This is a genomic window from Nocardioides sp. YR527, from assembly GCF_900101045.1.
In the GTDB taxonomy this organism is placed as follows: Bacteria; Actinomycetota; Actinomycetes; order Propionibacteriales; family Nocardioidaceae; genus Nocardioides.
The window spans coordinates 334,943-390,275 of sequence record NZ_FNFN01000003.1; the positions used below are offsets into that span (position 1 = coordinate 334,943).

Sequence of the window (55,333 nt, forward strand, 5' to 3'; positions counted from 1 at the left end):
CGTCCTCGCCGTCGACCTCGATCCGCTCGGGGCGGTCGAGCTCGATGAAGGGGACGTTCTCGGGCGAGCCGTCGGTGGCTCGGCTGATGCCCTTGACGCGGTGGACCCGGATGGCCCAGTCGGCACGGAAGGTCAGGGGAAGCACGTCCACGAGCCGGTCGAGCGCCTCGAGGGCGTTCTCGGTGAGGTCTTCGACGGCCTCGAGGTCGAGGAAGAGGTTGCCGCCGGCGGCGTAGCGGGAGATCCAGACCACGTGCACCCCGTCGAGCTCGTTGCACGCCGACACGATGGAGTCCGGCATCGTTCCCGGTTGGGTCTCGAGCAGCACATCGTCGACGGCTCTTCCGTCGACCTTGTTCTTCTCGACGATCTCGATCGCCTCGATATCGCCACCGGCTTCACCGATGGCGGAGGCGAGGCGACCGAGGGAACCCGGGATGTCGGGCAGCTCGACGCGTAGCAGGAACGGCATGGCCATAGACCCTAGCGTCGCCAACCGACAGTCGTAGCACTGTCCCGGTTACACACCCGTCAACTGGCGACCTACTCGCCGGCCGGCTCCAGCAGGAACAGCGGGAAGATCCGCGACGTGTTGGGCTGGTATTCGCCGTACGTCGGCCAGGTCTTCACGGCGTAGTCCCACCACTCGTCCCGCTCGGACCCGGAGAGCTCGCGCACGACGTACGCCTTCTTGGTGCCGCCATCCTGCAGCGCGACATCCGGGTACGCCCGGAAGTTGGCCACCCAGGCGGGGTTCTTGTCGCTGCCGCCCAGCGAGGCGACCGCGAGGTAACGGCCGTCGCGCTCGACGCGCATCAGCGGGGTCTTGCGGATCGCGCCGGTCTTCGCGCCGCGGTTGGTGATCAGGATGATCGGCTTGCCGTCGCGCTCGAGGACGTTGCCCTCGGCGCCGTTGGAGGCCTCGAACGCGGCAACCTGCTCGCGCACCCAGTCGGCCGTGCTCGGGACGTATTCACCTTGCAGTTCGGTCATGCCCACTACAACACCACGGGGCGGCGCCTATTCCGAGGAGCCCGGATCAGGCGAGGGCCTTGTCGATCTCGCGGTCGAGATGCGACTTCGGCCGAGCACCGACCATCTGGAGCACGGGCTTCCCGTCGCGGAAGAGGAGCATCGTCGGCACCGCCATGACCCGATAGTCGGCGGAGGTGGCCGGGTTCTCGTCCTGGTTGAGCTTCACGACCCGCAGGCTTCCGGCCCGCTCCGCGGCGATCTTGTCCAGGATCGGTGCGAGCTGCCGGCACGGCGGGCACCACTCGGCCCAGATCTCCACGAGCACCGGCGTCTCGGACATGAGTACGTCCTCCACGAACCCGGCATCGGTGATCTCCTCGATCACGGTGGTCTGACTCATCGCTTCTCTCCTCATGGGTGATAGGACTCTGCTTCGTACAGCAGGCTGGCGAGCTCGCCGCGCAGGGCGGTCAGCTCGTTGACCCGCCGGTCGATCTCGGCGATCCGCTGCCGATAGGCATCAAGCGAAGCCGGGCACATGTCGGCACGGTCGTTCCCGGCCCGCAGGCAGTCGACGAACGGCAGCGTCTCCTCGGCGGTGAGACCGAGCGAGAGCAGCGCGCGGATCTCCCGCACCACCTGCACGTCCACGTCGGCGTAGTCGCGATATCCGTTGCCCGCCCGTCGAGGCGCGAGCAGCCCGCGTGACTCGTAGTAGCGCACCGCCTTCACCGTCACGCCGGCCCGGTCCGCGAGCTCCTTGATCTGCACGCCTACGACCGTAGACCTTGCCCTTGGGGGCAAGGTCAAGCCTGTTGGCGGGCGGCCGGATAGCCTCACCCTCATGAGCGCCATCGAGGGAGTCTCCGACACGTTCGACCCGAGCCGCTGGGACGAGGTGAAGGGCTTCGAGGATCTGACCGACCTGACCTATCACCGGGCCAAGGAGCACGGCACCGTACGCATCGCCTTCGACCGCCCCGACGTCCTCAACGCCTTCCGCCCGCACACCGTCGACGAGCTCCTCCGCGTGCTGGAGCACGCTCGGACCTCCGCCGACGTCGGTTGCGTCCTGCTCACCGGCAACGGCCCCTCGGCCAAGAACGGCAAGCACTCCTTCTGCACCGGCGGCGACCAGCGCATCCGCGGCAAGGCCGGTTACCAGTACGAGGAGACCGAGGCGTACGCCGCCGGCCGGACCGGCGCGGAGGAGCCGACTCCGATCGACAAGGCCAAGCTCGCCCGGTTGCACATCCTGGAGTGTCAGCGCCTGATCCGCTTCATGCCGAAGGTCGTCATCTGCGTCGTCCCGGGCTGGACCGCCGGCGGCGGCCACTCCCTCCACGTGGTGTGCGACCTGACGCTCGCGAGCGCCGAGCACGGGCGTTTCAAGCAGACCGACGCCGACGTCGGGAGCTTCGACGGCGGCTACGGCTCCGCCTACCTCGCCCGCCAGGTCGGCCAGAAGTTCGCCCGCGAGATCTTCTTCCTCGCCGAGGAGTACTCGGCCGAGGACGGCGTACGCATGGGCACCGTCAACCGCGCCGTCCCGCACGCCGAGCTCGAGGATGTCGCGCTCGAGTGGGGCCGCAAGATCAACGGCAAGTCGCCCACCGCCCAGCGGATGCTGAAGTACGCCTTCAACCTGCTCGACGACGGCCTCGTCGGCCAGCAGATGTTCGCCGGTGAGACCACCCGTCTGGCGTACATGACCGACGAGGCCCAGGAGGGCCGCGACCAGTTCCTGGAGAAGCGCGAGCCCGACTGGTCGCCCTACCCCTGGTACTACTGATCCGCGCGGCCACCCTGTACACGAACCCGACGGGTCAGTACGGCGGTCGGGTCGGTGTCACACAGGCTGCGTGATGCCGATGGCGGGCGGGTGAGGTCACATGGACCGATGAGCTCGATCGAGACCCAGGCGCCCAGGCCCCACCACCTCACCCTGGCGGAGCGGGCCTCGGTGGGCCGAGGGGCGCGAGCGAGGGTCCCGCGTTCGGTGCACGGCGAGTGGCGACCGGCGCCCGACCGGGCCGACCCGGTCGGCCTTCTCGAGGAGCAGGGGAGCAGCCGGGTGCAAGAGCTCGTGCCGCTCCGCTACGGCCGGATGCTGGTGAACCCGTTCACGTTCTTCCGTGGTTCCGCCTACCTGATGGCGGCAGATCTGGCGGGTGCGCCGCGTACGGACCTGACGGTCCAGCTGTGCGGCGACGCGCACCTGTCGAACTTCGGGTCGTTCGCAGCGCCGGACCGGCGCCTGGTCTTCGGCCTCAACGACTTCGACGAGACCTTGCCGGGCCCGTTCGAGTGGGATGTGAAGCGCATGGTGGCGAGCTTTGCGGTCGCGGGGCGCGACCGGGAGTTCGACGATGCCGCGCGCAGGGCCGTCAACATGGCTGCCGCATCGTCGTACCGCGAGGCGATGCGGGAACTGGCGCGGATGCGCAAGCTCGATGTCTGGTACGCCCGCTTGGACATGGACGAGCTGGACGCTCTGATGAGCTCGCAGATCGAGAGCAAGCAGCTCAAGCGCTTCCGCAAGAACGTGGCCAAGGCCCAGGCGAAGAACAGCTTGAAGGCCTTCTCGAAGCTCGTGGAGATCGTGGATGGACGTCCGCGCCTGATCCACGATCCTCCGATGATCGCAAGGATCCAGGAGCTGATGCCCGACAACGAGTTCCATGAGGTCGAAGACACGCTCCATGCCATCCTGCACATCTACCGCGGGACCCTGCAGGGGGACCATCGGCACCTCCTCGAGGGGTTTCGCTTCACCGACGCCGCACGCAAGGTGGTCGGGGTCGGCAGCGTGGGCACCCGCGCCTGGATCGTGCTGCTGATCGGCAACGACGACCAGGACCCGTTGTTCCTCCAGGCCAAGGAGGCCACGGCTTCCGTCCTGGAACCCTTCCTCGGCAAGAGCGCGTACACCAGCCACGGTCAGCGGGTCGTCGAGGGACAGCGACTGATGCAGTCCGCGAGCGACGTGATGCTCGGCTGGGTGAGGGCGAGCGGGTTCGACGGCGTCGAGCGAGACTTCTTCGTCCGGCAACTGTGGGACGGCAAGGGTTCGGCGATCGTGGAGGCGATGAATCCCACTGCCATGACCGGGTACGCCCGGATGTGCGGGTGGACGCTGGCAAGGGCCCACGCACGCTCCGGCGACCCGGTCGCCATCGCGAGCTACCTCGGCTCCGGTGATCGGTTCGATCGGGCGGTCTCGGCGTTCGCGGAGGCCTACGCCGACCAGAACGAGCGGGACTATGCAGCGCTCCGTCGTGCGGTCGATGACGGGCGGGTCGTGGCTCAGCGGGGTTGAGGGCGCCCTCGACCCGTGTCGTCAGTCGCCCCGTACGCGTCGACCGACCATTCCGGGATCGGTCGTGACCACCTGGCCCACGAGCGCGGTCGTGAGGAAGCAGAAGGCGGCGACGTAGAGCCAGGTCAGGTACGTGAAGGCGACACCGATGGACCCGTACCGGTCGGCGCTTGCCTCGAGCGCCCCGGGAAGCCATGCCTGGGTGGCGGGGCGGACGGTGATCATCAGGAGAGCGAACAGCAGTGCACCCGGCATCAGCATCCGGGCGCGTACGGCGCCGGCGAGCAGCGCCCAGGGGATGAACGCTGCGACCGCGACGTCCCAGGCGAACGAGACCACCCGTGGCCACAGCTCCCGAGGGGGGATGGCGTCGAGGGGCTCACCGGCAGCGCGGACGACGACCAGGGAGAGCGCGAAGACCAGGACGACGGCCAGCCAACGCCAGGCCGAGCTCAGCCTGGTCGGTGGGCGCGGCAGTCCCCAGATCGCGGCGAAGGCGCGGGCCAGCGCGCGAGACAGGCTGGTCGCCGAGACGAGCACGAAGACGGCCCCGAGGATGCCGAACGCTGTACCCCCGCTGTCGACGGCGCCTTCGAGCACCTGCCGGGTCTGCTCCGGCATCTCGATCGCGTTGGCGAACCCGTCGCTGTTCGAACCCAGGGCGGCGATCAGGATGAGCACCGGGAGTACGGAGGTGAAGAACTGGGCCGCGATGGTCATCGACCGGTCGAACACCTCGATCCGGCCGAGCCCCGCAACCGCCCGCAGGAGCATCCGTCCCAACTGCCTGTCGAGCAGCCATCCCAGCCGCCGCTGCCACCCGGCCGGCAGACGTCCCAAGGCGGCGTCGACGCGGGCCCGGACCGGATCGACGGCTGGACCTGTCTGGCTCTCCGGGGACGGAGTCCCGTCGTTCGAGTCCATGCCGATCTCATTCTGGCGTTGCCTCAGGCTGAAGCTCGGCCGGGGCGGCCCGCTCCGGCCCCGGTGCTGTGTCCGGCTTCCCTGAGATCAGGGGCAGGGCCCACCTGCCGCGCGGGTCGGCCTCGACCAGCAGGGCCTTGGTGAGCAGCGTGCACGGGACGGCGAGCAGCGCGCCGACCGGTCCGATCACCCAGGTCCAGAACACCAGCGAGAGGAACGTCAACGTCGCCGAGAGACCGACCGAGTCGCCCACCACCCGAGGTTGGATGATGGATTGGATCACGAAGTTGATGACGCAGTAGACGACGATGACGGTCACCATCAGGCCCAGGCCGCCGTCGAGCAGGGCGATGAGGGCCGGTGGGATGACGCCGATGACGAAGCCGATGTTCGGGATGAAGTTGGTGACGAATGCGAGCACCGCCCACACGAAGGCTCCGGGGACGTCCAGCACGTACAGGGCGACCCCGTCGATGACGGCGACGATCAGCCCGAAGCCCGCCGAGACACCCATGTAGTTGCGGGTGCCGTGGGCGAAGTTGTCCAGTGCGGCGACCGGCTCGGGAAACCGGTCACCCAACGTCTTCAGGCTGCGGCGCGTGGAGTCCGTGTCGAAGGCCACGAACAGCAGCACCGTGATCAGGAAGAACAGATCGGTGACCAGGCCGAAGGTGCCGGCGAGCACCGACATGGCCACGTCGATGACCTGGCCTGGGTCGAACGCGTTCACCACTGCGTTGATCTGCTCCTGCTTGACCCCCGCGTCCCGCAAGGTGTTCCCGACGTTCGCGACACCGTCGGCGATCTGGTCGGCGTACGTGGGAACCAGAGCGGCCAGCTGGGCGACCGACACCATCAGGGCCACCGCGAAGACCGAGAGCAGGAGAACTGCCGAGGCCAGCATCAGCGTCGAGATCGCCCATCCGGGAAGCCGTCCCCGTTCCAGCCACACGCGGATCGGGTGCAACGTGATCGTGATGACCACAGCCATGAGGACCGGCCCGACGATGTCCGCGACGGATCTCACGCCGGCCAGCGTGAGCGTCAGCGCGGCGGCACCCAGCAACAGGGTCCAGGCGAACGATCGGGGCCGAAGCTCGCTAGGTGCGGTGGTGGAGGCGTGCTTCATGAGGATCTCCTGTCCGGGCCGGGTGCTCCTGCTCGAGCGCGTCTGTGTCATATCCGAGGGCCATCGCCAGCCTGGGAGCGGCTGCGACCACACGTGCCGTACCGATGACGGGAAGGACACCGATCAGCACGTCGACGACCTCGGCAGCGCTCGCGCCGGCGTCGACGGCCGCATCGGCGGCGGAACCGTAGGAGGGGACCTCGCCCCCGACCGCAACCAGCGCGGCCAGCCGGACCAGGGCCAGGGTTCGGGCATCCAACGTGGGTTCGCGCCACGCTTCGTCGGCCGCGTAGGTGGGGTCTTCGGACCACTCCGTCTGGTTGATGGCCAAGCGGTGGAGTCGATCGGCGTAGTGCACTGCGGACCGTCCTTCCGGCGCGCTCTGAGTTCGACCGCGACCCTTCGATACCGCGGTACGCCCTCATTCAGGCCCACCACGATTCGGTTCGCATCATGTAGATCTGGTGAAGCGCGCTCGCCGGGTAGGCCGAGGCTCCGGTCGACGATTCACGTCTTCTGTGTGACGAAAGTGGGCTCGTCCCCGCGAAGGATGGGCAACCCATCGAAGGAGCCACCATGAAGCTCATCCCCGTCGCCGTCCTGACACTGGCGTTGGCCACACCGCTGACCGGGTGCGGCGAAGACCGAGCTGCCGTGTGCAGCTCCGTCGACGACCTCCAGACCTCGGTCGACGAGGTGCGGGACATCGACGTGTCGTCCTCGGGCGCGTTGGCCGACCTGGAGAGCGGACTCGAGGCCATCGGGGCGGACCTGTCCGACGTCAAGTCCGACGCGAAGGCCGAGTTCTCCAGCCAGATCGACGACGTCCAGGCCAGCTACGACGCGCTCGTGGCGAGCCTCGACGCGGCCAAGGAGAGTGCTTCCGCCGCCACCCTGAGTGCCGCCGCGACTGCGCTCTCCACCTTTGGCGACGACGTACGGACTCTCATCACCGACGTCCAGGAGACCTGCTGAGCAGCCGTCCTGGTGCGGCCGCGGCGTCGGTCTTCACGCATCTTGGGTGAGGACGCGCGGCCGGGCGGGAACCAGACTTCCGACCATGGCCCCTTGGATCGCCGCTTCTCTCTACCTGATCGACCTCGCGTTGAAGATCGTCGCGTTGGGCGTGGTGCCCAAGAACCGGCGACCGTCCAGCGGCATGGCCTGGCTGCTCCTGATCCTGGTCGTGCCGCTCTTCGGCTGGGTGATCTTCCTCGTCCTGGGGCGGACCAAGCTCGGGCGCCGTCGCAACGAACAGCAGGCCGAGGTCAACGCGCTCGTGGCGGAGCGAGCGGCGCACGTGCCCACGCTCGAGAGGGACTTCCCCGGACCGACGTACGTTCGTTCGGTGGCAACGCTGAGCCGCAACCTGGGAGCGCAGCCGGTGACGCCCGGCAACAGGATCGACCTCTTCCCGGTCTACGCCGAGTCCATCGCGGCGATGACCGCCGAGGTCGACAAGGCCTCCGCCTGGGTGCACGTCGAGTTCTACATCACCGCATGGGACAACGTGACCGGCCCCTTCTACGAGGCACTGGCGCGGGCCGTCGACCGCGGGGTGAAGGTCCGTCTGCTCTTCGACCACCTCGGGTCCAAGGGCATCCCGGGCTACAAGGAGTTCATCGCGCGGCTGGACGCGTCCGGCATCGAGTGGCACCCGATGCTGCCGATCGCACCGTTCAAGCGCCGCCCGGACCTGCGCAACCACCGCAAGATCCTGGTCATCGACGGGATGGTGGCGTTCACCGGGTCGCAGAACCTGATCGAGCCCGGCTACAACAAGCCCGCGAACCACAAGCTGGGCCGTGAGTGGACGGAGCTGGTGGCCCGTGTCGAAGGACCGGCGGTCAGCGCTCTCAACCTGCTCTTCTGCACCGACTGGTACAGCGAGACGGAGGTCAAGCTGACCGACGAGCTCAGCACGGTACCGACCCCGGCCGGCGACATCGAGGGCCAGGTGATCCCGAGCGGACCGGGCTTCTCGACAGAGAACAACCTGCGCGCGTTCACGCTCCTGCTGTACTCGGCACAACGCCGACTGTCGATCACCAGCCCCTACTTCGTGCCGGACGAGTCGCTGCTGTACGCCATCACCACGGCCGCGCAGCGGGGCGTCGAGGTCGAGCTGTTCGTGAGCGAGGCCGGAGACCAGTTCATGGTCTACCACGCCCAGTGCTCCTACTACGAGGCCCTGCTGCGCGCGGGGGTGCGGATCTACCTGTATCCGGCGCCCGCGATCCTGCACTCGAAGTTCTTCAGCGTCGACGACGACGTCGCGGTTCTGGGATCGAGCAACATGGACATGCGTTCGTTCGTGCTGAACTACGAGGTCTCGTTGATGCTTCTCGGACCCGAGGTCGTCGCCGAGATGCGCAAGGTCGAGGACAACTATCGGTCGATCTCCAAGGAGCTGCTCCTCGAGGAGTGGCTGACCCGTTCGCGCGGCGCGGCGTACCTGGACAACGTGATGAGGCTGACCGCGGCGCTGCAGTAGCCCGCGTCGAGCCTCAGGTCACCACTTCAGTTCGATCTCGACCTCGCGCTCGTCGTCCCCGATCTCGACCTCCAGCTTGAAGTCGACCTCGTCAGGGACGCGCACCTTGAAGCGCAGTCCTTCTCTTTCGAACTCGACCTCGTTGTTGCTGGCGAGCGCGTCGGCCAGGGCGCGCAGGCGAGCCGCGGCGTCCTCACGACGCAGCCGTGCCCGTTCAGTGACTTCCATCAGGTCCATCTTGAACTCCTCGTTCGACGTTGCGGATGTCCGGCGTCATCGTATGGCGAGCTCCGCCCAGCCCCTCTGACCACTGCAGCGACGGCACCATCGCAACCTATCCGGCGACGTGGGGGCCGGTGTCACCCAGAACGCGTGAATCCCGACGAGCTGCCCGACAACGAGCAGCGTGGCGCGACGCAGCCCGCTGAGCGGCTATCCGGTTCACGGATCTCCCAGGAACCGGGGCGGACTTCCTCGCCCAGGCCATCGACTTCGCCAACGACCGGCTCCGCGGCACCCTCGGTGCCAACATCGTCATCCATCCACACGATCTGGCGGCGGTCGGCGCCGGCCGGTTCGAGCAGCTGCTCGCCGACCTGCGCTACGGCACGATCGCCGTGAACGCGTGGACCGGAGTCGGCTACCTCTCGCCCTTCGCGACCTGGGGAGCCTTCCCCGGTCACACCCCGGACGACATCCAGTCCGGTCACGGGGTGGTGCACAACGGACTCCTCCTCGCGCGCCCCGAGCGCACCGTGGTGCGCGGGCCGTTCCGCCCGTTCCCTCGCTCCTGGGCGAGCGGCAGCCTGGCGCTCACGCCGGTCCCGCCGTGGTTCGTGCACAACCGGACGGCGGCGACGACCGGGGAGCGACTGGTCCGGTTCGCGGCCGCGCCGCGCTGGCGCAAGCTTCCGGGGGTATTTGCCTCAGCGCTGCGGGGCTGACCGCGGCGGGCGCCGGCGCAGTCACATCGAGAGGCCGCCGTCGACGGGCAACACCGTTCCGGTGACGTACCCGGCCTCGGCCGAAGCCAGGAAGCCGACTGCGCCGGTCATCTCCCGCGGTTCCGCGAAGCGCCCGATCGGGATACCGGCCGCGATCTCCGCCTTCTTGTCGTCCGGAATCGACGCGATCATCCGGGTCGCCGCGTTGGGTGAGATGGCGTTCACCGTGACGCCGAAGCGCGCCAGCTCCTTGGCCGTGGTCTTGGTGAATCCGATGATGCCGGCCTTCGCGGCGGCGTAGTTGGCCTGCCCCGTGTTGCCGTGCAGTCCGGTGTACGACGTCACGTTCACGACGCGACCGTATCCGCGGGACCGGAAGTGCGGCGTCGCCGCTCGGGTGAACCGGAAGGTTCCGCCGAGGTGGGTGTTCAGGACGGCGTCCCAGTCGTCATCGGTCATCTTCCAGACCACGCTGTCGCGCAGGATCCCGGCGTTGTTCACGACAACGTCGAGGCGACCGGTCTCGCGTACGACCTGATCGACGACCCCCGTCACGTCCTCGGTGCTGCCGACGTCGGCCGCGAGGCCCGTGGCTCCGATCTCGTCCGCGCGTGCCTTCACCTCCTCGGCGTCCCGGTCGACCAGGTACGTCGTCGCTCCGGCGTTCCGGAAGAACCTGCCCAGCTCCAGGCCGATACCGCGGGCGGCGCCCGTGACGATCACGCTCTGGCCGGTGAAGTCGAACGTGAGGGTGGGGGCGTTCATGAGTCTCTGCTTTCGGTGGTGGGAACGGTGCTGGGTACGACGTACGCAAGGGTCTCCGCGACGCAGGCCGGCTTGTCGCCGCCCTCGATCTCGACGGTGATGCGGGTCCTGACCTGGAAGCCTTCGCCGGACGGGTCGACGGAGAGCAGGTCGACGACTGCCCTGATCCGGGAGCCCACGCCTACGGGTGCGGGGAAGCGCACCCGGTCCAGGCCGTAGTTGATCTCCATCGACAGTCCCTCGGTCCGGTAGACCTGCCAGACCAGGGCGGGCACGAGCGAGAGGGTCAGGTAGCCGTGCGCGATCGTGGTGCCGAAGGGCCCCGAGGCCGCCTGCTCGGCATCGACATGGATCCACTGGTGGTCCCCGGTGGCGTCGGCGAAGCAGTCGATCCGTGCCTGCTCGACGGACAGCCAGTCGGAGACGCCGAGGCGGGTGCCCGCGGCCAGGCACAGCTGTGAGAGGTCGTAGCCGGCCGCGCTGGTGGTCGTCATCGCCGTCAGCCGGCGCGCCGTACGAGAGCGGCCAGGGCTTGGCCGCCGCCGATGCACATCGTGACGACGCCGAGCTGGAGGTCGCGGCGCACCAGATCCTTGGCCACCCGGAGCGTGAGCATCGCGCCGGTGGCACCGACGGGGTGTCCAAGCGCGATCGCGCCGCCGTACGGGTTGACCTTCTCAGGATCGAGCTTCGCGTCACGGATGACGGCGACCGCTTGTGCTGCGAAGGCCTCGTTGACCTCGAACACATCGATGTCGTCGGGTGTCAGGCCGGTGGTGGCGAAGAGCTTCCGCAGCGCCAGGACGGGGGCGTAGCCCATCAGCTCCGGTTCCAGAGCTGCGGTCGCTACGGCTTCGAGGGAAGCCAGCGCGGTCAGGCCGCGCTCGGCTGCGGCGGCCTCGGTGGCGAGGACCACCGCGGCGGCGCCGTCGTTGATGCCCGAGGAGTTCCCGGCCGTGACCGAGCCGTCGTCCTCGAAGGCCGCGCGTAGGCCGGCCAGCTGTTCCAGGGTGGTCTCCGGCCGCGGATGCTCGTCCCGCGCGACAGTACGTGAGCGACGTCCGCCGGTGATGACCGGAACGATCTCCTCGTCGAATGCCCGGAGGGCTGCTTCCGAGGCGGCCGCCTGCTGGGAGGCAAGGGCGAACTCATCCTGCTCGGCACGCGAGATGCCGTAGGTCCGCGCGACGTTCTCGGCCGTACGTCCCATCAAGATGTCGTGGAAGGGGTCGGTGAGCATCATGAGCGTGCCGTCGTGCAGCGTGCGGTCGGCGAGCTTGTAGCCGTTGCGGGCGCCGAAGTCGTAGAACGGCATCCGGCTCATGGACTCGTCCCCACCGGCGAGCGCGACGTCGACCCCGCCCCACCGCATCTGCATCGCGGCCGACCAGATCGCCTGGAGCCCCGATCCGCAGAGCCGGTTGACGGTGTACGCCGGGGTGCTCACCGGCAGGCCTGCGGTCATGGCCACGCGCCGGGCGTTGAACGCGTCGGGGCCGACCTGTCCGATGCAGCCCATGACGACCTCGCCGATGTCGTCCGGTCGGACTCCGGCGCGTTCGATCGCAGCGCGGGCGGCGGTGGCACCCAGTTCGTGGGCGGGGACCTCGCTCAGGGCGCCGCCGAAGCTTCCGATCGGCGTGCGGGCGCCGTCGAGGATGAGGATGCGCTGCTGATCCGTCACAGGTTGACTCCTGAAGGTGGGGTGGACGCGGTGACCGCGTGCTCGATGGGCGGCGGAAGGAGGAACAGGGGCGCGACCTCGCCGGTGTGCTCGACGACGCGGCCGTCGCGGACCAGAAGCGCCCGTCCGTGGAGGGCATCGGCGACCCAGAGTGACCCGTCTGCGCCGAGGACGCACCCGGCAGGTGTCGCGACGAGTTGGCCGAGCAGCGCGTCAAGGCTGTGGCCGGTTGGACGGGGGCCGAAGCTCGCCCAGGTGCGGCGGTCGCCGAGTACGCCGTCATCCCCGATGTCGAAGGCGGTGACGCGGTTGCCGAGGCTCTCGCAGACGAGCAGCACGGCGTCGTCGGTGACGATGCTCCCGTGAGGAACGAGCAGGTCGTCGGCGGCGACGTTCACAGTGCCGTCGGGGTCGACCCGCAGGACGCGCGCTGGGGAGAAGGGTCCGTCGGAGCGGAGGTCGCAGCCGGACTCGCACACCCAGGCGCGACCCACGTGATCGACCACCATGCCCAGCACGACACCGTTGACGTGACGGGCGAGCTCGGCGTGCACGCAGATGGAACCGTCGTGCTCGAGCCGCAGGATGCGGGCGTCGCGCCGGGATACGACGAGCAGGCGGCCGTCCGGGAGCCAGCCCAGGCCCGAGGGCTGCTCCGGCACCTCGAGCTCCGCGCGCAGGCCGTTGCCGTGGTGGTCGGTCGAGTAGACCGCGTCGGTGGCGGCATCGCACAGCCAGATCCGGCCGCCTCGTTCTCGAGGGCTGTCAGCGACAGCGAGCGCATCGATGAGGGTCCGGACGGCGCCGCTCATGGCGGGGGACACGCTCGACGTGGTCACTGGCTCACTCCTCGGTCGTTGGACGCTTCCGCTAGGTTACTAAGCGCATAGTCAGTCACGGGTGAACTAGTGTGTCAAGCCGTATCGGCGATTTCTGCCGTGTCGGTCAGCTACAGAAAGGGCAAGCGAGGGTGGCCAAACCGCGACAGGCTCGTCTCACCGTGATCGAGGTCGGCCAGCAGCCCGACCTCGACGACGAGTCACCCCAGTTGTGGCGTGAGGACCTCCCTGAGGTCGCCCGCAACATGCTCACGTCCGCGGTGCGCTGCTTCGCGACGAACGGCTTCCACGGCACGACCACGCGCGACATTCCGGGCATGCTGGGGTTGAGTCCTGCGGCGCTGTACGTCTACTTCCCGTCGAAGGCGAGCGTCCTGTTCGAGATCATCCGCACCGGACACGAGCGGGTCCTGGAGCACATCACCACGCCCGAGCTGGACCAGCTCGACGCCGCCACTCGTCTGCGGACCCTGGTCGCTCGCTACACCGAGTGGCATGCGCGCCACCATGTGGCAGCCCGCGTCTCGCAGTACGACTTCACGGGTCTGAACGTGGAGGACTACGACGTCGTCCTCGAGTTGCGGCAGCAGACCAGCACGATCTTTCGCAGCGCCGTGCAGGCCGGCGTCGACGACGGGTCCTTCGAGAACGTCGACGTGCAGCGAGTGGCCCGCGCGATCCTCTCCCTCGGGATCGACCTGGTCCGCTGGTATCGGCTGGACGGCTCGGACTCGCCCGAACAGGTGGCACAGTTCAACGCCGATCTCGCGCTGAAGATGGTGACCTGAAGCCGGCGTCGACGGACCGCGTCAGGCGCGCTCGGGGTGCCTGTTGATCGTGGAGGCGAGCAGCTCGGCGGCCTGCGCGGTGATCAGCCGCTTGACCACCAGCGCTGAGGGAGAGGGGCGGGAGTCCCGTCGTTGCACCAGTTCGATGCTCACCGAGTGCGCGTCGTGCAGCGGGACCCAGCGCAGGCCGGGCACGTCGACGGTCGTCTCGAACGGTCCCAGGACCCCGATGCCGGCGCCGGAGGCGACCATCAGCTTCATCGTGCGGGCGGAGGTCGCCTCCACGACGACGTCGGGCCGGGGGAGGCCGGCGTGCAGGTGCTCCCACATGACGGTGCCCTCGCGCATCGTCACGATCGGCCAGGTCTCCAAGTCCTCCCAGCGCAGGCTGTCGCGGTCGGCCAGCAGGTGGCCGCGTGGCATGACGACCCCGAGCGGGAACCGCAGCAGGATCGTTCGCTCGATGCTGCTCGGCGCGGGCCTGCGTGGCGTCGTGACGACACCGAAGTCCAGCTCGCCGGCGGCGACCTGGGACTCGATCTCCGTCGATCCCCCTTCGCGAACGGTGAACCGCAGATCCGGGTGCAGGTCACGCAGCCGGCCGACAACCGGAGCGATGACGGTCCCTGCCACGACCGAGATGGTCCCGATGGCGACTCGGCCGCTGTAGGAGTTGCTCGACTGCGCGGCCGCTTCGAGGACGGCGTCCTCGGCAGCGACGAGGCGCGACATCGACTCGAGCAGACCCTGGCCCGCAGGAGTGGGCCGGACCCCGGTGCGGCTCCGGGTGAGCACTACGACGTCGAGCTCCTCCTCGAGCAGACTGATCTGCTGGCCCAACGTGGGTTGACTGATGCCGCACCGTTCGGCGGCCGCACGCAATGATCCGGTCTCGACGGCCGCCAGGAAGTAGCGGGCTCGTTCCACTCGCATGCGGGTAACGATAGCTATCTCCTATCACCCTTGGTAGGCGGAGTCGGAGAAGTCGCTGTACATGGCAGTCTGACCGCCAGCCGGTGACGTGCCTCACACTTTGTGGGCGGCCGGAATGAAAGGTGACGCGTATGACCCAGTTGCCCTTGAGTGGCATCACCGTCCTGGATCTCTCGACGATCCTGGCTGGTCCCTTGGCGTCGTCGTTGCTGGCGGAGTTCGGTGCCGACGTCATCAAGATCGAGCAGCCTCGGACGGGGGATCCCGCGCGGGCGTACCCTCCGCTCGTCGACGGCGACTCCGCACAGTGGTTCATGCTGGGACGCAACAAGCGCAGCGTGAGCCTGGACCTGCACCACGCCGACGCCCCTGCGATCGTCGGACGCCTCGTCTCGGCCACCGACATCGTCGTGACGAACTTCCGCCCGGCGACGCTGAAGCGCTTCGGCGTCGACTTCGACGATCTCGTGAAGTTCCGTCCCGATCTGGTCATGGTGCACGTCAGTGCCTTCGGCCGCACCGGACCGTACGCCGACCGGCCCGGGTTCGCGCGCGTCGCGGAGGCGTTCGCCGGCCTGACTCACCGCACCGGAGACCCCGACGGCCCGCCCATCTTCGCGGGCTACCCGGTTGCCGACGGCGTCACGGGGATCTATGCCGCATTCGCGGCGATGCAGGCTCTGCGCCAGCGTGACCTCACCGGAGAACCGCAACTGGCCGACATCGGGCTCTACGAGCCACTGCTGAGAATGCAGGAGGACTTCATCGTCGGCTATGACCTGACCGGCAGGAGCGTGGAGCGGCAGGGCAACCAGAACCCTCACATCAGCCCCAACAACCTCCACCGCACGCGCGACGGGCACTGGCTGGCGCTCCCGGCCTCCACGGAGCAGATGTGGCGCCGGTTGGTGAAGGTGATGGACGACGACGAGCTAGCGGACTGGGGAGACCTCTCCGAACGTATCGCCCATCGCGCAGAGATCGAGGCGCGTATCGACGAGTTCGTCGGCCAGTACGACCTCGACCCCCTGATGGAGATCCTGGTCGACGCCGAGGTCGCGGCCGGTCCGGTCTACTCGGCCGCTGACATCTGCGACGACCCGCATATCCGGGCCCGCGGGTCGATCGTCGCGGTCCCGGACGCAGCCGGCCACTCACGTCGCATGCAAGCCCCCGCCGGTAAATTCTCCGGGTTCGAACCCAGCATCCGCACGGCTGCGCCGGATCTGGGGGAACACACCGAGTCCGTCCTCGCCGAGCTTGCCGGTCTCAGCGGCAACGAGATCGCCGAGCTGCGAAAGAGCGGTGCGATCTGATGCCTGCTCGCCTCAGTTTGTCTGGAAACAGCACACCCCGAAGGAATGACATGAAGATTGATCGACCACAGCGTTCTCGGCGCTTCCTCGGCACCCTGGCAAGCATCACGACCGTCGCTCTGGTTCTCACGGCCTGCGGGGGCGGTGGCGCCGACGAGTCCGGCGGCTCGGGCACACTGACGATGGCCGCGGCCACGAACGTGCAGACGTACGACCCGCAGATGGCCGCGGTCGCCCAGGAGTACTACCTGAACCCGGTCTTCGACACGCTGGTGCACGCGTTGCCCGACGGCAAGTTCGAGGCGGGCCTGGCCGAGTCCTGGAGCAACGTGGACCCCAAGACCTTCGAGCTGACCCTCCGCTCCGACGTCACCTTCAGCGACGACGCCCCGGTCGACGCCGAGGCCGTGGCCGCCAACTTCGAGCGCGGCATGTCGATGACCGCGAGCCCGTCGCTGGCGTTCTACGCCAACATCGCCTCGGTCGAGGCGGTCGATGACGTCACCGTGCGACTGAACCTCAAGGGGCCGACGACCGACATGCTGGCCCAGCTGAGCCGTCTGCCGGGCATGATGATGAGCCCGGCGTCCTTCGACGCCTCGCCCGACACCCAGCCGGTCGGTGCCGGCGGATGGACGTACGACGCTGCGGCGTCGAGCGCCGGCGACGTGCAGGTCTTCCAGGCCAACTCCGACTACTGGGACCCCGAGAGCGTCAAGGTCGACACGGTGGAGATCAAGGTGATCGAGGATGCCGCGGCCGCCACCAACGCGGTCCTCGACGGCCAGGTCGACATGATCGAGCTGCGTGGCGAGGGTGACCGCGAGACGGTGGACAACGGAACGCTCCAGCTCGTCGAGCGGACCACCCCGAACGTCTACTACGTGCAGATCATGGACACCGACGGCACGCTGCTCGAGCCGATGAAGGACGAGCGCGTACGCCGCGCCCTCAACCTGGCGATCAACCGCGAGTCCTTCGACACGGGTCTTCAGTTCGGCAACGGCGACCCCACCGCCAACTTCTGGCTGCCGGACTCGCCGTACTACGACGCGTCGACCGAGGAGCTCGCCTACGACCCGGCGGAAGCCAAGCGCCTCCTCGCCGAGGCAGGTTACAAGGACGGGTTCAAGGTGACCTTCCCGTCGTTCGGTGCGCTGACGGTGGTGTCGGAGTCGATCCAGCAGATGTGGGCCGAGATCGGTGTCGATGTCACGATCGAGCAGGTCGAGCCGGGCACGTTGGCCACGGTCATGCGCGACGGAAAGACGACCATGGCGCCGACTCTGGCCCGCGGCTTCACGGCCGAGAGCCAGTACGCGGAGCGGTTCGCTCCCGGCAGCCCGTACGACACCCTGGGCACCGACCGGGGCGATGTCGCCGACCTGGCCAAGGTGGCCCTGACCGCCGAGACCCCCGAGGCGCAGGCCAAGGGCTGGCGTGACGTCTACACCTACCTGGTCGAGCAGGGCTACCTGATGGTCATCGGCCACGAGACACCGACCGTCGTCGCCGCCGAGAACATCAAGGGTGTCGAGCTCGCGCCGTCGGACAACCTGCCCAAGCCGTTCGACATCAGCGTGGGCTGAGCGGTGCTTCGCGTCGCAATCGGTCGCGCTGCGGCTCTGGTGCCCCTGCTGTTGATCGCCACCTTCACCGCGTTCCTGCTGCTCCAGATGACTGCCACCGACCCTGCCGTCGTACGTCTTGGTGAGAACGCCTCGGACGAGGCCTACGCAGCGTTCCGGCACGAGATCGGCGTGGACCGCCCCTTGCTCGTCCAGTACGGGAGCTGGTTGGCGGGGGCGGTCCACGGAGACCTCGGCGTCTCCTGGTCCAACTCGGCCTCGGTGACGGATCTGCTCACCAACCGGATGCCGGCCACGTTCTCGATCGCCCTCGGCGCGCTGGTCGTAGGGCTGGTCATCGGCCTCCCGGTGGGCATCGCCGCCGGAATCCGGGCCGGCCGGAGCGCCGACTCGCTGCTGACCGCGGGCGCCTCGCTCGGGCAGGCCGTGCCCAGCTTCTGGCTGGCCCTGCTGTTCGTGGCGTACGTCGCCATGAAGACCTCGCTGTTCCCGGCCACGGGCTACGTCCCGATCACCGAGGGTGTCGGGTCCTGGCTGCTGAGCATCACGCTGCCCTCCGTGGCTCTCGGGGCTGCCGCGGCGGGCGCCTTCGCCCGGCAGACTCGGGCGGGCTACGTGCGGGTGCTGCACGAGCCGTACATCCGTACGGCCGTCGCCGGGGGCCTGGCTCGTCGTCGCATCCTGTGGCGCACGGCGCTGCGCAACGCGGCTATCCCGGTCGTGACCACGGTCGCCGGCACGGCGGCGGTTCTCGTCGGCGGTGCCGTCATCGTCGAGCAGGTCTTCGCCCTCCCGGGGCTCGGCCAGCTCGTCCTCAACGCCATCCACAACGGCGACATGCCGGTGGTGCTCGGGTTCGTCGCCCTGATGGCTCTCCTCATGGCGTTGGTCCAGTTCGTGCTCGACCTGACCTACGCCCTCGTCGATCCAAGGGTGCGTGCCGGATGAAGAACAGTGTGATCGTCAAGGCGTCCTGGGCGGTCCTCGCGGTGGTGGTGTTCCTCGCCGTCGCGGGGCCCTGGATCGCCCCTTACGACCCGACCGTCGGCGAGATCAGCGACGCCCTCGCCCATCCGGGACCCGAGCACTGGCTGGGCACCGACTATCTCGGCCGCGACACCCTCAGCCGTCTGATCGACGGTGCGCGCGTGTCGATGATCGCGGGTGTCGAGGCGACGGCTGTCGCCCTCGTGCTCGGTTGCTCCATCGGCATGGTCAGCGGCCTTCTCGGCGGCACCGTCGACCGCGTCGTCATGCGAGTCGTCGAGGGCATCTCCGCGATCCCCGCGATCGTCCTGGCGATCGCGATCATCGCGGCGCTGGGCAGCGGCCTCGGCAGCTCGATGCTGGCTGTCGGCATCGCGTTCGCGATGGCGGTCGCCCGGTTGGCGCGTGGCCTGACGCTCTCCGAACGCGAGCGGATGTACGTCGACGGAGCCCGTGTCGTGGGAGCCGGACGCCTCGATCTGCTGCGCCGCCACATCGCGCCCAACATCGCCGCGCCGATCGGCGTCGAGGCGACGTTGGTGTTCGCTCACGCGGTGACGATCGAGGCCGGCCTGAGCTTCCTCGGCCTCGGTACGCAGCCGCCGGCGGCGAGCTGGGGCGTCATGCTCTCCACGGCGCAGCGCACGATGCGGGAGGAGCCGTTCCAGACGATTCCGCCCGGCCTTGCGCTGGTGCTCACCGTGCTGGCGCTCAACATCGTCGGTGATGCGATGTTCCGGCGCCGTCAGGGCGTCAGCTCGGACAACCCCACGGGCTACCTGGAGCCGATCGGGATCACTGCGACCGCCGAGTCCGCCTCGGCGGGACGCTCCGTGGACGCGGTCGACGGCGTGCCCCCGCTGCTCGACGCACGGGCCGTGGAGGTCCGCTACGGCGATCACGTCGCGGTCAAGGGCGTCGATCTGACGATTCGACGCGGCGAGGTCGTGGCTCTGGTCGGTGAGTCCGGCAGCGGCAAGACGTCGGTGGCCATGGCGCTGGCCGGGCTGCTGACCTCGCCGGCGTCGGCGTCCGCCGAGCGGATCTCCCTCGCGGCCGCCGAGCCGCTGGAGCTGACCGGTGCCGGCCGCAAGGCCCGGGAGACCTGGCGCAGCCACGTCGGCGTCGTGTTCCAGGAGCCGTCGGCCGCGCTGAACCCGCTGCAGACAGTGGGGCGACAGCTGCGTGACGTCATCGAGGCGCAACGGCGTCTGGTCGCGGCGCGCGGCGAGTCGCGAGCGAAGCGCACGGTCGACGATGAGATCGTCGAACTGCTGACCTCGGTCGGTCTGCGCCGCCCCGCCGAGGTGGCCCGGCTGCGTCCCGGCCAGATCTCGGGAGGCATGGCCCAGCGCGTGATGATCGCGCTGGCGCTGGCGAAGTCACCGACGCTGCTGATCGCCGACGAGCCGACCACGGCGCTCGACGTGACCGTCCAGGCGGAGATCATCGCACTGCTGCGTCGCCTGTGCGAGGAGCACTCCTTCGGCGTGCTGCTGGTCACCCACGACCTCGGTGTCGCCGGCGAGCTGGCCGACCGCGTGGTGGTCATGCTGCACGGGGAGGTCGTGGAGGCCGGGCCCATCGAAGACGTCGTCCGCAGACCTTCGCACGCCTACACGGCCGCACTGGTCGCGGCCGTCCCGCGCAACGAGCCGGGTCGGGCGATCCTCAGCTCGCCGGTCGACCCGGTCGAGGCCCTCGAGATGTCCCCGGCAGGAGAGATGCGATGAACGCGACGTACGCCCCCTTGGTCTCCACCGACGGCCTCACCGTTCAGTTCCCTCGGCGTCGCACTCTGGGCAACCCGCGACCGGAGCCGTTCGTCGCGGTCGACGGCGTCACGGTCGACCTGCGCCCGGGCGAGATCACCGGCGTCGTCGGCGAGTCCGGATCAGGCAAGTCGACCTTGGCGCGGGCGCTGTTGCGGCTGGTGCCGTTCACCGGCGGGGCGAGCGTCTGCGGGTTCGACGTCGCGGCGCTGCCGGCGCCCGCGCCGCCGACCTACCGACGCACCGTCCAGGCGGTGTTCCAAGACCCGCTGCAAGCGCTCAACCCGCGCCATACGGTGGCCCAGCTGGTGGGCGAACCGCTGCGGATACACACCGACCTCGACGAGTCCGGGCGGCGAGATCGCATCGTGGCGACGCTCGAGTCCGTGGGGCTGGACGCGTCGTTCCTCGGGCGGACGACCCGGGAGATGTCGGGTGGGCAGCGACAGCGGGTGGCGATCGCGCGCGCGATCATCATCGAGCCGTCCCTCCTCATCCTGGACGAGGCGCTCAGCGCCCTCGACGTCACGACCGCGGCATCGGTGGCCAGGCTTCTGCACGGCCTCCTGCGCCCGGACTCGGCGATGCTGTTCATCGGTCACGACCTGGCGATGGTCCGCCAGCTGTGCGATCGCGTGCACGTGATGCGAGAAGGCCGGGTCGTCGAGTCGGGCACGGCCGAGGAGGTCTGCGGCTCGCCACGACACGAGTACACCCAGCTGCTCGTCTCGTCCATCCCACGACTGCTCGTCAGTGAAGGTTGATCGGCTCAACGGAGAGGTAGGCATGTACCAGACACACACGGAGGTTTCAGGACATGACAGACGTCGGCGCGTACGCCGTAGGAGCTTGGCGGCCAGCGGGTTCGCCATGGCGGCCGTCATGACGGCGACGATCGGCAGCGCGGCCGTGACAGCCGTGCCCGCCAGCGCCGATGCCGGCGCGATCACCACCGTCCAGATCGAGCCCTCGTCCACGGGGGCCGGCATCACCACGGAGACGAACGTCGACCGATATCACGTGGTCGTCGAGCCCGACGGTGACCGTCAGCCCGAGCTCGTGGTGATGCTCAGCGGGTCGAACGTGGCTGCGGCGGGCTACGGCGACCTCGTCGCCCATGCGGGCGGACTCGGCTACGCAGCCGTGAGCCTGAGCTATCCCAACCAGGGCACGATCGGCGCCGCCTGCCAGACGACCGTGGCCACGGACCGGTGCTTCGACAACGCGCGAGGCGAGATCGTCTTCGGCGCTGGTGTCCCCGATCCGCAGGGGCAGACCTACGCCTCGGGCAACGTGAGCGTCGACGCGGCGAACTCCATCTCGGGTCGCCTGGTCGCACTCATCGACCACCTGGCCGTCCAGGACCCGTGGTGGGGGAGCTTCCTCGTCGACGACGTGACCTCGCCGTACGTCGCGACGCACCGTGGTCCGGTTCGGCTGGACCACAGGAAGCTGATCCTCGCCGGCCACTCCCAAGGTGGCGGTCATGCCGCCTTCCTGGCGATGCGTACGGAGGTCGAGCGGGCGATCCTGCTCGGAAGCCCCGACGACACCACTCAGTCCGGCACGGCAACGTGGATCGGCGCCGCTTCGGCGACGCCGCTCGACCACTACTGGGCGATGCGTCACCAGTCCGAGGGAGCCTACGGTGCGCATCTCGCCCAGGTCTGGAGCGAGCTCGGCGGCGCCGGCATCGGCGCGGGAGACAACACGGCGGAGGTCCAGGTCGGCGACGGCTCCGGAGACCCGCAGGGCAGCCACCGTCTGGTGCTCACCGTCGAGCAGGGCACGGCGCTGAAGAACCACATGTCGACGGCGTACGACGGCTCCTACCTTGCCGGCGTACCGGTCGCGTGGACCTACCTGCTCACCGCGGACGGCGATGCGACCGCGCGAGCCGGGCAGATGGCGCGACAGCACGCCCAGCGTCACGCTCACGGTCGAGGCGGGAGCCACCCGCCGCACTGACGTGCACGCAGGCAGACGACAAGGCGCTCGGCTGAGGATCTCAGCCGAGCGCCTTGTGTGCGCGGACCTTAAGGTCAGTCGACCAGTGCCTGGTAGACCAGCTGCGGCATCGTCTCGCGCATCGGCAGGGGAGTCGACGAGAACACCTGGGTGAAGAACAGCATGGTGAGCTCTTCGACCGGGTCCACCCAGAACCGGGTGCCCGCCATCCCGCCCCAGCCGAAGCTGCCCGGCGTACCGGGACGACCAGCGGTCGCCGGATCGAGGTTCACGGAGAAGCCGAGTCCGAAGCCGGAGCCTCGCATCGGCGACTCCGAGTAGAGCGGGCGCCCGTACGTGTCGAGGTCGACGCCGCCCGGCAGGTGGTTGGTCGTGATGAAGGAGGCGGTGCGTGAGCCGATGACCCGCTGTCCGTCCAGCTCTCCTCTGCGCAGCATCATCTGGGTGAACCGGTGGTAGTCGTGGGCCGAGCTGATCAGTCCGCCGCCCCCGGACTCGAAGGAGGCCTTGTCGCAGCCGTTGGCGAAGAGGTCGCTTCGGACCAGGCCGTCGGGCGTGTGGGCGTAGAGGTTGACGAGGTGCGGCTCCGGATCTGCCGCCCTGCCGAAGCGGGTCTCGGTCATACCCAGCGGACGGAAGATCCGCTCCGCCAGGAACTCGCCCAGGCTCTTGCCGCTGATGACCTCGATGACACGCCCCAGGACGTCGGTGGCCATGGAGTAGGCCCACTCGGTGCCCGGCTGGAAGAGCAGCGGAAGTGCGGCGAGCTCGTCGCACAGCCCCTCCAGGTCGATCGCGGTCGGGACGGTGGTGTCGAGCTTGCGCTCGCGGTACATCGCGTCGACCGGATGCTGGCGCAGGAAGGGATAGGTCAGGCCCGAGGTGTGGGTGAGCAGGTGCACCATGCGGATCGGCTCGACGGCTGCGACCGTGTTGGGACGGAGGTCACTGCCGCCCTGGTAGACGCGTACGTCGGCGAAGGAGGGGATGAAGTCGCTGACGGGTGTGCTCAGCTGGAACGCGCCCTCCTCCCACAGCGTCATCGCGGCCACCGAGACGATCGGCTTCGTCATCGACATGATGCGGAACAGCGAGTCGTGCCCGGTCGGCGTCCGGGCCTCCAGGTCCCGGTAGCCGTAGGAGGAGTCGTGCACGACCTTCCCCCTGCGGGTCAGGACGAGCTGCCATCCCGGCAGTCGGCCCTCATCGACGAACCGCTCCAGGTAGCGATCGATGCGGGCCAGCCGCTCGGGAGCGAAGCCTGCCTCCGTCGGATCGATCTCGATGTCCATGATCGCCTCTCCTTCCGGCTCGCCGTTGTGGCCAGCGTCACTCGTCCAACGGATGCTAAAGATGGTTGGCACTGCGTGTCAATCTTAGTAGGACTTGTGGTCCGTCGGCCCAGGTCTCGGTGTCCTGGAATGAGACTCCGGATGTTGTATTTACGCGTGATATCTGGTCCAATTTTGCCCTCGGGAGACATGGTCGACAGGTGGCACGGCGTGCCTTCGGGTGACGTTGAAGGAGAAGAACGATGGCATTGCACGGCCTCATGCAGAGCACGCAGCTCACGGTCTCGACGCTCTTGGGCCCGATGGAACGGTCGTTCTCGGCCAAGGGCGTGACCACCGCGCAGGCGACCGGACCGAAGCGGACGACGTACGCCGAGGTGGCCGAACGGACGCGTCGGCTGGTCACGGCTCTCGGAGCGCTCGGCCTGCAGCCGGGTGACCGGGTCGCGACCTTCGGGTGGAACAGCCAGCGTCATCTCGAGCTCTATCTCGCTGTCCCGTCCGCTGAGATGGTGCTCCACACGGTGAATCACCGTCTGTTCCCTGCCCAGATCGACTACATCCTCGACCATGCCGCCGATGTGATGGTTGTCGTCGACGCGTCGTTGCTGGAAGTCGTCTGGCCGATGGTCAGCCGGTCCCGGCACATCCGCCACGTCGTCGTCATGCCCGATGACCCGACGGTGACGATTCCGGACGACGAGCGAGTCCTCGACTACGAGCAGCTGGTGAGCGGTCATCAGCCGGCCGACGGGTCTCTCTTCGTCGGGGACGAACGCACCGCCGCAGGCCTCTGCTACACCTCCGGCACCACCGGGAACCCGAAAGGCGTGCTCTACGACCACCGATCCATCGTGCTCCACGCCCTGATGCTCCTGGGCGCTGACAACCTCGCCATCTCCGAGGCCGACGTCGTGATGCCGGTGGTGCCGATGTTCCATGCGAACGCGTGGGGTCTGCCCTACGCGTGCGTGATGACCGGCGCCGATCTGGCGATGCCGGGCAACCAGACCGATCCGGCGCTCCTCGCCGAGCAGCTGGAGCGCGAGCGGGTCACCCTCGCCGCCGGCGTCGCCACCATCTGGCGCAGCGTGCTGCCTCACCTCGACGGGCGCGATCTCAGCGGTCTCCGTCGCCTCATGAACGGCGGTGGCCCGTTGCCGCCGTCGTTGTCCGCCGCGTACGAGCGGGCGTGTGGCCTGCCCTTGACCAGCAGCTGGGGCATGACCGAGATGAGCCCCGTCGGCGCGGTCTCACGGATCAGCACCAAGGACCGGACGGCGAGCGAGGAGGAGCGTCGCGACGTCCTGACCTCGCCGGGTGTGAAGCCGCCGCTCGTCCAGATGAGGCTGCGCGATGCGCTCGGGGGCGATGTGCCCTGGGACGGAAGGTCCCCGGGGTCCCTCGAGGTCGCAGGGCCCACGGTCGCCGCCGGCTACTACCTCAACGACGACCACGACGCGATCACCGACGACGGCTGGTTGCGCACCGGGGACATCGCGACTCTCGACCCTCACGGCTATCTGCGGATCGTCGACCGCGCGAAGGACCTGGTGAAGTCCGGAGGGGAGTGGATCTCCTCCAGCGCGCTCGAGAACGAGATCATGAGCCATCCGGCAGTGCTCGAGGCCGCTGTCATCGGGATTCCCGACGAGCGCTGGGAGGAGCGTCCGTTGGCGTGCATCGTGACAACAGAGGGTGAGAGTCTCACCTCGGAGGACGTGCGAGCGTTCCTGCTCGGCCGGGTCGCCAAGTGGTGGATCCCGACCGACTACGCCTTTCTGGACGAGCTCCCGACAACGGCAACCGGCAAGATCTCCAAGCTGAGTCTGCGCGAGGCGATGGCCGCGCGCCCGAAGGAAATGACGCCGAAGACATGACGACTGATTCCGCACCGTCCGGTCGCCGCGAGGACGGCAAGGCCCAGATCTCCGCCGTGGCGATGGAGCTGTTCCTGGCTCGCGGCTACGACAACGTCACGGTCGAGGCCGTGGCGGCGGAGGCCGGCGTCTCGCGACGTACCGTCTTTCGCTACTTCCCCTCCAAGGGAGAGCTTCCGTTCCCCGACCATGCCGAGCGCCGCAGCATGATGGAGAAGATGTTCGCCGATCTCGGCAGCGATCCGATCGAGGACGTCTTCGAGGTCACCGAGGCGGTGTTGCGCGACTTCCTGAAGCACCCGGAGCTGGTTCTGTCGCGTTATGCGCTCACCCGCCAGATCCCGCTGCTCGCCGAGCGGGAGATCCTCGAGCACGAGAAGTACGTCGCCATCACCCGCCGACACCTGAGCACTCATCTCGAGGTGTCGACCCCCAGCTTCGTACCCCAGGCGGTGGCGGCGCTCATCGACGGCGTGCACCGGTCGGCGTTGTCCAACTGGATCCGCTCCGGTGGGACGTCGGATGCCATCGCCGAGCTGCTGGAGGGCTTTGCCTGGATCAGGGACCGGCTCGGCTCGTCCGGCCTCGGTTCGACCGCGCCCCGGCTGTTGGTGCTGCCCGACAATCCCCGAGTACGCCGTGCGCTGCGCGATCTGGCCGAGGTGTCCGAGGAGCCCGTTGCCGGACACGGAGAGCTCGAGTGAGTGCCAGGTGAGGTCGGTGCGCACATCCGTGTTCCGGCGTCCGCGGTGGATCTACGGCAGCGGCGCCGATCCCGACTACCGCTTCAGTCTGGCCAACGAGCGCACGTTCCTGGCCTGGATTCGAACCAGTCTCGCCCTGTTGGCGGCCAGCGTCGGTCTCAGTCTGATCGACCTCGAGGGGCCGCGTTGGGCCCAGCAGGTGGCCGGTGACCTGTTGGTCCTCCTGGCCCTGGTCGGTGCGGTCGTCGCGTGGCTGCGGTGGGCCCTGGCCGAGCGCGAGATGCGGGCGGCCCGGTCGCTGCCCAGCTTTGCCGGCGCTGCCGGAGGATTCGCGCTGGGCGTCGCGGTCGCCGGAGCAGCCATCCTGGTGGCCCTGGGATGAGTCCCGTCGGGCAGGACGCCGGGGTCGCCGCGGAACGTACGCGCCTGGCCTGGGCACGCACGTCGCTCTCGCTCGCCGCGGCGATGGCCGTCGCTGCCCGGGTCGCGCTTCCGTGGCTGGGCTGGTGGGCGCTCGGTGTGTTCGTGGCCGGCGCCGCGATCCTCGCTTGGTGGAACCTGCTCCTCGACCGGGCCGCCCGCGACGCAGATGCTGCGCAGGTCGGAGCCGGACGCGCCGCCGTGGTGGCCGGCACGACCGTCGTCATCTGCCTGCTCGGACTGACCGCTCGCCTGGCGGCAGCTTGATCGCCCCGCTCAGCGGGGGAGTGCGGCGAGCTCGCTCAGCTCACGCTGGTAGGCGCGGTAGGTCTCTCGCAGGTCCGCTGCCGGCCAGTCCGCCGGGCGGAGCTCGACGGGGAGGAGCGGGTCGTCGCTGAGGTGGCGCACGATCGCGGCCGCGGTGGCGAGACGGAGCGCGGGCTGGGGCGTCGACGACAGCAGGTCGAGCAGCCGCTCGGCCTCGCGTGCCCAGCCGCGGAGATCCCACAAGGAGGCGGCGAGCTCGCCCGGATCCTGCTCCGGTGTTGCCGTGAAGTCCTGCAGGACCGGGTCCGAGAAGCGCGGCCGCTGAAGGTTGGCCGGCCGGGTCCAGACCCCTTCGCGCAGCTCGGCGAGCCGGTGCGCCTTCAGGGCGTCGCGCAGCACGGCGCGTTCGGGGCCCGGTCGGCCGGCGGTGACCACGACGGCCATCTCCCAGGAGCCGTCCCACGCCTTGTCCGCCTTGTGCACCGCTTCGTCCTGATGAGCCTGTCGCTGGACGAGCCGCTCTCCGAGCCGGTAGCCGGTCTCCGTCCTGGTCAGGTCGCCGTCGCCGACGGCGCGGGTGACCGCGACCCGCACGGTCGCCGGCGCGATGCCGAAGAACTGGCCGGCGCGGGCGAGGTCGGCCGGGGTCAGCGGGCTCGGGTGCGCGCCGAGCATCAGGCTCAGGATGGTGGAGCGGGCGGAGAGCGGAGCCAGTTCATCGCGCGCGGTAGCCACGCGGCCATCCTCTCATGCAACGTTTATCGACACGGTTGTGCCTGATTATGTAACATCGTGGTTGATGGCCTCCACCAGCAAGGGGTAGACGCATGACCAGCACGCACGAGGTGTTCAACCAGGTCCCGCCGTTGGTGGGTCACAACACGGCCGGTGACCCGGTCCTGCGGGAGGGCCTCGAGCGCGAGGGCGCGGCGTGGGCGCTGCCGGAGATCGACGAGCTGGGACGCCTCGCCGGCACCACCGAGGCGCAGGAGTGGGGCCGCCTCGCCGAGCGGGTGCCGCCGCGTCTGCACACCCATGACCGCTACGGCAATCGGGTCGACGAGGTCGAGTACGTCCCGGCGTACCACCAGCTGATGACGACCGCGGTGGAGCACGGCCTGCACGCCGCCCCCTGGGCCGACGACCGGCCCGGCGCCCACGTCGCCCGGGCCGCGAAGTTCTACGCCTGGAACGTCGACGCGGGCCACGGCTGCCCGATCTCGATGACCTACGCCGTGGTCCCGGCGCTGCGGGCCAACCCCGAGCTCGCCGCGAGGTTCGAGCCGCTGCTGACCAACCGGACGTACGACTTCGGTGTGCGTGATCCCGAGACCAAGAGCGGTCTGATCGCCGGGATGTCGATGACCGAGAAGCAGGGCGGCTCCGACGTACGCGCAAACACGACCACCGCGACCGAGCAGTCCGACGGCACCTACGTCCTGCGCGGGCACAAGTGGTTCACCAGCGCCCCGATGAGCGACCTGTTCCTCACCCTGGCCCAGACGCCCGCCGGCGTCTCCTGCTTCCTGGTCCCGCGCGTGCTGCCCGGTGGCGAGCGCAACGCGATGCGCTTCATGCGGCTCAAGGACAAGCTCGGCAACAGGTCGAACGCCTCCTCCGAGATCGAGTACGACGCGGCGACCGGCTGGCTTGTCGGCGAGGAGGGTCGCGGCGTACGCACGATCGTCGAGATGGTCAACATGACCCGCCTCGACTGCGTGATCGGCTCCTCGGCGGGCATGCGCACCGCGCTCACGATGGCCGCCCATCACGCCAGCCACCGCAGCGCCTTCGGCAAGCCGCTGATCGAGCAGCCGGCGATGCGCAACGTCCTCGCCGACCTGCAGGTCGAGTCCGAGGCGGCGACCACCGCGATGCTGCGGCTGGCAGGCGCCAACGACCGGGCGATCCGCGGCGACGAGGGAGAGGCCGCGCTGCGCCGGATCGCCCTCGCCGTCACCAAGTACTACGTCTGCAAGCGGGCGCCGTTCATGGTCAACGAGGCCCTGGAGTGCCTGGGTGGGAACGGCTACATCGAGGACTTCGACGTCGCCCGCATCTACCGCGAGATGCCGCTCCTCTCGATCTGGGAGGGATCGGGCAACGTGGCGGCGCTCGACGCCCTGCGGGCGCTGGCGAAGGAGCCGCACACCTTGGACGCGTTCCTGGCGGAGGCGGAGCTTGCCACCGGCGCCGACGCCAGGTACGACGCCGCGCTGGACCGGCTGAAGAAGGAGTTCACCTCCTTCGACGACCTCGAGTTCCGGGCCCGGCGGATCGTGGAGCAGCTGGCGCTGGTCTTCCAGGGCTCGCAGCTCCTCCGGAACGCACCGGCACCGGTCGCCGACGCGTTCTGCTCCTCGCGCCTCGGCCGCGACTGGGGAGGCGCGTTCGGGACGCTGTCGCCACGCGGCGACGTCACCTCGATCCTCGAGCGCGCGCTTCCGGCATGAGCGAGCGCCAGCGAGCGACAATAAGCCTCAGGGCGCCGCTTCCGTATTCTTTGCCTTGCCCTACGGAGGCGGCGGCATGACGGTCGAGGTCACCAAGGACGGTCCGGTCACCACGGTCCGGATCAACCGTCCAGAGGTACGCAACGCCGTCGACCTCGCGACGGCCGAAGCCTTGGTGGCCGCCTTCGAGGAGTTCGACGCCGATCCCGATGCCGCCGTCGCCGTGCTGCACGGCGAAGGCGGCACCTTCTGCGCCGGCGCCGACCTGAAGGCGGTCGCAGGAGGAGACCCCAACCGGTTCGAGCCCGACGGGGACGGCCCGATGGGTCCCACGCGGATGCGGCTGGGCAAGCCGGTCATCGCCGCCGTCGCCGGTCATGCGGTCGCCGGGGGCCTGGAGCTGGCGATCTGGGCCGACCTGCGGGTCGTGGAGGAGGACGCGGTCTTCGGTGTGTTCTGCCGGCGCTGGGGCGTACCCCTCATCGACGGCGGCACCGTCCGGCTGCCCCGGCTGATCGGCGCGAGCAACGCCATGGACATGATCCTGACCGGTCGCGCCGTGGGTGCCGAGGAGGCCCAGCGGATGGGGCTGGCCAACCGGGTCGTCCCACCAGGTCAGGCGCTGGCGGCTGCCCAGGACCTGGCGCGACAGCTCGCCGCCTTTCCGCAGACCTGCATGCGTCGCGACCGGCTCTCGGTGCTGGAGCAGGAAGGGCTCAGCGAGCAGGACGCCCTGGCCGTCGAGTACGCCCACGGGGTCGTCTCGATCACCACGGACACCGTCGCGGGTGCGACGAGGTTCGCCGACGGGGCCGGGCGTCACGGCTCCTTCGGCACCGACTGAATGACGTACTGGCCCATCAGCACCTGGATCAGGCGGCGGCCGACGGACATGGCGTGGTCGCGGTCGGAGCCGGCGAGCCCGAGGAGCGGATCCAGGCCGCGTACGTGAGGGCCCAGGGCGATGTGCGGGAGCAGCATGATGATGGCGGCGACGAGGGCGTCGCGGTCGGTGTCCTCACGGAGAGCGCCGATCGCGAGGCCGATGTCTACCATGCCGCCGATGACCTCGAGATAGTCGACATAGACGGCCTCACGGACGGCGGCGAGCGCCTTGGGGTTGTGCTCGAGGTTGGCCGAGACCAGCATCTGCCGGTGACGCGGGTGGTCGTAGAAGTAGTCGATCCACGCGTCCATGAGCATCTTGACCGAGCCCAGGTAGTCGGTCATCCACGGGAAGTCGGCGCTCGCCACCTCCATCGCTGCGCGGATGTCGTGGCTGGCCCGGGCGATCAGGTGGACGAAGAGGTCGGACTTGTCGGGGAAGTACTGGAACAGGCTGCCCTTGGAGATCCCGGCCTCGCGGCAGATCGTGTTGAGGCTGGCGGCGTTGTAGCCCCGGACCCCGAACTCCTCTTCCGCTGCCCGGCGCACGGCATCGCGTTTGGCCTCCGGGAGACGCTCCCAGGTCGGCGTAGGCAATGGCGCCACCCGCCCTCTCTCGTGGCTGGACGCTCGCATCGTAGCGTGCTTCGTCCGGGTCCCTTGACCGTGCCGCGGCGACACCCCTAATCTGTGACCGGTGGTCATATGACCATCGGTCACGTTCGGGCGGAGGCGCGATGTCGAGTACTGGGAATGACATTCTGAGGCGCCGTTCCCAGGCCGTCGCCGAGGCGGTGGCGTCCCGCTTCGCGCCGACGACCTACGCGCAGGTGGACCGGGTCGGTCGCACCGAGGTCCGGTTGACGATGCCGCATCACCTCGTCGAGTTCGAGCTGGACTGGATGGACGACCTGGTCGAGGTCTTCGTCCAGCCTCTGGGGTCGGGGAGACATGCTCGGCGGCGGCTGGTGGGGATGCTTCCCGCCTACGACCGGGCGCTGTTCGAGAGCGAGACCAGGCGAGCGGTCGGGCGCGGGGGCCTGCGTGGCATGGCCGCCCAGATCGACGCCGCCGCCCGCGCGTTCGAGCTGTTCTGCGACGACGCGCCGGCCTGTCGCGAGGCCGGCTTCTGACCCCGAGCGGTCACCCGAGCGGGAGCGGTCCGCTCTCCTTGGTGTTGCCGAACGCGAACGTGGTCTCGATGGAGGCGAGGGCGGGCATGGTGCGGAGGTTGTCGCGCAGGAACTGCTCGTACGTCTCGAAGGATGAAGTGACGATCTTCAGCAGGTAGTCGTGGTCGCCGGCCAGGACGTACGCCTCGGTGATGTCGGGGATGGCTCGCAGGTGCTCCTCGACGGCCTCGACCGCCTCGGTGGTGTGGGTGGCCATCTTGATGCGTACGAAGGCGGTGATGTTCATACCGACGGCGTGCGGGTCGACGACGGCGCGGTAGCCGCTGATCACGCCGGCCTCCTCCAGGGCACGTACGCGGCGCAGGCACGGGGAGGGGGAGAGGCCGACGCGGTCGGCGAGCTCCTGGTTGGTCAGGCGGCCGTTCTGCTGGAGCTCCCAGAGGATGTGCCTGTCGGTCTCGTCGAGCGTGCGCATGGTGGCAGATTCTGCCACTGAGTGAAGCGATCGCGGCAGATTCGGCAATCATTTGCGCTCGACTTGTCTCTATCATGGCGCGACATGAGGAAGTATCTGGGTTGGTCGGCGCTGGCGGCCACGGTCGCGCTCTGGTCGTCGTTCGCGCTGAGCACGCGCGGCATCGTCGGCTCCAGCCTCACCGTCGCCGACGCGGCGTTCCTCCGGTTCGCGACACCTGTCGTCCTGCTCGCCCCGCTGCTGCCGAGCACGATCAGGGCCGTACGCCGCGAGCGGCCCGCCGTCCTCGCGCTGCTGCTCGTGGGCGGCCTCCCGCACTTCCTCGTCTTCGCGTTCGGGGCCCAACTGACCAGTGCGGCGCTCACCGGGATGCTGGTCCCGGGCACGGTGCCGCTCTTCGTCACGCTGCTCGCGATGGCGCGCGGCCGGACCCTGATCCCGGCCCGGCGGGTGCTCGCCCTGGGGCTCATCACCGCCGGGGTCGGGGTCAGCGGGGTCCTCGTCGGTGGCGGAGCGTCCTTGGGCGGGGTCGGCCTGCTCCTCGTCGGAGGTTTCGCGTGGGCGGTGTTCACGACGGGGCTGCAGCGTACGAGCCTGACGCTGTTGCAGATGGTGCTGACCGTCTGCGTCGTCTCGAGCCTGGCGCTGCTCATCCTGGCTGGCTCCGGTGCGATGCCGTCGCACCTGCTCGCGGGCACCGCCGAACTCGGCGACCTCGTGGTCCTTACGGTGCTCCAGGGCATCGGGACCGGCCTGGGATCGACTCTCTGCTACGCCTTCGCCGTCAAGGCCCTGGGTGGCGGCCCGGCCTCGGTCGGGGGTGCGGTGAGCCCGGTGCTGACGGCCGTCCTCGCGGTTCCGATCTTCGGTGAGCGCATCGGCCTCGGCCTCGCTGTGGCCCTCGCCCTGATCGTGGCCGGGGTGGCCACCTACAACCGGGCCGGGGCCGCTCCGGACTCAGTCGACGATGCGACCGGCATCGAGCCGGATGAAGTGGCCGGCGGCGGCGATGCTCTCCTCGTCGTGGGTGACGCAGACGATCGTGGCGCCGCGGGCGGCCTCCTCGGCGAGGATCTCGCGGGTGCGCTGCCGGCTGGCGGCGTCGAGCCCCGCGGCCGGCTCGTCGAGGAGCAGGATCTCGGTGCGCTGGACGATGCCCTGAGCCAGTAGCGCACGCTGGCGCTGTCCGCCGGAGAGCTCGCCGAACGTACGCTGCTCGAGGCCGGTCAGTCCGACGCGCTCGATCGCCTCGGCGATCGCGGCCTGCCGGTCGGCCCACCGGGCCCGGCGGGCCCGGCGGCCCCAGGTCCCGATCGCGACGACGTCACGAACGGTCACCGGCAGCGCGTCCGGCGTCGAGGGTCGCTGCACGACCAGGGCGAGCCGCCCCTGGCGGCTGACCCTGCCGCGCCGGGGGTTGCGTACGCCCGCGAGGAGCTCGACGAAGGTCGACTTTCCCGACCCGTTCGCACCGGCGACGGCGGTCACCGTGCCGGGCGAGAACCGTGCGCTGATGTCGTGGAGCACGTCCTCGCCGGCGTAGCCGAAGCAGAGGCCGTGGGCGGCGAGGGACGGGGAGTCGGTCGAGGCGAGCGGGAGCATGCGCGCCACTATAGCAATTGGTAACCATTCTCATTAAGCGCTAGAGTCCCGCTCCGTGTCATCGATCACCGAGCCGTTCCGGACCGACTTCATGCTGCAGGCGCTGGCCGGCGGCGTCCTGGTGGCGGCCATCTGCGGGGTCGTGGGCACCTGGGTCGTGATCCGCGGGATGGCCTTCCTCGGCGAGGCGATCGGGCACGGGATGCTCCCCGGCGTCGCCCTCGCGACGGTCCTCGGCGCTCCGGTCATGGTCGGCGGCGCGGTGAGCGCGATCGTGATGAGCGCGACGATCGGAGCGCTCCAGCGCCGCGGCCGGCTGACGTACGACACCAGCATCGGGCTGCTGTTCGTGGCGATGCTCTCGCTCGGCGTCATCATCATCTCCCACTCCCGCAGCTTCGCCACGGACGCGACTGCGATGCTGTTCGGCGACGTACTCGCCCTCGGGCCCGACGACCTCGCCGTCCTCGCGATCGCGCTGGTGGTCACCCTGGCGATCGCGGTCGGCTTCCACCGCGCGTTCGTCGCTGCGGCCTTCGACCCCCGCATCGCCCGTACGTTGGGCCTGCGGCCGCAGCTCGCGCAGGTGATGCTCGTCGGCCTGGTGACCCTCGCCGTGGTCGCCTCCTACCAGGCGGTCGGCTCGCTGCTCGTGATCGCGCTGCTCCTCGCGCCGGCGGTGGCTGCGGGGCAATGGACCACGCGGATCCCCACGACCATGGCCTGCGCCGCCGCGCTCGGCGCCGTCGCGGTCTTCATCGGCCTGACCGCGTCCTGGTACGCGAGCACCGCCGCCGGAGCGTCCATCGCCTGTGCGGCCGTCCTCACCGCGGTCACCTCGGGGCTGCTCCGCAGCGCCGTCGGTCTGCTTCGACGTCCGTCCCCCACCTCCGAAAGGACCCCATGCACCGCAGGACACTCGCCGGTATCGTCACAGTGCTGACGCTGGTCGCCACCGGATGCGGCACCGCCGCCCCGGCTGACGACGCGGACGCCGACCCGGGCTCCGGGAAGGACCACGGCGCCGTCGAGGGCGCGCAGGAGGTCGCCGAGCCGCAGCTGCACCTGACCACGATCGACGGCACCGGAACCGTCGCCCAGCTCGACCTCCTCGAGGGGAACTCGGCCGAGGTCGGGCGGGTCAGCGAGCCGAGCGCGGTCGACTCCGACGGTCGCTACCTCTTCGCGACCACCGCCGACGGCGTGGAGATCGTCGACAGCGGGATGTGGACCTGGGACCACGGCGACCACTTCCACTACTACCGGAGCGAGCCGACGCTGCTCGGCACGGTCGCTGGGAAGGGTGCGGCGACGGTCGCGACCGGACCGCTGTCGACGGCCGGGGCGACCGGGGTCTTCTTCGCGGGCAGCGGCGAGGCGGTCCTGCTCGACAACGAGGCCCTCGCCGACGGCGAGGTAGGCGAGCTTTTCCGGGTGGAGGGCGAGCCCCACGAGGGTCTGGTCGCGCCCGTCGGCGACGGGGCTCTGGTGACGGTCGCCCAGGGCGGCGCGGTCACCGGGCTGCGTCATCACGACGCCGACGGCGACGCGGTCGGGGAGCAGATCCCCTGTGCCCGGGCGAGCGGCACCATCACCACCAAGGTCGGCGTGGTCGTCGGCTGCGCCGACGGTGCGGTGCTGGCCACCGAGTCCGACGGCGAGCTCGAGGTCGAACGGATCGACTACCCGGAGGGCACCACGGAGCCCAGGGCCATGAGGTTCGAGGGTCGCAAGAACCGGCCGACGGTCGCGGCGCTCTCGGGCAGGACCGGGATCTGGCTCCTCGACACCCGCGAGCAGAGCTGGAGCCACCTCGACGCCGGCGTACGGCTGCGTCAGGTGGTCGCCGCCGACGACGAGGACGGGCACGTCCTCGCCCTCGACACCACCGGCCGAGTACGTGTCTTCGCCGCCGAGAACGGCAAGCAGCTCGCCGTCACCGAGCCGCTGACCGACGCCACGGCGCCAGGGGTGGACCTGGTCGTGGACCAGGAGCGGGCCTACCTCAACGTGCCGGCCGAAGAGGTCGTCCACGAGATCGACTACGCCGACCAGGCACGGATCGCGAGGACGCTCGAGACGCCCACCGCTCCGGTGTTCTTCACGGAGACAGGCCGATGAGGCGCCTCGTCGGGACCGTGGCCGTCGCGATGGCACTCACCGGCTGCGCCAGAGCAGCCGACAGCGATGACCGCCCGCACATCGTGGTGACCACCAACATCCTCGGCGACGTCGTCGCGAGCACGGTCGGCGACGCGGCCCGGGTCACCACCCTGATGCGGCCCAACGCCGACCCGCACTCCTTCGAGATCTCGGCCCGAGAGGCCGCGATGATGCGCGACGCCGACCTGATCGTCTCCAACGGGCTCGGGCTCGAGGAGGGCCTCCAGCGCCACCTCGACCGGACGGCCGACGCCGGCGTCGAGACGTACGTCGTCGGCGAGCAGATCGATGTCCTCGACTACTCCGACGGCGACGCCGAAGGTACCCCGGATCCGCACTTCTGGACCGACCCGGCGCGGATGCTCGACGTCGTCGACGGCCTCGAAGCGGCGGTGACGGACATCGACGGCATCGACGAGCGGGCCGTGGAGCAGGCAGCGGCGGAGTACCGCACCGAGCTCGAGAGCCTCGACCAGGAGATGACCGACTCCTTCGCGAGCATCCCGGAGGGGCATCGCAGCCTGGTCACCAACCACCACGTCTTCGGCTACCTGGCCGAGAGGTTCGGGTTCCGCGTCGTCGGCGCGGTCATTCCGGGTGGGACGACCCTGGCCGCGCCCAGCGCCGCGGACCTGCGCGACCTGACCGAGGCGATCGAGCGGGCCGGCGTACGGACGATCTTCGCCGAGTCCTCCCAGCCGGACCGCCTCATTCAGGTGCTCGCCGACGAGGCGGGCGTGGATGTCGAGGTCAGCGAGCTGTTCACGGAGTCCCTGGCCGAGAAGGGCGAGGGCGCCGACACCTATCTCACCATGATGCGCGCCAACACCGAGCGCATCACCAGCGGGCTCTCACCACGGCCCACCGATTGAAAGGCACACCATGCAAACCCCACAGAACCGTGCCCTCCGAGCCGTCACGGCGGTGGCCGGCGTATCGCTGGCGCTCTCGGCGTGCGGCTCCACCGCCGAGGGTGAGGAGTCGGCGGCCCCGAAGGCCGAGGAGGGCAGCCGCCTCGCGGTGACCTACACCAACGGGATCGCCGTCCTGGACGCGAAGTCCCTCGATGTCGTCGAGGAGTTCGAGACCGAGGAGTTCGTCCGCGTCAACCCGGTCGGCGACGACCGCAACATCGCGGTCACCACCACCAAGGGCTTCCAGGTGCTCGACACCCGGACCCCCGAGCTGACCGACCTGGTCTTCGCGGCCGACACCGGCGGGCACGTCGTCCACCACGGCGACAACACGGTCCTCTTCGCCGACGGCAGCGGTGAGACGACCATCTTCGAGACCGCCGCCCTGGGTGAGGCGGGCAAGCTCCCGGAGACCACGACCTGGACGGCTCCCGATGCCCACCACGGCGTCTCGATCGTGCTCGAGAACGGCACCCTGCTGACCACGGTCGGCACCGAGGAGAGCCGCTCGGGAGCGATCGCGCTCGAGCCCCAGGGCGACGGGTTCGAGCAGGTCGCCGCCAACGACACCTGCCCCGGCATCCACGGTGAGGGCACCGCGGCCGACGAGGCGGTGGTCTTCGGCTGCGAGGACGGCGCCCTGCTCTACCGCGACGGCGAGTTCGAGAAGCTCCAGGCCCCCGACGCGTACGGCCGGATGGGCAACGCGTACGTCTCGGAGACCAGCCCGATCATCGTCGGTGACTACAACACCGACCCCGACGCCGAGGGCTACCTGCTCGACATGGTCACGCTCATCGACACCGAGAAGAGCACCTTCAAGCCGGTCGCGCTGCCCGAGGGTGTCGAGTACACCTTCCGCGACGTGGCCCGCGGGCCGGAGGACCTGGCCTACATCCTCGCCACGGACGGCTCGATCCACGTCCTGGACCCCGCGACCGGCAAGATCACCGACGAGTTCCCGGTCGTGAAGCCCTGGGAGGGGCCCGCGGAGTGGCAGGACCCGCACCCGGCGATCAAGGTGAGCGGCGACATCGCGTACGTCACCGAGCCGGCCAGCAACACGGTGCACGCCGTCGACCTCACCTCCGGTGAGGTCACCGCCTCGGTCGAGCTCTCCGAGCAGCCGAACGAGATCGCGGTCGGCTGAGTCTCGTGCCCAGTCGTGCTCGGCTCAGTCGCCCGCCGGAACCACCATCGGCGTACCGGCGACCGGGTCGGGCACGACGACGCACGGCAGTCCGAACGCCTTCTCGACGACCTCCGCGGTGACCACCTCGGCCGGCGGCCCCTCGGCGAGGATCCGGCCGTCCGCCATGACCACGAGGTGGTCGCTGTAGCGGCAGGCCAGGTTGAGGTCGTGCAACACCGTGACGATGGTCCGCCCGGTCTCCCGGTTGAGCGTGCGCAGCAGCCGGAGCAGGTCGACCTGGTGACTGATGTCGAGGTACGTCGTCGGCTCGTCGAGCAGCAGCAGATCGGTCTGCTGGGCGAGTGCCATCGCGATCCAGACCCGCTGCCGCTGGCCCCCGGACAGCTCGCGCAACGGACGGTCGACGAGCGCGCCGGTGTCGGTGGCCAGAAGAGCCTCGGCGACAGCCTCCTCGTCGCGCGCGCTCCAGTGGCGGAACCAGCCCTGGTGCGGGTGGCGTCCGCGCGAGACCAGGTCACCGACGGTGATCCCGTCGGGCGCGACCGGGGTCTGGGGGAGCAGCCCGAGGATCCGGGCGACCTCGCGGGAGCCGCGGTCGAGGATCGGCGTCCCGTCGAGGAGCACCTCACCGGCGGACGGACGCAGCAGCCGGGCGAGGCCGCGCATCAGCGTCGACTTACCGCAGGCGTTGGCGCCGACGATCGCCGTCACCCGCCCGTCGAGCACGTCGAGGTCGAGCCGGTCGACGACCACCCGGTCCTCGTAGCCGAGCGACAGCTCGCGCGCCGCGAGCCGCGGCGCCTGGGTGGTCTCGGGCTGGGTGATCTCCGGCTGGGTCATCCGCCCATCCCTCTCCGGTTGGTGGTGGCGATGAGCCACAGCAGGTACGGCGCGCCGACGGCGCCGGTGACGACGCCGGTCGGGACCTCGACCGGCAGCAGGTTCATGGCGACGTAGTCGGCGACCAGGCACACGATCGCGCCGACCGCGCCGGCGGCGACGATGCCGCCGCGGGCGCTGCCGAGCAGCCGGTCGGCGACCGGCCCGGCGACGAGGGCGACGAACGCGATCGGTCCGGCGACTGCGGTGGCCAGCGAGGTCAGCAGCACCCCGGTCGCGATCAGCGCGAGCCGGGTCGCCTCGATGCGTACGCCCAGACCGCGGGCGGTGTCGTCGCCCAGCTCGACGGCGCGGAGCATGCGCTGGAGCAGCGGCACCAGGGGTGCGAGCACGACGAGGGTGATCAGCAGTGCGTTGTTCTCCGCGTCGCCGGCCTGCCCGATGGATCCGGTCAGCCAGTGCAGCGCGGCCCGGGCCTCGGTGAGCGAGGTGCGGGTGAGCAGGTAGCCGGTGACGCCGGTGCAGAACGCCGCCGTGCCGATCCCGATCAGCACGAAGCGGTAGCCGGTGATGCCGTCGCGCCAGGCCAGGACGTACATCGCGATCGCGGTCAGCAGGCCGCCGCCGAAGGCCAGCACGGGGAGGCTCACCCCGGCGAGGGTGGGCACCGCGATGCCGGCGACGGCCGCGACACTGGCGCCCGCCGAGATGCCGACGAAGTCGGGCGAGGCCAGCGGGTTGCGCAGCAGCTGCTGGAAGATCGTGCCGGCCGCGCCGAGGGCCAGCCCGACGCACACGGCCGCCTTGACCTGCGGCCCGGTCAGGTCGCGCACGATGAAGTCGACGGCGGCATGGTCGCGCAGATGGAGCAGCGAGGCCAGCACCTGGTCGAGGCTGAGCTGGACCGAGCCGAAGCAGAGCGTGAGCAGGGCCAGGACGGCGGCGACGACGAGCAGGACGACAGGTACGACGCCCGCGCGGACTCGACGGCTGCGGCGTGTGCGCCGCAGGTCCGCGACGGTCTGGGGCAGGACGGTCTGGGGCAGGACGCTCATAGGTCCGCCAGCCTGGCGTAGCGGACGAGGAGCACGAAGAACGGGGCACCGATGATGCCGAGGACCACCCCGACCTGGAGCTCCCCGGTGCCGCCGAGGACGCGACCGAGGATGTCAGCGCCGAGCAGCAGCAGCGCACCGAGCACCATCGAGTAGGGCAGGACCCAGCGATAGTCGGGACCGCACAGGAAACGCGCCACGTGGGGCACCACCAGACCGACGAAGACGATGGGACCGCACGCCGCGGTCGCCGCTCCGCAGAGCAGCCCGACGACGAGGAACGACAGGATCCGGGTCCTGGTCAGGGAGACGCCCAGCCCGCGGGCGGCGTCGTCACCCAGCGCCAGGGCGTTGAGCCAGCGTCCGCACAGCAGCGCCAGGACGACGCCGACCAGCAGGAACGGAGCCACGCCAATCACGATCGGGGCGTAGCGGCCGGCCAGCGAGCCGACCTGCCAGAAGCGGTACTGCTGCTGGGCGTCGAGGTCGGTGAGCAGCAGCCCGGTGGTCACCGCGGTCAGCCCGGCGGTGATCGCGGCCCCGGCGAGGGCCATCTTCACCGGTGTCGCCCCGTCGCGTCCCAGCGAGCCCACCGCGTAGACGAGCACGGTCGCCGCGAGCGCCCCGGCGAAGGCCGCGACGACGTGGAAGCCGAGCGAGCTGATCCCGAGCAGGGTGATCGAGCCGACCACGGCGAAGGCGGCCCCGGCGTTGACCCCCATGATCCCGGGGTCGGCGATGGCGTTGCGGGTGAGCCCCTGCAGGAGCGTGCCCGCGAGCCCGAGCGCTGCGCCCGCGAGGAGTCCGAGCACGGTCCGGGGGACCCGCAGACGTACGGTCACGGTGTCCTCCACCGAGGAGGAGCTGGTGAAGTGTCGGAACGCGTCGAGGACCTCGCTCAGCGCGATGTCGCGCGACCCGAGGGTCACGCTGAGGAAGGCGAGGACGGGCACGAGGGCGATGAGCAGCAGCAGGCCGACGGCGAGCCCGGAGGCCCGCCGTCGTCGTGCTGGTGTGGGTGTCGCGGTGGCGACGGAAGCGGTCACCGCCGGGTCAGTCGCCGATGGTGTCGTCGACGTCGGCCAGGTCGGCGGTCAGCTTGGTCAGGGCGTCGGCGTAGTCGGCGTAGGTGTGCAGCCAGAAGGCCGGCCACTCGATGACCTGGCCCTCCTTCGCCGCGCGGATCGACGTCCAGGTCGGCTGGCTCTTGGCAGTCTTCGTGGCGTCCACGAAGGTGCGGCTGTCGATCAGCAGGACGTCGGGCTGGTACTTGTCGGCGTTCTCCCAGCTCAGGTTCTCCCAGTACGGGAAGTCCGGGTCGGGCGAGTCGGGCGTGACCACCTGCAGGCCCCACTCGGTGAAGTCCAGCAGCTCCGGGGCGTACTCCGGGTTAGCGGCGTAGAGGAGGTCGTCGGCGGGGGAGACCGCCAGCGCGGTCAGGTCCTTGTCCTTCATCTCGGCGATGAACCCGTCGCGGGCCTTCTCGAAGGCCTCCTTGTCCTTGGCTCCCTGGGAGTCATCGACGTCGGCGCCCAGGCTCTCGGCGAGGTCCTCGTAGCCTTCGGCCAGGTTGAGGATCGAGCCGCCCTGGGAGGGGCCGACGACCGGGGCCAGCTCGGCGAGCTTCTTGCTCTTGGCCTTCGTGCCGTTCTCCAGCCCGGAGTGTGCCTTCTCGGCCGGCCACCAGTCGGCCACGATCAGGTCCGGGCTCAGCGTGGACGCCTTGGCGACGTCGATCGAGCCCCACTCCTCACCGAGGATCTCGATGTCGGTCAGGTCGACGCCGTCCAGGTTCGGGTCGGTCTCGACCGACTCGTCACCGTAGATGCCGACCGGGCGGATGCCGTACGAGATCAGTGCGGCGGCCGCGGGGGCGTGGGCGATGATCCGGGTCGGCGTCTTGTCCGTCTTCACCACCTCGCCCGAGCCGTCGGTGAAGCTCCACGGACCGTCGGGGACCGAGGACGCACCCGATGCCGGTTTCGCGCCGTCGTCGTCGGCGATGTCGGAGGAGCAGGCGGACAACGCCAGGACCAGGGCAGCGGCAGCGCCTGCGGCTGCGGCGAGGTGGGGTCTCATGAGGTGAGGCTAGCCTAATTTCCCCGTGTTGGGGGTGGGGATCGTTGACTAGGAAAGCGCCCGGCGAGCGGTGTCGAGGAACGTACGGAACGACTCTCGGTCCGCAGGCCCCAGCTCGGCCAGCATCTGCTCCTCGAGCTCTTCGACGCGAGGGTCGTAGGCGTCGAGGAAGGCGCGGCCCTCGGTGGTGAGGCTGATCAGCATCCGGCGCCGGTTGTCGGGGTCGATGCGGCGCTCGATGAGTCCGCGGCGCTCGAGGGCGCCGATGAGATCGGCGGCGGACTGGGCGCGTACGAACGAGGCGCGGGCGAGGTCCGCGGCGCTCATCGTGGGGCGGCGCTCGAGCACCGAGAGAGCGGTGTACTGCAGGGCGGTGACCCCTGATTCCTTCAGGACGGCGTCGAGGCGGGCTCGGGTCGCGAGCTCGAGCTGCTTGACGACGTAGAGCAGCAGGGGTGCATCGGTCATGCGGTCATTCAAGCAGGCTTGCGAGCCGGGCCTACTTCTGCGATTATCAGGATTCCTGTCAATTACGGAGGAGTTCACCATGCCCCTGCGAGCAGAGCGCGTCGACGACATCGCGGTGCTGACCCTGGCCCGACCCGCGAAGCGGAACGCGCTCAGCGACGAGGCGGTGCTCGGGATCGAGCGGTTCTTCGACAGCCTCGAGCCGGACGTACGCGCCGTCGTCATCGATGCGGACGGTGACCACTTCTGCGCCGGGCTCGACCTGTCCGAGATGACCGAGCGCGACACCCTCGCCGGGGTCACCCACTCGCGGATGTGGCACCGGGTCTTCGAGAAGATCGAGTTCGGGCCGGTCCCGGTCGTGGCGGCGCTGAAGGGGGCTGTGGTCGGAGGCGGGCTGGAGCTCGCCGCGGCCGCGCACATCCGGGTCGCGGAGGAGTCCACCTTCTACGCCCTGCCCGAGGGGCAGCGCGGGCTCTTCGTCGGCGGCGGCGCCTCGGTGCGCGTCCCGCGGCTCATCGGGGTCTCCCGGATGGCCGACATGATGCTGACCGGCCGTCGCTACTCGGCTGAGGAGGGCCTCGGGCTCGGGCTGAGCCAGTACGTCGTCGCCGACGGCACCGGCCGCAAGACCGCCCTCGAGCTGGCCGGCCGGATCGCGCAGAACGCGCCCCAGACCAACTTCGCCGTCGTACAGGCGCTGCCGCGGATCGCCGAGGCCAACCCTCGTGACGGCTTCCTGATGGAGTCGCTGATGGCCGCGATCGCGCAGGGGACCGACGACGCCAAGGGCCGGATGCAGGACTTCCTCGCCGGGCGGGCCAGGAAGGTGACGGACCAGTGAACCAGGGTGACGTGGTCTGGACCCCTCCCGCCGACGTGCTCTCCACCTCCCGGGTCGGCGAGTTCCTGGGCTGGCTCGCCCGCGAGCGCGACCTGTCGATGACCACCCACGAGGAGCTGTGGCGCTGGTCGGTGACCGACCTCGACGGCTTCTGGTCGGCGGTGTGGGAATTCTTCGAGGTGCGGGCGCACGCTCCGTACGACACCGTCCTCGCCTCCCGCGAGATGCCAGGGGCGCGCTGGTTCCCCGGCGCGCTGCTCAACTATGCCGAGCACGCGCTCGGCACCGACTCGGATCTGGAGCGCGTCGCCGTGCTCGGCCGGTCGCAGACGCGTGACGACGTCGAGCTGACCTTCGGCGATCTGCGCGACCAGGTGGCCCGGGCGCGGGCCGCGCTGGTCAGGCTGGGCGTACGCCGCGGCGACCGCGTCGCCGGCTACCTGCCCAACATTCCCGAGGCCCTGGTCGCCTACCTCGCCACCGCCAGCCTGGGGGCGATCTGGGCGAGCTGCGCCAGCGAGTTCGGGCCGCGCAGCGTGATCGACCGCTTCGCCCAGATCGAGCCGGTCGTGCTGCTGGTCGCCGGCGGCTACCGCTACGGCGCCAAGGACATCGACAGGCGTGCCCAGGTGGCCGAGATCCGGGCCGAGCTGCCGTCGGTGCGCCACGTCGTGGACGTGGAGTACGGCGAGCATCGCGTCGAGGACGCGCTCTCCTGGACCTCGCTGCTCGGCGCGGAGGACGGGGCCGAGCTCGCCTTCGAGCCGGTTCCCTTCGCCCACCCGCTGGTGGTGCTCTTCTCCTCCGGCACGACCGGACGGCCGAAGGCGATCGTCCACGGCCACGGCGGCATCCTGCTCGAGCACCTCAAGAACCACGCACTGTCGTGGGACATGGGGCCCGGGGACCGGATGCTCTGGTTCTCCACCACCGCCTGGATGATGTGGAACGCGCTGGTCTCCTCGCTCCTGGTCCGCTCCTCGATCGTCATGGTCGACGGCAACCCGATGCATCCCGACCTGACCTGGCAGTGGCGGCTCGCGGCCTCGACCGGGGCGACGATCATGGGTGCCAGCCCGGGGTTCGTGATGGCCTGTCGCAAGGCCGGTGTCGACCTCAGCGCCCTCGGTGACCTGCGGGTTCGCGTCCTCGGCTCGGCCGGAGCGCCGCTCCCGCCGGAGGGCTACGCCTGGCTTCGGGACCAGCTCCCTGGCGCGCAGATCAACGTCGGCAGCGGCGGCACCGACGTCTGCTCCGGCATCGTGCAGAACAACCCGCTGCTCCCGGTCTACGCCGGCGAGATCTCCGGCCGCTGCCTCGGCGTCGACGCCCACGCCTACGACGAGTCCGGCCGCCCGGTCACCGGCCTGCTCGGCGAGCTCGTCATCACCTCGCCGATGCCCTCGATGCCGCTCGGCTTCTGGGGAGACGACGACGGGTCCCGCTATCGAAGCGCCTACTTCGACCACTATCCCGGCGTGTGGCGCCACGGCGACTGGATCCTCTTCCACGACAACGGCAGCTGCCACGTCGCCGGCCGCTCCGATGCCACCCTCAACCGTGGCGGCGTACGCCTCGGCACCGCCGAGTTCTACCGCGTCACCGAGGAGGTGGACGGGGTCGCCGACTCGCTGGTCGTCCACCTCGAGGACCCCGACGGTGGCAACGGCGAGCTGCTGCTCTTCGTGGTCACCGACGAGGGCAGCCGCCTCGACGACCCGCTCCGCGCCCGCCTCGTCCGGGCGCTGCGGTCGGCACTCTCCCCGCGGCACATCCCCGACCAGGTGATCGAGGTGCCCGCGGTGCCGCGCAACCTCACCGGCAAGAAGCTCGAGCTGCCGGCCAAACGCATCCTGCAAGGGGTCCGTATTGAGGACGTCGCCAGCCGCGACGCGCTCGCGAACCCGGCGTCCCTGGACCCGTTCGTCGCGCTGGCGGCCTCCGGCGCGCTGAGCAGGAGGACCGCATGAGGAGCGGCGAGAACGTACGCACGCTCGGGGTCGTCGGCACCGGCGCGATCGGGGTCAGCTGGGTGGTGCTCGGGCTCGAGCACGGGCTGGACGTGGTCGCCTGGGACCCCGCCGATGGCGCCGAGGAGCGCCTGCGTGAGCAGGCCTCCCACCCGTCGGTCGAGCCGCGAGGCCGCCTGCGGCCGAGCGTGTCGAGACCAACACGGTCCGCCGGCGCGCTCCGGTTCGCCGAAAGTCTCGAGGAGGTCGGCGCGGCCGCCGACCTGGTGCTCGAGAGCGGACCCGAGCGCCTCGACGTCAAGCGTGAGATCTTCGCCGCGCTCGACGCGGCGGCCCCGGGTGACGTACTGCTGACCAGCAGCTCCTCGGGCCTGATGCCGAGCACGTTCCAGGACGCCTGCACCCACCACCCGGAGCGGGTGCTCGTGGCGCACCCGTTCAACCCGCCGCACCTGGTGCCGCTGGTCGAGGTCGTGGGCGGATCGGCGACCTCGGAGCAGGCGGTCGAGGCCGCTCTGGAGACCCTGCGCCACCTGGGCAAACGTCCCATCCACATCCGTCGCGAGGTTCCCGGGCACGTGGCCAACCGGCTCCAGGCGGCGCTGTGGCGCGAGGCGTACCACCTCGTCGACCAGGGCATCGTCTCCGTCGCCGACATCGACACCGCGATCGCGGACGGCCCGGGGCTGCGCTGGTCCCTGCTCGGACCCTTCGCGACCCAGCATCTCTCCGGCGGCCCCGGCGGACTGGGCCACGTGCTGGAGCACCTCGGCCCGCCGATGGTCGACTGGTGGGACGACCTGGGCCATCCCGCCCTGACCGAAGATCTGATCCGGAAGCTGGTCGACGGGGTCGACGAGGAGCTCGACGGCACCTCCACCGAGGACCTCGTCGGGCGCCGTGACCAGGCGCTGCGGCGACTGCTGGAGATCAAGACCGACCTCGGGCTCGGCTGAGCCCACGAGACGAACGAGGATCGACATGTTGGACAGCGGCATCGGATCGTGGCCCGCCCGGCGAGCCCGGATGACCCCTGGCGCGCGAGCGTTCGTGCAGGACGACGCGGTGGTGACGTACGCCGAGGTCGACCGCCTCGTCGAGGCGGTCGCCCACGGGCTCCGTGCCCGCGGAGTGGCTCCGGGGGACAGGGTCGCGTTTCTGGGCCTGAACTCGATCGAGCTCGTGGTGACGCTCTTCGCCACCGCCCGGCTGGGGGCGGTCTTCCTGCCGCTCAACACCAGGCTGGCGCCGCCCGAGCTGGCCTGGATCCTCACCGATGCCGAGCCGGCGCTGCTGGTCCATGCGGATGACTTCGACGCGGCGGTCTCCGCCGAGCCGGTCGCGGCCCTCGGGCTGCCGAGCCACCGGTTCACCGCCGCCGGCGGTCACGGGCTCGACAGGCTCGCGGTGCCCGGCGAGGAGCGGATCGACGTCGAGGTCGGGCTGGACGACGTCTTCATGATCCAGTACACCTCGGGCACCAGCGGCCGCCCCAAGGGCGTGATGTTGACGCACGGAAACATCGCCTGGAACGCGTTCAACCTGCTCGTCGACGTCGACGTACGCTCCGACGAGATCGCCCTGGTCACCGCCCCGCTGTTCCACACCGCCGCGCTCAACCAGGTGCTGCTCCCGACCTTCCTCAAGGGCGGCACCTCCCTCATCGCGGCCCGCTTCGACCCGGCCGCGGCGATCGCCACCATCGAGCGCGAGCGGGTCACCCTGCTCTTCGGCGTCACCTCGATGTACCAGGCGCTCGCCCAGGAGCCGACCTGGGCGACCGCCGACCTCGACAGCCTCCGCTCGGCCCTGAGCGGCGGCGCGCCGATCCCGCGCACGCTCCTCGACACCTGGCAGAGCCGCGGCCTGCACATCATCCAGGGCTACGGCCTGACCGAGGCGTCCCCGGGAACGACCATGCTCCGTGCCGGCGACGGCCTCGACAAGCTCGGCTCGGCCGGCACCCCCTGCTTCTTCACCGACGTCCGCATGGTCGCCCCCGGCGGCGAGGAGGCGGCCCCGGGCCGGGCCGGCGAGGTGCACGTCAGCGGTCCCAACGTGACCCCCGGCTACTGGCACAACGGAGCCGCGACGGAGGCTGCCTTCGACGGGCCCTGGCTGCGTACGGGCGATGTCGCGGTGCTCGACGACGACGGCTTCCTCTATGTGGTCGACCGGGTCAAGGACATGTTCATCAGTGGCGGCGAGAACGTCTTCCCGGCAGAGGTCGAGCAGGCGCTCTACACCCATCCAGGCGTCGCCGAGGCCGCCGTCATCGGCGTCCCCGACGAGCGCTGGGGAGAGGTCGGCCGCGCCGTCGTCGTACGCCGCCCCGACTCCGTCCTCACCGAGTCCGACCTCCTCGACCACCTCGACGGACGGCTCGCCCGCTACAAGATCCCCAAGTCCGTCGTCTTCGTCGACGAGATCCCGCACAACGCCTCCGGGAAGCTGCTGAAGTCCCGGGTCCGCGAGCTGTACGGCACCCCGGAAGGAGCATGACCATGCCCTACGAGCCCCGCATCGACACCGACGCGATCCGAGCCCTCGACATGCACACCCACGTCGAAGCCGACCATCACGGTCACTTCTCGCTCGACCAGGAGCTGATGGACGCCTCGGCGGCCTACTTCCGCGGCGACCACCCGCGCACCCCGACCGTCGAGGACCTCGCCGCCTACTACCGCGAGCGCGACATGGCGGCGGTGATCTTCACCGTCGACGCCTCGACCGGCCTCGATCATCCGCCGCTGTCGAGCGAGGAGATCGCCGAGCGCGCGACCGAGCACGCCGATGTGCTGATCCCGTTCGGCTCCGTCGACCCCCGCAAGGGTGAGGCCGCCGTGAAGCAGGCCCGTCGTCTCGCCGAGGACTACGGCGTACGCGGCTTCAAGTTCCATCCCGGCCTGCAGGCCTTCTCACCGGCCGACCCCGAGCTCCGCCCGCTGTGGGCGACCCTGGAGGAGCTCGGCGTGGTCGCGCTCTTCCACACCGGCCAGACCGGGATCGGCGCCGGCCTTCCCGGCGGTCGCGGGATCCGGCTGCGCTACTCCGACCCGCTGCTCCTCGACGACGTGGCCGCCGACTTCCCGGACCTGCAGATCGTGATGGCGCACCCCGCCGTCCCCTGGGTCGACGTGCAGATCTCGATCGCGACCCACAAGGCCAACGTCCACATCGACCTGTCCGGCTGGTCGCCGAAGTACTTCCCACCGCAGCTGGTCAAGCAGCTCAACGGTCCGCTGCGGCGTAAGGTGCTGTTCGGCTCCGACTTCCCCGTGATCACCCCCGATCGTTGGTTCAGCGACCTGGAGAAGCTCGAGATCAAGGACGAGGTCCGGCCGCTGCTGTTGAAGGAGAACGCGATCCGGCTGCTCGGACTGGGATCCTGACCACCAGGAGGACACGATGTCGAACTCGAGCACCATCTCCGCGGACCTCACCGACATCGACGAGGCGCGTTCGCTCGGCGGCGAGGTCTTCTACCCGCACGACGTCAGCGTCACCCACCGCGGTGACCCGTTCTGCGTGCATCTGAACGTACGCACCTTCGGCCCCCTCAAGGTCGGCATGCTCTCCTACGAGTCCACGGTGCGGATCGATACCGGGCCGCTCGGCGACGGCTACCAGCTCAACGCCCCGAGCAAGGGCGCGATCCGCACCACCTACGGTCAGGACAGGGTGACCGCGACGCCGGCCATGGCGGCCGTGCACAGCCCGCACCGGCCCACCCGTCTGGAGGGTTGGGGCGGGGGCGAGGACGTGCTGGCGGTGAAGATGGACCGGTTCGCCGTCGAGGACACGCTCGAGCGACTCCTGGGGCATCCGCTGCGAGCACCGCTCGAGATGGCTCCGGGGCTGGCGCTGGACCACGGGCCTGGCCAGGAGCTGTGGCAGCTGGTCCGCATCCTCATCGACCAGGTGCCCGACGTCCGGGCGGGTGGGCTTCCGGGCACGGGCGGCTCGGTCTTCGACGCGTCGCCGGTCGCCGCCTCGCTCGCCCAGAGCGTCATCACCGGTCTGCTCTACGCCCACGAGCACAATTACGCCGAGGAGCTGCGGAGCCCGGCGCCCGCCGGTGGTCCCGCGGCCATCCGCGCGGCGGTCGCGTATATCGAGGAGCACGCCGCCGAGCCGATCGGGGTCACCGACGTGGCCGATCACGCCGGGCTCTGCGTGCGTGCGCTCCAGCAGGGCTTCGCCCGACACCTCCAGAAGAGCCCCAGCGGCTTCCTCCGGCAGGTGCGGCTGGGACGCGTTCGCGACGCGCTCCTCGCGAGCGACGCCGAGACCACCACGGTGGCCACCGTGGCCGCCGGCTGGGGGTTCTTCAGCCTCGGGAGGTTCGCGGCCCAGTATCGGGAGGCGTACGGCGAGACGCCGTCCCAGACGTTGCGCCGGACGCTCTGATCCGACGGTTCGCATAGCGAACAGGGCCGTTCGTCTCGCGCATTTCCGCGGGTCCGGGACCTCTTTAGCGTCGTAGTGACAGCCGTCACACCGACCAGGAGGACTCGATGTCCCGCACACTGCCACCCGACGTCTCCGAACAGGACTTCGCCCGCGCACTCGACGCCTTCGCGGCGGTCGTGGGGGAGAAGTGGGTGATCTCCGACCCCGCCGAGCTCGCGACGTACGCCGACCCCTACCCGGTCGGCGAAGGCTTCGGCCAGGCTCCCTCGGCCGTCGTCTCCCCGGCCGACGTCGAGCAGGTCCAGGCGGTGGTCCGGATCGCCAACGAGCACGGCATCCCGCTGATGCCGATCTCGACCGGCAAGAACAACGGCTACGGCGGCGCCTCGCCACGGCTCGCCGGATCCGTCGTCGTGAACACCGGCGCCCGGATGAACCGGATCCTGGAGGTCAACGAGAAGTACGGCTATGCCCTGGTCGAGCCGGGGGTGACGTACTTCGATCTCTACGAGTACCTCGAGGAGCACGCCCCCAGCCTGATGCTGGACTGCCCCGACCTCGGCTGGGGCAGCGTCGTGGGCAACACCCTCGACCGGGGCGTGGGCTACACGCCGTACGGCGACCACCTGATGTGGCAGACCGGGCTCGAGGTCGTGCTGCCGCAGGGCGAGGTGATGCGCACCGGGATGGGAGCGGTGCCGGACAGCAACACCTGGCAGCTGTTCCCGTACGGCTTCGGGCCCTTCCCGGACGGGCTGTTCACCCAGAGCAACCTCGGTGTCGTCACCAAGATGGGCATCGCGCTGATGCAGCGGCCGCCGGCCTCGGCGACCTACCTGATCACGTTCGAGAACGAGTCGGACCTCGAGCAGATCGTCGACACCATGCTCCCGCTGCGGATCAACATGGCGCCGATCCAGAACGTTCCGGTCATCCGCAACATCATCCTGGACGCGGCCGCCGTCTCGCAGCGCAGCGAGTGGTACGACGGTGAGGGGCCGCTGCCCGCCGAGGCCATCGAGCGGATGAAGTCCGAGCTCGACCTCGGCTACTGGAACTTCTACGGCACGGTCTACGGCCCGCCGCCGATGATCGAGATGTATCTGAGCATGATCAAGGAGGCCTTCCTCCAGATCCCCGGGGCGAGGTTCTTCACCCACGAGGACCGCAACGACCCCGCCGACCGTGGCGCCCACGTGCTCCACGACCGGCACAAGATCAACAACGGGCGGCCGAGCCTCGACGAGCTCGCGGTCCTCGACTTCGTCCCGCACGGCGGCCACATCGGGTTCTCCCCGGTGTCGGCTCCCGAGGGCAGGGACGCGATGCGGCAGGCGGCGATGGTCAAGGCCCGCGCCGACGAGTACGTGAAGGACTACGCCGCGCAGTTCATCATCGGGCTGCGGGAGATGCACCACATCTGCCTCTTCCTCTACGACACCCATGACGCCGACGCACGCCAGGAGACGCTCGACCTGACCCGGCTGCTGATCAAGGAGGCGGCCGCCGAGGGCTACGGCGAGTACCGCACCCACAACGCGCTCATGGACGACGTGATGGCGACCTTCGACTGGAACGACGGCGCGCTCCTGAAGTTCCACGAGTCCATCAAGGACGCACTCGACCCCAACGGCGTGATCGCTCCGGGCAAGTCGGGCGTCTGGCCGGCGAAGTACCGCGGCAGGGGGCTCTGAGATGCCCGCGACGTACGAGGACCAGCAGCTCTTCATCGACGGCCGGGCGACCGCCTCGGCGTCCGAGCGCCGGATGGACATCGTCGACCCGAGCACCGGGAAGCCGCTGACGACCGTTCCGCTCGGTGACGCGACCGACATCGACACCGCCGTGGCGGCAGCACGGCGCGCCTTCGATGAGGGCCCGTGGCCGCGGATGAGCGGTCGTGACCGGGGCCGGATCCTGCACCGGGTCGCGGCGCTGATCCGGGAGCGGGCCGACGAGCTGGTCGAGGTCGAGAGTCGCGACGTCGGCAAGCCGGTGACCCTGGCACGACACGTCGATGTCGAGACCGCGGCCCAGCAGTACGAGTACTGCGCGGCGCTCGCGCAGACCCTCGACGGGGCCGTACGGGACACCCCCATGGCCGCGCTCGCCTACACGCGCCGCGAGCCGCTGGGTGTGGTCGGCGCGATCACACCGTTCAACTTCCCGCTCATCCTGTCGAGCAGCAAGATCGCGGCCGCGCTCGCGGCGGGCAACACCGTCGTGCACAAGCCGGCCGACGACACCCCGCTGAGCGCCCTGTTCATGGCTCGGCTGCTGGTCGACGCCGGGGTTCCCGACGGGGTTCTCAACGTGGTGACCGGGACCGGCCCGGAGGCGGGCGACCCCCTGCTGCGGCACCCCGGGGTCGACAAGATCGCGTTCACCGGGTCGACGGCCATCGGTCGCCGGGCGGCGAGCGTCGCGGGCGAGCACCTGAAGCCCGTCACGATGGAGCTCGGCGGGAACGGTGCGCACCTGGTCTTCGCCGACGCCGACATCGAGGGCGCCGTGGGCGCCGTCATCAAGGCCTTCGTGTTCAACACCGGTCAGTTCTGCATGGCCGGGCCGCGGCTGCTCGTCGCCGCGGAGGTCCACGACGTCGTCGTGGACGCCCTGCGACAGGCGGTCCCCGGCGTACCCCTCGGCGATCCGCGCGACCCGGCGACCGTCATCGGCCCGATGGCCGGCGACCAGCACCGCAAGAAGGTCGAGGAGTACGTCGCCCTGGCCCGCCAGGAGGGTGGCCAGATCGTCACCGGCGGCGCCCGCCCGGAGCTCGGGGGCGATCTCGCCGACGGGTTCTACTACGCGCCGACGGTGATCACCGGGCTGCCCGCGGACTCACGCGTCGTCAACGAGGAGGTCTTCGGGCCCGTCCTCACGGTGCAGTCGTTCGCGGACGAGGACGAGGCCGTGGCACTCGCCAACTCCACGGCGTACGGGCTGGCGGCCGGGCTGCACACCCGGGATCTCGCCCGCGCGCACCGGGTCGCCGGCCGGCTCGACGCCGGGATCGTCTGGGTCAACGACTGGGCGATGCTCGACCCCGCGGTGCCGTTCGGCGGCGTCAAGCAGTCCGGCTTCGGCCGCGAGTACGGCCCGGAGTCGCTGGAGTCGTACACGAAGGTCCGATCAGTCGTCATCTCGCTTCCGCCCACCACCCAGGAGACATCATGAGCACCACGACCCAGGCGGCGGTGGTCGAGTCCGCCGGCGCCCCGTTCACCATCGGAGACGTCGAGCTCGACACGCTCCGTCCCGACGAGATCCTGGTCCGGATGGTCGCCGCCGGGCTGTGCCACACCGACCTCGGCGTGGCGAGCGGCGGACTGCCGTTCCCGCTCCCGGGCGTGCTCGGGCACGAGGGTGCCGGTGTCGTCGAGGAGGTCGGGTCCGGAGTGCGCGGCCTCGCGCCGGGCGACCAGGTGCTGCTGTCGTTCAGTTCCTGCGGGACCTGCGCCCAGTGCCGTGACGGCCATCCGGCGTACTGCGACGTCTGGCTGCCGGCCAACCTCATCGGAGGTGCACGCATGGACGGCACCTCACCGGTGAGCAGGGGCGGGAAGGCGATCGGCGGCCACTTCTTCGGACAGTCCTCCTTCTCCCGGCTCGCGGTCGTCGACGAGCGCAGCGCCGTACGCGTCGATCCCGGGGTGGACCTGTCCCTGCTCGCCCCGCTCGGGTGCGGCGTGCAGACCGGCGTCGGTGCGGTCTGGAACGTGCTGGCCCCGCGCCCGGGGTCCTCGGTGGTGGTCCTCGGCGCGGGTGCGGTCGGGCTGTCCGCGGTGATGGCCGCGCGCCTCGCCCCGGCCACCCGGATCATCGCGGTGGACCGGGTGACCGAGCGGCTCGAGCTGGCGCGCGAGCTGGGGGCGACCGACGTCATCGACGCCGGTCGGGTCGATGACCTGGCCTCGGCGCTGACGGAGCTGACCGGAGGTGGCGCGGACGGCGTCGTGGAGACGACCGGCAACACCGGCGTGCTCCGCCAGGGCGTCGACGCCCTGCGAGCCCGGGGCACCGCGGTCATCGTCGGCGCACCGCCGTTCGGCACCGAGGTGGGCCTCGACGTGAACGCGATGCTGCCCGGCAAGCGGGTGACGGGGCTGACCCTCGGCGACGCCGAGACCCGCACGCTGATCCCCGCGCTCGCGCGACTGGTCGCCGACGGGCGGATGCCGCTGGACCGGTTGGTCCGGCGCTACCCGTTCGAGGAGATCCAGACGGCCGTCGCGGACATGGTCTCGGGAGCCACGGTGAAACCTGTGCTCACCTTCTAGTCCGGTCGTGGGGGCTTCTTGACAGGCGTGACGTGCGTCACCCAGAATTGACAGGAATCCTGATAAACAGGAATCCTGAATGGAGCCCCCACATGACCCTCACCTCCGGCGGTAGCACGACCGGTCCACGCACGCAGATGGGCCGGATCGTCGCCAGCAGCTTCACGGGCAGCCTGATCGAGTACTACGACTTCCTGCTCTACTCCACCGCCTCGGCCGTGGTCTTCAACGAGGTCTTCTTCTCCAACCTCGACCCGGTGACCGGCACGATCGCGTCCTTCGGCACCTTCGCCGCGGGCTACCTGGCGCGCCCGCTCGGCGGTGTGGTCTTCGGCCACTTCGGCGACCGGCTCGGCCGGAAGAAGATGCTGGTCCTGACCATGCTGATCATGGGTGTGGTCAGCTTCCTGATCGGCTGCCTGCCGACGTACGGCCAGATCGGTGCGGCCGCGCCCGTGCTGCTCGTCGTGCTCCGGGTCGTCCAGGGCATCGCGGTCGGCGGGGAGTGGGGCGGCGCGGTTCTGATCACCGCCGAGCACGCCACCTCCCGGCGCGGGCTGTGGGCCTCGTTCACCAACGCGGGTGCTCCGGCCGGCATGGTCCTCTCCACCGCGGTGATGGCGCTGATGGCCACGGTCACCACGCCCGAGCAGTTCACCGCGTGGGGCTGGCGGGTGCCGTTCCTGCTCAGCATCCTGCTGCTCGCGGTCGGCCTGTGGATCCGGCTCAGCGTCACCGAGTCGCCCGCCTTCGAGGCGATGAAGGACCGCAAGGCCGAGGCGAAGACGCCGCTGCTCGACGTCCTCCGCAACCACCCGCGTACGCTCCTGCTGGCCGTCGGCGTCGGGCTCGGTGCCTTCGTCGTGCAGGGCACCTTGACCACCTTCCTGATCTCGTACGCCCTCGGCGCGGGGTTCGAGCGGCCCACGGTGCTCAACGCGCTCACGCTCTCCTCGGCCGGCGCCGTGGTCGGCATCCTCGGCTGGTCCGCGCTCACCGACCGCGTCGGCCGCCGGCCGGTGATCCTGACCGCCGCTCTCGCGACGGCGGTCTTCGCGTACCTGCTCTTCCCGATGCTCGACAGCGGCAGCGTCGCGCTGCTGGTGCTTGCGGTGGTCCTTGGTCAGTCGGTCATCCATGCCGCCTTCTACGGCCCGCTCGCTGCGCTGATGAGCGAGGTCTTCAAGACCTCCTCGCGCTACACGGGTGCCTCGCTCGGCTACCAGCTCGCCGGCATGGGCGCGGGCCTCTCGCCGCTCCTCTTCGCCTCGCTGCAGAAGGCCGGCGCGAGCACCGTCGTGCTCTCCACGGTCATCGCGGCGTTCTGTCTGCTGAGCGTGTTCTCCCTGGTCAGGCTGGGGGAGACCAGCGACCGAGAGCTCGTCGACGCCTGAGACCCCATGCAGCAGGGCCCGCCGCGCGAGTCGCGGCGGGCCCTGCTGTCTCATCTGTCCCGAGTCGGCCGTCTGGCTGCCAGGTACTCCGCGGGCATGCCGGGGCCGGGTCGGACCACGACGTCGTCCGGGGGGATGGTGCCGTGCTGCTGGCAGCGCGTCTCGACGGTCACGGGTTCGCCGCAGTCGGCGTGCAGGTAGTCGATCGGGCGACCGTCGG

At 69.9% G+C, this 55,333-nt stretch carries 57 protein-coding genes and 1 pseudogene (2 of these 58 cut by a window edge); 34 read left to right on the forward strand and 24 right to left on the reverse strand.

From position 1 onward, the window contains the following. The 4 genes from BLT25_RS10160 to BLT25_RS10175 all read right to left on the reverse strand — a co-directional run. A protein-coding gene (locus BLT25_RS10160) for an ACT domain-containing protein (protein ID WP_371113337.1) crosses the window boundary here: on the reverse strand, window positions 1–463 show its 5' portion. It extends 140 nt beyond the left edge of the window; the window shows 463 of its 603 coding nt (coding positions 1–463); the start codon lies at window positions 461–463; the stop codon falls past the left edge of the window. An 80-nt stretch (window positions 464–543) separates the two neighbouring features. Further along, the gene (locus BLT25_RS10165) at window positions 544–993 is read right to left on the reverse strand and encodes a nitroreductase family deazaflavin-dependent oxidoreductase (protein ID WP_091046227.1); all 450 of its coding nucleotides are present in this window, start codon (window positions 991–993) and stop codon (window positions 544–546) included. 46 nt (window positions 994–1,039) lie between these two features. Further along, window positions 1,040–1,375: a thioredoxin gene (gene trxA / locus BLT25_RS10170; protein ID WP_091045104.1), complete on the reverse strand. Its 336-nt coding sequence runs from the start codon at window positions 1,373–1,375 to the stop codon at window positions 1,040–1,042. An 11-nt stretch (window positions 1,376–1,386) separates the two neighbouring features. Further along, the gene (locus BLT25_RS10175; RefSeq protein WP_091045106.1) at window positions 1,387–1,746 is read right to left on the reverse strand and encodes a MerR family transcriptional regulator; all 360 of its coding nucleotides are present in this window, start codon (window positions 1,744–1,746) and stop codon (window positions 1,387–1,389) included. 73 nt (window positions 1,747–1,819) lie between these two features. On the opposite strand from BLT25_RS10175, the gene BLT25_RS10180 reads away from it, so the two are divergent. Both BLT25_RS10180 and BLT25_RS10185 read left to right on the forward strand, forming a co-directional pair. Next, the gene (locus BLT25_RS10180; protein WP_091045109.1) at window positions 1,820–2,767 is read left to right on the forward strand and encodes a 1,4-dihydroxy-2-naphthoyl-CoA synthase; all 948 of its coding nucleotides are present in this window, start codon (window positions 1,820–1,822) and stop codon (window positions 2,765–2,767) included. 108 nt (window positions 2,768–2,875) lie between these two features. Then, window positions 2,876–4,294 carry a DUF2252 domain-containing protein gene (locus BLT25_RS10185; RefSeq protein WP_091045112.1) on the forward strand — a complete coding sequence of 473 codons (1,419 nt, stop codon included), beginning with the start codon at window positions 2,876–2,878 and terminating at the stop codon, window positions 4,292–4,294. Between the two features lie 21 nt (window positions 4,295–4,315). Here BLT25_RS10185 and BLT25_RS10190 read toward each other — a convergent pair whose 3' ends face one another. The 3 genes from BLT25_RS10190 to BLT25_RS10200 are packed head-to-tail and all read right to left on the reverse strand — an operon-like array spanning window position 4,316 to window position 6,678. Then, window positions 4,316–5,218, reverse strand: a complete 903-nt coding sequence (locus BLT25_RS10190) for a YhjD/YihY/BrkB family envelope integrity protein (RefSeq protein ID WP_091045115.1) — start codon at window positions 5,216–5,218, stop codon at window positions 4,316–4,318. Between the two features lie 7 nt (window positions 5,219–5,225). Then, complete coding sequence (locus tag BLT25_RS10195; RefSeq protein WP_176883772.1) at window positions 5,226–6,347, reverse strand: AI-2E family transporter; 1,122 nt, start codon at window positions 6,345–6,347, stop codon at window positions 5,226–5,228. Continuing rightward, a complete protein-coding gene (locus BLT25_RS10200) occupies window positions 6,319–6,678 on the reverse strand; it encodes a carboxymuconolactone decarboxylase family protein (RefSeq protein ID WP_091046230.1) in 360 nt (119 codons plus the stop codon). Before BLT25_RS10200 ends, BLT25_RS10195 begins: the two co-directional genes overlap by 29 nt. A 245-nt stretch (window positions 6,679–6,923) precedes the next feature. On the opposite strand from BLT25_RS10200, the gene BLT25_RS10205 reads away from it, so the two are divergent. Both BLT25_RS10205 and cls read left to right on the forward strand, forming a co-directional pair. Beyond that, on the forward strand, window positions 6,924–7,322 hold the full coding sequence (locus BLT25_RS10205; protein WP_091045121.1) for a hypothetical protein: 399 nt from the start codon (window positions 6,924–6,926) through the stop codon (window positions 7,320–7,322). An 85-nt stretch (window positions 7,323–7,407) separates the two neighbouring features. After that, window positions 7,408–8,841: a cardiolipin synthase gene (gene cls / locus BLT25_RS10210; protein WP_091045124.1), complete on the forward strand. Its 1,434-nt coding sequence runs from the start codon at window positions 7,408–7,410 to the stop codon at window positions 8,839–8,841. A gap of 18 nt (window positions 8,842–8,859) precedes the next feature. Here the strand turns inward: cls and BLT25_RS10215 are convergent, their stop codons facing one another. Next, window positions 8,860–9,069, reverse strand: a complete 210-nt coding sequence (locus tag BLT25_RS10215) for an amphi-Trp domain-containing protein (RefSeq protein WP_218131297.1) — start codon at window positions 9,067–9,069, stop codon at window positions 8,860–8,862. 389 nt (window positions 9,070–9,458) lie between these two features. Here BLT25_RS10215 and BLT25_RS10220 point away from each other — a divergent pair, with 389 nt between their 5' ends. Further along, window positions 9,459–9,785 (forward strand): hypothetical protein, encoded by a 327-nt coding sequence (locus tag BLT25_RS10220; protein ID WP_091045129.1) that lies wholly within the window; start codon window positions 9,459–9,461, stop codon window positions 9,783–9,785. A gap of 21 nt (window positions 9,786–9,806) precedes the next feature. On the opposite strand, the gene BLT25_RS10225 is transcribed toward BLT25_RS10220, so the two are convergent. The 4 genes from BLT25_RS10225 to BLT25_RS10240 are packed head-to-tail and all read right to left on the reverse strand — an operon-like array spanning window position 9,807 to window position 13,073. Beyond that, window positions 9,807–10,550, reverse strand: a complete 744-nt coding sequence (locus tag BLT25_RS10225; RefSeq protein WP_091045131.1) for an SDR family oxidoreductase — start codon at window positions 10,548–10,550, stop codon at window positions 9,807–9,809. Next, complete coding sequence (locus BLT25_RS10230) at window positions 10,547–11,044, reverse strand: MaoC family dehydratase (protein ID WP_091045134.1); 498 nt, start codon at window positions 11,042–11,044, stop codon at window positions 10,547–10,549. The genes BLT25_RS10225 and BLT25_RS10230 overlap by 4 nt, the downstream gene beginning before the upstream one ends. A 5-nt stretch (window positions 11,045–11,049) precedes the next feature. Further along, window positions 11,050–12,234 (reverse strand): thiolase family protein, encoded by a 1,185-nt coding sequence (locus tag BLT25_RS10235; RefSeq protein WP_091045135.1) that lies wholly within the window; start codon window positions 12,232–12,234, stop codon window positions 11,050–11,052. Beyond that, window positions 12,231–13,073 carry an SMP-30/gluconolactonase/LRE family protein gene (locus tag BLT25_RS10240; RefSeq protein ID WP_143033703.1) on the reverse strand — a complete coding sequence of 281 codons (843 nt, stop codon included), beginning with the start codon at window positions 13,071–13,073 and terminating at the stop codon, window positions 12,231–12,233. The genes BLT25_RS10235 and BLT25_RS10240 overlap by 4 nt, the downstream gene beginning before the upstream one ends. Before the next feature lie 131 nt (window positions 13,074–13,204). Between BLT25_RS10240 and BLT25_RS10245 the strand changes: the two genes are divergently transcribed. Then, window positions 13,205–13,861 carry a TetR/AcrR family transcriptional regulator gene (locus BLT25_RS10245; protein ID WP_143033704.1) on the forward strand — a complete coding sequence of 219 codons (657 nt, stop codon included), beginning with the start codon at window positions 13,205–13,207 and terminating at the stop codon, window positions 13,859–13,861. Between the two features lie 21 nt (window positions 13,862–13,882). Here BLT25_RS10245 and BLT25_RS10250 read toward each other — a convergent pair whose 3' ends face one another. Next, a complete protein-coding gene (locus tag BLT25_RS10250) occupies window positions 13,883–14,794 on the reverse strand; it encodes a LysR family transcriptional regulator (protein ID WP_091045142.1) in 912 nt (303 codons plus the stop codon). A gap of 131 nt (window positions 14,795–14,925) precedes the next feature. Here BLT25_RS10250 and BLT25_RS10255 point away from each other — a divergent pair, with 131 nt between their 5' ends. The 6 genes from BLT25_RS10255 to BLT25_RS10280 all read left to right on the forward strand — a co-directional run bounded on the left by BLT25_RS10255 (window position 14,926) and on the right by BLT25_RS10280 (window position 22,426). Further along, window positions 14,926–16,110 carry a CaiB/BaiF CoA transferase family protein gene (locus BLT25_RS10255; RefSeq protein ID WP_091045144.1) on the forward strand — a complete coding sequence of 395 codons (1,185 nt, stop codon included), beginning with the start codon at window positions 14,926–14,928 and terminating at the stop codon, window positions 16,108–16,110. A gap of 50 nt (window positions 16,111–16,160) precedes the next feature. Next, complete coding sequence (locus BLT25_RS10260) at window positions 16,161–17,699, forward strand: ABC transporter substrate-binding protein (RefSeq protein ID WP_176883774.1); 1,539 nt, start codon at window positions 16,161–16,163, stop codon at window positions 17,697–17,699. A gap of 3 nt (window positions 17,700–17,702) precedes the next feature. Further along, window positions 17,703–18,647, forward strand: coding sequence for an ABC transporter permease (locus BLT25_RS10265; RefSeq protein WP_091045148.1), 945 nt, complete (start codon window positions 17,703–17,705; stop codon window positions 18,645–18,647). After that, on the forward strand, window positions 18,644–20,419 hold the full coding sequence (locus BLT25_RS10270; RefSeq protein WP_091045151.1) for a dipeptide/oligopeptide/nickel ABC transporter permease/ATP-binding protein: 1,776 nt from the start codon (window positions 18,644–18,646) through the stop codon (window positions 20,417–20,419). Before BLT25_RS10265 ends, BLT25_RS10270 begins: the two co-directional genes overlap by 4 nt. Next, on the forward strand, window positions 20,416–21,222 hold the full coding sequence (locus BLT25_RS10275; RefSeq protein ID WP_091045153.1) for an ATP-binding cassette domain-containing protein: 807 nt from the start codon (window positions 20,416–20,418) through the stop codon (window positions 21,220–21,222). The genes BLT25_RS10270 and BLT25_RS10275 overlap by 4 nt, the downstream gene beginning before the upstream one ends. Window positions 21,223–21,340: 118 nt before the next feature. Then, entirely contained in the window at window positions 21,341–22,426 is a 1,086-nt protein-coding gene (locus tag BLT25_RS10280) for a BPSS1187 family protein (RefSeq protein WP_143033705.1), read from the forward strand. Between the two features lie 74 nt (window positions 22,427–22,500). Here BLT25_RS10280 and BLT25_RS10285 read toward each other — a convergent pair whose 3' ends face one another. Then, on the reverse strand, window positions 22,501–23,718 hold the full coding sequence (locus tag BLT25_RS10285; protein ID WP_091045158.1) for a serine hydrolase domain-containing protein: 1,218 nt from the start codon (window positions 23,716–23,718) through the stop codon (window positions 22,501–22,503). A 242-nt stretch (window positions 23,719–23,960) separates the two neighbouring features. Here BLT25_RS10285 and BLT25_RS10290 point away from each other — a divergent pair, with 242 nt between their 5' ends. From BLT25_RS10290 to BLT25_RS10305, 4 genes are read left to right on the forward strand one after another with little or no spacing between them, the layout of a single operon-like run. Continuing rightward, entirely contained in the window at window positions 23,961–25,598 is a 1,638-nt protein-coding gene (locus tag BLT25_RS10290) for a long-chain fatty acid--CoA ligase (RefSeq protein WP_256328535.1), read from the forward strand. Continuing rightward, complete coding sequence (locus tag BLT25_RS30145) at window positions 25,595–26,302, forward strand: TetR family transcriptional regulator (protein ID WP_091045161.1); 708 nt, start codon at window positions 25,595–25,597, stop codon at window positions 26,300–26,302. Before BLT25_RS10290 ends, BLT25_RS30145 begins: the two co-directional genes overlap by 4 nt. A gap of 16 nt (window positions 26,303–26,318) precedes the next feature. Then, a complete protein-coding gene (locus tag BLT25_RS30150; RefSeq protein ID WP_218131298.1) occupies window positions 26,319–26,684 on the forward strand; it encodes a YidH family protein in 366 nt (121 codons plus the stop codon). Next, a complete protein-coding gene (locus BLT25_RS10305; RefSeq protein WP_091045167.1) occupies window positions 26,681–26,989 on the forward strand; it encodes a DUF202 domain-containing protein in 309 nt (102 codons plus the stop codon). The genes BLT25_RS30150 and BLT25_RS10305 overlap by 4 nt, the downstream gene beginning before the upstream one ends. Window positions 26,990–26,998: 9 nt before the next feature. On the opposite strand, the gene BLT25_RS10310 is transcribed toward BLT25_RS10305, so the two are convergent. Continuing rightward, the gene (locus tag BLT25_RS10310; protein ID WP_091045170.1) at window positions 26,999–27,724 is read right to left on the reverse strand and encodes a PaaX domain-containing protein, C- domain protein; all 726 of its coding nucleotides are present in this window, start codon (window positions 27,722–27,724) and stop codon (window positions 26,999–27,001) included. Between the two features lie 92 nt (window positions 27,725–27,816). Between BLT25_RS10310 and BLT25_RS10315 the strand changes: the two genes are divergently transcribed. After that, entirely contained in the window at window positions 27,817–29,442 is a 1,626-nt protein-coding gene (locus BLT25_RS10315; protein ID WP_091045173.1) for an acyl-CoA dehydrogenase family protein, read from the forward strand. Between the two features lie 76 nt (window positions 29,443–29,518). Continuing rightward, entirely contained in the window at window positions 29,519–30,286 is a 768-nt protein-coding gene (locus BLT25_RS10320) for a crotonase/enoyl-CoA hydratase family protein (protein ID WP_091045186.1), read from the forward strand. Here BLT25_RS10320 and BLT25_RS10325 read toward each other — a convergent pair. Beyond that, window positions 30,262–30,924 carry a TetR/AcrR family transcriptional regulator gene (locus tag BLT25_RS10325; RefSeq protein ID WP_091045189.1) on the reverse strand — a complete coding sequence of 221 codons (663 nt, stop codon included), beginning with the start codon at window positions 30,922–30,924 and terminating at the stop codon, window positions 30,262–30,264. The two genes, BLT25_RS10320 and BLT25_RS10325, sit on opposite strands and share 25 nt — an antisense overlap. A gap of 140 nt (window positions 30,925–31,064) precedes the next feature. Here BLT25_RS10325 and BLT25_RS10330 point away from each other — a divergent pair, with 140 nt between their 5' ends. Beyond that, complete coding sequence (locus BLT25_RS10330) at window positions 31,065–31,460, forward strand: hypothetical protein (protein WP_143033706.1); 396 nt, start codon at window positions 31,065–31,067, stop codon at window positions 31,458–31,460. Between the two features lie 10 nt (window positions 31,461–31,470). On the opposite strand, the gene BLT25_RS10335 is transcribed toward BLT25_RS10330, so the two are convergent. Beyond that, window positions 31,471–31,935, reverse strand: a complete 465-nt coding sequence (locus BLT25_RS10335) for an Lrp/AsnC family transcriptional regulator (RefSeq protein WP_091045195.1) — start codon at window positions 31,933–31,935, stop codon at window positions 31,471–31,473. A gap of 414 nt (window positions 31,936–32,349) precedes the next feature. On the opposite strand from BLT25_RS10335, the pseudogene BLT25_RS30345 reads away from it, so the two are divergent. Then, a pseudogene (locus BLT25_RS30345) lies at window positions 32,350–32,853 on the forward strand (EamA family transporter); the annotation flags it as partial. A 39-nt stretch (window positions 32,854–32,892) separates the two neighbouring features. On the opposite strand, the gene aztA reads toward BLT25_RS30345, so the two are convergent. Further along, window positions 32,893–33,537 (reverse strand): zinc ABC transporter ATP-binding protein AztA, encoded by a 645-nt coding sequence (aztA, locus tag BLT25_RS30350; protein WP_091045226.1) that lies wholly within the window; start codon window positions 33,535–33,537, stop codon window positions 32,893–32,895. Between the two features lie 55 nt (window positions 33,538–33,592). Here aztA and aztB point away from each other — a divergent pair, with 55 nt between their 5' ends. Genes aztB through aztD form a run of 4 tightly spaced genes read left to right on the forward strand, consistent with a single transcriptional unit; the run spans window position 33,593 to window position 37,764 of the window. Then, window positions 33,593–34,480, forward strand: coding sequence for a zinc ABC transporter permease AztB (gene aztB, locus BLT25_RS10350; protein WP_091045227.1), 888 nt, complete (start codon window positions 33,593–33,595; stop codon window positions 34,478–34,480). Next, complete coding sequence (locus tag BLT25_RS10355; RefSeq protein ID WP_091045229.1) at window positions 34,441–35,658, forward strand: ABC transporter; 1,218 nt, start codon at window positions 34,441–34,443, stop codon at window positions 35,656–35,658. The genes aztB and BLT25_RS10355 overlap by 40 nt, the downstream gene beginning before the upstream one ends. After that, window positions 35,655–36,572 (forward strand): zinc ABC transporter substrate-binding protein AztC, encoded by a 918-nt coding sequence (gene aztC / locus BLT25_RS10360; RefSeq protein ID WP_091045230.1) that lies wholly within the window; start codon window positions 35,655–35,657, stop codon window positions 36,570–36,572. The genes BLT25_RS10355 and aztC overlap by 4 nt, the downstream gene beginning before the upstream one ends. Before the next feature lie 10 nt (window positions 36,573–36,582). Continuing rightward, window positions 36,583–37,764: a zinc metallochaperone AztD gene (gene aztD, locus BLT25_RS10365; protein WP_091045233.1), complete on the forward strand. Its 1,182-nt coding sequence runs from the start codon at window positions 36,583–36,585 to the stop codon at window positions 37,762–37,764. 24 nt (window positions 37,765–37,788) lie between these two features. Here aztD and BLT25_RS10370 read toward each other — a convergent pair whose 3' ends face one another. The 5 genes from BLT25_RS10370 to BLT25_RS10390 are packed head-to-tail and all read right to left on the reverse strand — an operon-like array spanning window position 37,789 to window position 42,209. After that, a complete protein-coding gene (locus tag BLT25_RS10370) occupies window positions 37,789–38,607 on the reverse strand; it encodes an ABC transporter ATP-binding protein (RefSeq protein WP_091045235.1) in 819 nt (272 codons plus the stop codon). Further along, complete coding sequence (locus BLT25_RS10375) at window positions 38,604–39,662, reverse strand: FecCD family ABC transporter permease (RefSeq protein ID WP_091045238.1); 1,059 nt, start codon at window positions 39,660–39,662, stop codon at window positions 38,604–38,606. The genes BLT25_RS10370 and BLT25_RS10375 overlap by 4 nt, the downstream gene beginning before the upstream one ends. After that, window positions 39,659–40,708 (reverse strand): FecCD family ABC transporter permease, encoded by a 1,050-nt coding sequence (locus tag BLT25_RS10380; protein ID WP_091045239.1) that lies wholly within the window; start codon window positions 40,706–40,708, stop codon window positions 39,659–39,661. Before BLT25_RS10380 ends, BLT25_RS10375 begins: the two co-directional genes overlap by 4 nt. A gap of 7 nt (window positions 40,709–40,715) precedes the next feature. After that, complete coding sequence (locus BLT25_RS10385) at window positions 40,716–41,741, reverse strand: ABC transporter substrate-binding protein (protein WP_091045242.1); 1,026 nt, start codon at window positions 41,739–41,741, stop codon at window positions 40,716–40,718. Window positions 41,742–41,789: 48 nt separating this feature from the next. Continuing rightward, window positions 41,790–42,209: a MarR family winged helix-turn-helix transcriptional regulator gene (locus BLT25_RS10390; RefSeq protein ID WP_091045245.1), complete on the reverse strand. Its 420-nt coding sequence runs from the start codon at window positions 42,207–42,209 to the stop codon at window positions 41,790–41,792. Between the two features lie 79 nt (window positions 42,210–42,288). On the opposite strand from BLT25_RS10390, the gene BLT25_RS10395 reads away from it, so the two are divergent. The 10 genes from BLT25_RS10395 (at window position 42,289) to BLT25_RS10440 (ending at window position 55,113) form a co-directional block, all read left to right on the forward strand. Further along, window positions 42,289–43,053 (forward strand): crotonase/enoyl-CoA hydratase family protein, encoded by a 765-nt coding sequence (locus BLT25_RS10395; RefSeq protein ID WP_091045248.1) that lies wholly within the window; start codon window positions 42,289–42,291, stop codon window positions 43,051–43,053. Continuing rightward, a complete protein-coding gene (locus BLT25_RS10400; RefSeq protein WP_218131300.1) occupies window positions 43,050–45,023 on the forward strand; it encodes an acetoacetate--CoA ligase in 1,974 nt (657 codons plus the stop codon). The genes BLT25_RS10395 and BLT25_RS10400 overlap by 4 nt, the downstream gene beginning before the upstream one ends. Beyond that, the gene (locus BLT25_RS10405) at window positions 45,020–45,979 is read left to right on the forward strand and encodes a 3-hydroxyacyl-CoA dehydrogenase NAD-binding domain-containing protein (RefSeq protein WP_091045250.1); all 960 of its coding nucleotides are present in this window, start codon (window positions 45,020–45,022) and stop codon (window positions 45,977–45,979) included. Before BLT25_RS10400 ends, BLT25_RS10405 begins: the two co-directional genes overlap by 4 nt. Window positions 45,980–46,004: 25 nt before the next feature. Beyond that, entirely contained in the window at window positions 46,005–47,525 is a 1,521-nt protein-coding gene (locus BLT25_RS10410) for an acyl-CoA synthetase (protein ID WP_091045251.1), read from the forward strand. After that, complete coding sequence (couO, locus tag BLT25_RS10415) at window positions 47,522–48,415, forward strand: 4-hydroxyphenyl-beta-ketoacyl-CoA hydrolase (protein ID WP_091045254.1); 894 nt, start codon at window positions 47,522–47,524, stop codon at window positions 48,413–48,415. The genes BLT25_RS10410 and couO overlap by 4 nt, the downstream gene beginning before the upstream one ends. 16 nt (window positions 48,416–48,431) lie before the next feature. Next, on the forward strand, window positions 48,432–49,433 hold the full coding sequence (locus BLT25_RS10420) for an AraC family transcriptional regulator (RefSeq protein WP_091045256.1): 1,002 nt from the start codon (window positions 48,432–48,434) through the stop codon (window positions 49,431–49,433). A 107-nt stretch (window positions 49,434–49,540) separates the two neighbouring features. Beyond that, window positions 49,541–51,130 carry an FAD-binding oxidoreductase gene (locus tag BLT25_RS10425; RefSeq protein WP_091045259.1) on the forward strand — a complete coding sequence of 530 codons (1,590 nt, stop codon included), beginning with the start codon at window positions 49,541–49,543 and terminating at the stop codon, window positions 51,128–51,130. A 1-nt stretch (window position 51,131) separates the two neighbouring features. Further along, a complete protein-coding gene (locus tag BLT25_RS10430) occupies window positions 51,132–52,616 on the forward strand; it encodes an aldehyde dehydrogenase family protein (protein ID WP_091045261.1) in 1,485 nt (494 codons plus the stop codon). Continuing rightward, window positions 52,613–53,719, forward strand: coding sequence for an NAD(P)-dependent alcohol dehydrogenase (locus BLT25_RS10435; protein WP_091045264.1), 1,107 nt, complete (start codon window positions 52,613–52,615; stop codon window positions 53,717–53,719). The genes BLT25_RS10430 and BLT25_RS10435 overlap by 4 nt, the downstream gene beginning before the upstream one ends. A 92-nt stretch (window positions 53,720–53,811) precedes the next feature. Then, window positions 53,812–55,113, forward strand: coding sequence for an MFS transporter (locus BLT25_RS10440; RefSeq protein WP_091045267.1), 1,302 nt, complete (start codon window positions 53,812–53,814; stop codon window positions 55,111–55,113). A 50-nt stretch (window positions 55,114–55,163) separates the two neighbouring features. Here BLT25_RS10440 and BLT25_RS10445 read toward each other — a convergent pair whose 3' ends face one another. Further along, a protein-coding gene (locus tag BLT25_RS10445; RefSeq protein WP_091045270.1) for a winged helix-turn-helix transcriptional regulator crosses the window boundary here: on the reverse strand, window positions 55,164–55,333 show its final stretch. Its footprint extends 301 nt past the window's final position; only the last 170 of its 471 coding nucleotides appear in the window; the start codon falls outside the window, past its right edge; it ends in the stop codon at window positions 55,164–55,166.

Coding starts and splice junctions, on each gene's coding strand:
- BLT25_RS10355 (WP_091045229.1), top strand. CDS start 34,441: ATGCACCGCAGGACACTCGCCGGTATCGTCACAGTGCTGACGCTGGTC.
- BLT25_RS10195 (WP_176883772.1), bottom strand. CDS start 6,347: ATGAAGCACGCCTCCACCACCGCACCTAGCGAGCTTCGGCCCCGATCG.
- BLT25_RS10425 (WP_091045259.1), top strand. CDS start 49,541: ATGTCCCGCACACTGCCACCCGACGTCTCCGAACAGGACTTCGCCCGC.
- BLT25_RS10290 (WP_256328535.1), top strand. CDS start 23,961: ATGGCATTGCACGGCCTCATGCAGAGCACGCAGCTCACGGTCTCGACG.
- BLT25_RS10320 (WP_091045186.1), top strand. CDS start 29,519: ATGACGGTCGAGGTCACCAAGGACGGTCCGGTCACCACGGTCCGGATC.
- BLT25_RS10435 (WP_091045264.1), top strand. CDS start 52,613: ATGAGCACCACGACCCAGGCGGCGGTGGTCGAGTCCGCCGGCGCCCCG.
- trxA (WP_091045104.1), bottom strand. CDS start 1,375: ATGAGTCAGACCACCGTGATCGAGGAGATCACCGATGCCGGGTTCGTG.
- aztC (WP_091045230.1), top strand. CDS start 35,655: ATGAGGCGCCTCGTCGGGACCGTGGCCGTCGCGATGGCACTCACCGGC.
- BLT25_RS10270 (WP_091045151.1), top strand. CDS start 18,644: ATGAAGAACAGTGTGATCGTCAAGGCGTCCTGGGCGGTCCTCGCGGTG.
- BLT25_RS30145 (WP_091045161.1), top strand. CDS start 25,595: ATGACGACTGATTCCGCACCGTCCGGTCGCCGCGAGGACGGCAAGGCC.
- BLT25_RS10305 (WP_091045167.1), top strand. CDS start 26,681: ATGAGTCCCGTCGGGCAGGACGCCGGGGTCGCCGCGGAACGTACGCGC.
- couO (WP_091045254.1), top strand. CDS start 47,522: ATGACCATGCCCTACGAGCCCCGCATCGACACCGACGCGATCCGAGCC.
- BLT25_RS10370 (WP_091045235.1), bottom strand. CDS start 38,607: ATGACCCAGCCGGAGATCACCCAGCCCGAGACCACCCAGGCGCCGCGG.
- BLT25_RS10275 (WP_091045153.1), top strand. CDS start 20,416: ATGAACGCGACGTACGCCCCCTTGGTCTCCACCGACGGCCTCACCGTT.
- aztD (WP_091045233.1), top strand. CDS start 36,583: ATGCAAACCCCACAGAACCGTGCCCTCCGAGCCGTCACGGCGGTGGCC.
- BLT25_RS10285 (WP_091045158.1), bottom strand. CDS start 23,718: ATGGACATCGAGATCGATCCGACGGAGGCAGGCTTCGCTCCCGAGCGG.
- BLT25_RS10440 (WP_091045267.1), top strand. CDS start 53,812: ATGACCCTCACCTCCGGCGGTAGCACGACCGGTCCACGCACGCAGATG.
- BLT25_RS10375 (WP_091045238.1), bottom strand. CDS start 39,662: ATGAGCGTCCTGCCCCAGACCGTCCTGCCCCAGACCGTCGCGGACCTG.
- aztA (WP_091045226.1), bottom strand. CDS start 33,537: ATGCTCCCGCTCGCCTCGACCGACTCCCCGTCCCTCGCCGCCCACGGC.
- BLT25_RS10335 (WP_091045195.1), bottom strand. CDS start 31,935: ATGCGCACGCTCGACGAGACCGACAGGCACATCCTCTGGGAGCTCCAG.
- BLT25_RS10190 (WP_091045115.1), bottom strand. CDS start 5,218: ATGGACTCGAACGACGGGACTCCGTCCCCGGAGAGCCAGACAGGTCCA.
- BLT25_RS10280 (WP_143033705.1), top strand. CDS start 21,341: ATGACGGCGACGATCGGCAGCGCGGCCGTGACAGCCGTGCCCGCCAGC.
- BLT25_RS10330 (WP_143033706.1), top strand. CDS start 31,065: ATGTCGAGTACTGGGAATGACATTCTGAGGCGCCGTTCCCAGGCCGTC.
- BLT25_RS10260 (WP_176883774.1), top strand. CDS start 16,161: ATGAAGATTGATCGACCACAGCGTTCTCGGCGCTTCCTCGGCACCCTG.
- BLT25_RS10215 (WP_218131297.1), bottom strand. CDS start 9,069: ATGGAAGTCACTGAACGGGCACGGCTGCGTCGTGAGGACGCCGCGGCT.
- BLT25_RS10430 (WP_091045261.1), top strand. CDS start 51,132: ATGCCCGCGACGTACGAGGACCAGCAGCTCTTCATCGACGGCCGGGCG.
- BLT25_RS10205 (WP_091045121.1), top strand. CDS start 6,924: ATGAAGCTCATCCCCGTCGCCGTCCTGACACTGGCGTTGGCCACACCG.
- BLT25_RS10225 (WP_091045131.1), bottom strand. CDS start 10,550: ATGAACGCCCCCACCCTCACGTTCGACTTCACCGGCCAGAGCGTGATC.
- cls (WP_091045124.1), top strand. CDS start 7,408: ATGGCCCCTTGGATCGCCGCTTCTCTCTACCTGATCGACCTCGCGTTG.
- BLT25_RS10185 (WP_091045112.1), top strand. CDS start 2,876: ATGAGCTCGATCGAGACCCAGGCGCCCAGGCCCCACCACCTCACCCTG.
- BLT25_RS10410 (WP_091045251.1), top strand. CDS start 46,005: ATGTTGGACAGCGGCATCGGATCGTGGCCCGCCCGGCGAGCCCGGATG.
- BLT25_RS10405 (WP_091045250.1), top strand. CDS start 45,020: ATGAGGAGCGGCGAGAACGTACGCACGCTCGGGGTCGTCGGCACCGGC.
- BLT25_RS10385 (WP_091045242.1), bottom strand. CDS start 41,741: ATGAGACCCCACCTCGCCGCAGCCGCAGGCGCTGCCGCTGCCCTGGTC.
- BLT25_RS10180 (WP_091045109.1), top strand. CDS start 1,820: ATGAGCGCCATCGAGGGAGTCTCCGACACGTTCGACCCGAGCCGCTGG.
- BLT25_RS10230 (WP_091045134.1), bottom strand. CDS start 11,044: ATGACGACCACCAGCGCGGCCGGCTACGACCTCTCACAGCTGTGCCTG.
- BLT25_RS10250 (WP_091045142.1), bottom strand. CDS start 14,794: ATGCGAGTGGAACGAGCCCGCTACTTCCTGGCGGCCGTCGAGACCGGA.
- BLT25_RS10395 (WP_091045248.1), top strand. CDS start 42,289: ATGCCCCTGCGAGCAGAGCGCGTCGACGACATCGCGGTGCTGACCCTG.
- BLT25_RS10255 (WP_091045144.1), top strand. CDS start 14,926: ATGACCCAGTTGCCCTTGAGTGGCATCACCGTCCTGGATCTCTCGACG.
- BLT25_RS10315 (WP_091045173.1), top strand. CDS start 27,817: ATGACCAGCACGCACGAGGTGTTCAACCAGGTCCCGCCGTTGGTGGGT.
- BLT25_RS10390 (WP_091045245.1), bottom strand. CDS start 42,209: ATGACCGATGCACCCCTGCTGCTCTACGTCGTCAAGCAGCTCGAGCTC.
- BLT25_RS10165 (WP_091046227.1), bottom strand. CDS start 993: ATGACCGAACTGCAAGGTGAATACGTCCCGAGCACGGCCGACTGGGTG.
- BLT25_RS10420 (WP_091045256.1), top strand. CDS start 48,432: ATGTCGAACTCGAGCACCATCTCCGCGGACCTCACCGACATCGACGAG.